This window comes from Vibrio sp. 10N.247.310.98 (assembly GCF_041467395.1).
In the GTDB taxonomy this organism is placed as follows: domain Bacteria; phylum Pseudomonadota; class Gammaproteobacteria; order Enterobacterales; family Vibrionaceae; genus Vibrio; species Vibrio crassostreae_C.
Genome location: NZ_JBFSUL010000044.1, coordinates 1 through 42,898 on the forward strand (window position 1 = coordinate 1; position 42,898 = coordinate 42,898).

Sequence of the window (42,898 nt, forward strand, 5' to 3'; positions counted from 1 at the left end):
CCACAACGGTATGCTAAGAACAAAAATGCCGTTCACTCTTAAGTGAACGGCATTAAACACAGAGGTTGGCCTTTAAATAGGAAGATTTTTTTAACGACTATCGAAACTGTTTAGCTTCTGGAAGATACTCAAAACCAGCAGACGCGAGCTTTGCGATCAATGCTGCTTTGTCGATCTCGTAGAAGTTGACCACTCGATCCAAATCACCACCGAAGTCGTCACGTAGCTTCATGTTGACGATACTCATCAACATTACAGGATCCATTTTTTCAAAATTAGCGAGGTTCATATTAGTCCTCGAAATCTGAGATCAGCAGGTTTGCAGCGGCAAAGGCTGCACGCTCACGCGCTTCTTTAGGAAGAGATTCATCTGCAGCAAGGTCATTCAATGTTTTTACCGCGCAGGTGATCGCTTTAGGGATATAGCCTTGGTCGCCACTGCCAATTTGAGAATACAGTTCACGCACCAAATCACAACAATCGTATACTTTCATTTTTATACCTAACCAAATGATAACTGATCTCAATATACACATAGAGATAAGCAAAAACAAAGTGGATCTGATTAAGTTCAGAGTTAGTTTGTCCTTGCTCAATATCTCACTTGGTTAGCTCGCTGCTTAGGCCGTTCTTTACGGCTTCGTTTGGTACTTGCCGATTAGCCAGAGACTTGTTGTTCAAGTTGATAGGTGACTTCATCAGCAAGATTGAGCTGTTTCGCGAGCTCTTTCAGGTACGCCTTTTCCATGAAATTCTGTTCGTCGGCCACAATCAAAGAGGCTAAGTAGATCTCACTCGCCTGTTGAGGTGACGTTGCCAGTTGAGCGATTTCGCTTGGGTCGAGTGGCTTATGCAGTTCTTCAGAGACCAATTTAGTCAGTTGATAATCAGCGCCCATATTCTCGACGGCTTGCTCTATCTTAGCCATCTCTTCTTCATCAACATGGCCATCAGCTTTAGACGCGGCAATCATCGATCGTAGAATCAGCACGCTGTGGTTTGCATCATTTTCATCAAACTGAGCCTGTTCGGCGTTAGGTGTCTGGCCTTGTTTGGACTGGTAGTCGTTGTAGACTTTATAAGCCAAAGCGCCCAGTGCTGCTGCGCCGCCAATCCCAGCCGCTTTCTTACCCATTTTCTTAGTCTTCTTAGAGCCCATTAACGCACCTAACAGTCCTCCGCCAACTGCGCCTGCACCGAAGGCTCCGAGTGTACTTTTACTGCTACTCTTGCTATTGCTGCCTTGAGAAAGGCCACTTAAACTTGAAGACCCTTGTGAAAGTTTCTGAGTACCTTGTTTTACGAGATCTGATTTAAGTGCTTGGTTCAGTAAGCTTTTGATATCCATCGATACCTCCAATGGTGAGCATGTCCAAAAAGTTGATGACACCAATATACGGATTTAAAGATGAACAGGGGATTAACTTACGTTATTTACTCTACTGATAAATAGAAGGGAGTTTGAAGCGAAATGACAGGCACAAAAAAGGCCACCTAACGGCAGCCTTTCAATGTTTATCTAGTCAGTAATCGGATTACTAAGCTAGTTGAGCCTTAAGGTGCTCGATAACCGTGTCCATTGCGATAGCTTCTTTATCACCAGTACGACGGTTTTTGTATTCGAAGTTACCTTCGTCCATGCTGCGATCGCCGATAACGATAGTGTGAGGGATACCCACAAGCTCGATATCTTTAAACATAACACCAGGGCGCTCTTTACGGTCATCGAATAAAACTTCGATACCCATAGCTGTTAATTCAGCGTATAGCTTCTCAGCTGCTTCTTTAACGCGCTCCGATTTGTGCATGTTCATTGGTACGATAGCAACTTGGAACGGCGCTAGTGCGTCTGGCCAAGTGATACCGAATTTATCGTGGTTTTGCTCGATAGCAGATGCAACAACACGTGAAACACCGATACCGTAACAACCCATTTCTAGGATTACGCTCTTACCATCAGGACCAAGCACGTTACAGTTCATTGCTTTAGAGTAAGTATTACCTAGTTGGAAGATGTGACCAACTTCGATACCACGCTTAAGTTGGATAGTACCTTGACCACATGGGCTAAGGTCGCCTTCAACAACGTTACGTAGGTCTTCAACTTGAGCAAGCTCAACGTCACGACCCCAGTTGATGCCGAAGTAGTGCTTACCATCTACGTTTGCGCCAGCGCCGAAGTCACTCATTACAGCAACAGAGCGGTCAACGATGAATGGTAGTTCTAGACCAACAGGGCCAAGTGAACCAGGACCTGCACCAACAAGTGCACGGATTTCTTCTTCAGAAGCCATCTCTAGTGGAGAAGCAACCTGTGGAAGGTTCTCTGCTTTCACTTCGTTCAGTTCGTGGTCACCACGGATGATTAGCGCGATGATATCAGCGTCTACTTCATCAGAAGCTTTAACGAATAGAGTCTTAACAGTCTTCTCGATTGCTAGACCGTGTTGCTCTACAAGTTCTGCGATTGTTTTTGCGTTTGGCGTATCAACCAGTTCCATCTCTTGAGTTGGCTCTGCCGCTTCAGTCGTTGGAGCTAGTGCTTCTGCTTTCTCGATGTTCGCTGCGTAATCAGATTCTGAAGAGAATGCGATTAGATCTTCGCCGCTTTCAGCAAGAACGTGGAATTCTTGAGAGCCGCTGCCACCGATTGCGCCAGAGTCTGCCAATACTGGACGGTACTCAAGGCCCATGCGGTCGAATGCTTTACAGTAAGCATCGTGCATCGCTTGGTAAGACTTTTCTAAGCCTTCTTTATCGATATCAAAGCTGTACGCATCCATCATAGAGAATTCACGTGCACGCATTACGCCAAAACGAGGGCGGCGCTCATCACGGAATTTAGTCTGGATTTGGTACAGGTTTAGAGGTAGCTGTTTGTAAGAGCTGATCTCGTTACGTACTAGGCTCGTCACTACTTCTTCAGCTGTTGGGCTAAGAACAAACGGACGAGAGTGACGGTCTGTGAAACGAAGTAGCTCAGGACCCATCTTTTCAGAACGGCCAGTCTCTTCCCAAAGCTCAAACGGTTGAACTACGGGCATCAAGATTTCAACGGCACCTGCATTATCGATCTCTTGGCGAACGATATTTTCGACTTTACGCAGTACACGTAGACCAGTAGGTAGCCAAGTATATAAACCTGAAGCTAGCTTACGGATCATACCTGCACGTAGCATCAGCTGGTGGCTGATAACTTCTGCGTCGTTTGGAGTCTCTTTCAGAGTAGAAAGAAGGTAGTTACTGGTACGCATTCTATGGTATCCGTTTCATCATTGATAAAAGAAAACTTGCTGTCGTTCGTGACCACAGCAAATCTGATATAGCCGCATATAATATCAGCCTATTTGGGATCTCAAAAGCGTTCAATGTCAGTTACATTGATGAAAAGCGTTTCAACTACGAATTTCACGTTAAGATCGAACAAATTTACCGCATATTCCTTACTGTCAGGTTTACCTTTCTTATAGGCAGGGCGAGGATCTTGGCCTAATACTTCTTTGATCACCTGAATGATATGGCGCGCCTGTGGATGGCTTGCGAGCTTACTTTGCGCTTGCTGCGAAAAGTTAACGTCGAGCACCTCTGGTTCGTCGGCGGCAAACCCTCCCAATGCATCCGGAATCGAATCTGAGTAGGGGATATAAGGCTTGATGTCGATGATCGGTGTACCGTCTACTAAGTCGACGCTGCCGAGATCCAACCAAGTCTGTCCTTTCTCTTGAGACACACCTTTTAGTTCAACCGCAGACATGCCAATTCCATTTGGTCTGAATGTGGCACGTGACGCGAATACACCAATACGTTCATTCCCGCCAAGGCGAGGTGGCCTCACAGTTGGTTTCCAGCCTGCTTCAAGGTTCTTGTCGAACAGAAATAGTAACCAAACATGGCTAAATTGCTCTATATCACGAACAGACTCAAGGCAGTTTGCTGCATCAACCAACCTGACTCTTGAGGTGGATGTGGGTACCAACCTGGGCTGCCTTGGCACAGCGAACTTCTCTTTATAAGGAGACTCAATAAAGCCAACAGGTTCAATGGTGTACATAGTTGGGTGTTCTCTGATTACGATTAAGACGGAAAAATATCATAAAATCGCTTGTTTTTCTTTTGATAATAATTATCATTTGCAATGTTATAACATATCAAATTAGTTATTTAGGGGAAATACAATGAAACCGAATATCCATCCAGATTACCGTCCCGTGGTTTTTCATGACACCAGTGTCGATGAGTACTTCTTAATCGGCTCAACGCTAAAAACAGACCGTACTATCGAATGGGAAGACGGCAATACTTATCCTTACTTCACGATTGAGGTGTCGTCAAAGTCGCATCCTTTCTATACGGGTAAACAACGAGTGCTACATAAAGAGGGACGTGTTGCGAACTTCACTCGACGTTTTGGTCAATTAGGTAAGGGAGCGAAATAGAATGAAAGTTGTGAAATCACTTAAAAGTGCGAAAAGTCGCCATCCTGATTGCCAGATAGTAAAGCGCAGAGGTCGTCATTATGTTATCTGCAAAACCAATCCGAGATTCAAAGCGGTTCAGAAATAGTCAGTCAAATTGATGTGACGCGAGTGTAAAAACGAGGGGAAAGTCAAACTTCATTCATTTGTCTGTTTTTCTTTTCCCTCGAGAAGAACCTGACAGAATATTGCGTATTAACTTAGAGTATGGCGTGTTTTATTTTCAAGTGAATCAATGGCTTATATTATCAGTTATATTTGTAGTGAATGTGTATTTGTGAATTATAAATCTAGATTTTGTATTTAATGTAGATTTATTTGCTAATTAATTGTTCAAATAGAGTTAAAAATCGTCGTTTGTTACACATTTTGTAACATTTTGAATTTCTAATTGATAATTTTGTCGCGTACCCTTCGCTGGCAATTTGAACATTTTTGTCACAATTGCATAGGAATCACTACAAGGAGGGAACTGATGAGTTCATCAGCTTCAATAAAAAACAACTCGCCAAAGAAACCTATTTTTACCCGTTTTCTCGATGGTGTTGAATATTTGGGGAACCTATTACCCCACCCGATCACTCTTTTCGCAATCTTCTGTGTCGCTATTCTAGTTACTTCAGGTATAGCTGGATATTTTGATGTGTCTGTTATGGACCCTCGTCCAGAAGGTGCTCCAGGTCGTGCTGCTGACGGCATGATCTACGTTGTAAGCTTACTTAATGCTGAAGGCTTACAGCTCATTGTTACTAATCTAGTGACAAACTTTGTTGGCTTTGCGCCACTTGGTACCGTGCTTGTTGCAATGCTAGGTGTAGCGATTGCTGAGCACTCAGGTTTATTATCTGCGGCGATGCGTGGCATGGTAATGGGCGCATCTAAGCGCATGGTTACGGTAACCGTAGTTTTCGCAGGTATTATCTCTAACACGGCTTCAGAGCTTGGCTATGTAGTACTTATCCCGCTTGCAGCAATGCTTTTCCACTCTTTGGGTCGTCACCCATTAGCAGGTCTAGCGGCAGCATTTGCTGGTGTATCTGGTGGTTACTCTGCAAACCTTCTAATCGGTACGGTTGACCCACTGCTTTCTGGTATCACAGAAACAGCAGCACAAATGATCGACCCGACTTACAGCGTTGGTCCTGAATCAAACTGGTACTTCATGTTTGTTTCTACTTTCTTCATCGCGATTACAGGTGCATTTGTAACTGAGAAGATTGTTGAACCAAAACTGGGTAAATACAATGACGAAGAAGCGTCTGAAGATTTATCAAATGATTCAATGGGCAAGCTAACAGATGTTGAGAAGAAAGGCCTTAAGCTTGCGGGTATCGCAGTGCTAGCGGTTTCAGCGCTTCTTGCTTGGACGATTGTTCCAGCTGATGGTGTTCTACGTTCAGCAGCAGGTACGGTTTCAGGTTCTCCATTCCTGAAAAGTATCGTAGCGTTCATCTTCGTATTCTTCGCAGTTCCTGGTTTTGTTTACGGTAAAGTTACCGGCACAATGAAAACAGACCGTGATGTAATCAATGCAATGTCTAAGTCTATGTCTTCAATGGGCATGTACATCGTACTTGTGTTCTTCGCTGCTCAGTTTGTTGCTTTCTTCAAGTGGACTAACTTCGGCCAAGTATTCGCAGTTGCTGGTGCGACTTTCCTACAAGATATCGGCCTAACGGGTCCAATGTTGTTCTTCGCATTCATCCTAATGTGTGGCTTCATTAACCTGATGATCGGTTCAGCTTCTGCTCAGTGGGCAGTAACAGCGCCAATCTTCGTTCCAATGCTAATGCTAGTAGGTTACGCGCCTGAAACGATTCAAGCGGCTTACCGTATCGGTGATTCAACAACCAACATCATTACGCCAATGATGAGCTACTTTGGTCTTATCCTTGCTGTAGCGACGCGTTACATGAAGAACCTAGGTATCGGTACTCTGATTGCAACTATGCTTCCATACTCTATCGTATTCTTGGTTGGTTGGAGCTTAATGTTCTACGTTTGGGTATTCGTATTTGGTCTACCAGTAGGCCCAGGTGCTGCAACGTACTACACGCCTTAGTTGTAGAGTAGGGGAAACCTTCTTCTAATTGATATTAAAAAAACCTGCATTGTTTGCAGGTTTTTTGATTTTTTATGGAGAGATAGAACTAGGTTAAGCTCGGATGAGCCAGCTAGCGTTTGGCTAGAATTCTATCTAAGTGGTTGGCAAACTCACGACGGTCGGTTTGAGAAAGGGTGCTTGGTCCGCCAGTTTGGATGCCGCTTGAGCGCATGGTATCCATAAAGTCACGAATGTTCAGACGCGCTTTGATGGTCTCTTTGGTGTAAAGCTCGCCACGAGAGCTGAGGGCTTGCCCACCTTTAGTGATCACTTCGTCAGCCAGAGGGATATCGGATGTAATCACAAGATCGCCGGGTTCAGTGCGCTTTACGATTTCATCATCAGCAATATCAAACCCGCTTGGCACTTGAATTGAGTGAATGTTATTGCGTTTAGGAACGGGAACCAGATGGTTTGCCACAAAGGTACATTCAACCCCTGTGCGCTCAGCTGCGCGTACGATTGTTTCTCGGATAACCTTTGGACAAGCGTCCGCATCAACCCATATCTTCATAGTGTTCTAATTTCTCTGTTAGCTTATTTATCGGTCAACTTATTGCTCAGTTGCCTTATTGATCAGTTAGTTTAGCTTCAAGCATGGCAACGCGAGCAGTGAGTTCAAGGATTTGCTTTTCCAGTTGGCTAACACGATCAAGTGCTGGCTCTTCTTGTGTCGCGACTTCAACTTTAGGAACACGATTTGCGCTTTTCCAGCTCTTGATGGTCGTGATTAAAGCGGGCATCGGAACTGATGTGCTCATACGAGCCTTAACTAAAGCAACTGTCGGCTCTTTCCCTTGCGCTTGCAGTCCTTCAAGCACTGATTTCAACTCTTCAGAAACATCTTTTGTCAGCATGTTGATCTCCATTTTTAGTCTTTAGTCATTTTACTCGCTCTGGTGAATGATAGCGAATCATAAAACCGCCCATGGCTTGTGAGAGATCTCTTACAAAGGTTGTGAGATAACACGAATACATCGCTAGAGAGATTGATGTACACATGGTTAAGTTGTTGAATTTTAATTGTTTTATATAATTAACAACTTTCTTGAATTCAAAATGTGATGCAAATCTATTGTCCGAAATCCTAAATCGCGTAAATTAAACCTTGTCGGAAGGATTCTGACACGGAACAGGAAAGCACCAAGGATTTGGTTATCTTCAGGATGAAGATTTGGTTACTTAGGATTGAGTGATCAAGCATGGAGCGTAAGGACATTGTAGGGATACAGTCAGTTAACAGGAAGTTAGCTGCAACGGAATGACAATGGACACCTTTAGGATTAAAGGGTTGGATTAGCATCAGGACGATGTAAAGGACACCGCTCACGGAACAAGTGATGTGCGCTAACTAGGATTGTTAGCTTTCAGGATGATTGGACACCGCTAGGACGGCGAAGTAAAGGAAAGAGCTGAAGGATTACAGCCACTATTATGGATGATGCATGGAGCATTAATTAGTAGCCGGACTGCTGCGAGTAAGACCCTAGCCCTGACACTTCGGTGTCGGGGCTTTTCTTTTCCTAAGGCTTTTTCTCTATCTAGGGGCTCTCTTTAATTCAGGAGCTTTTATCTAAGCACGCGACATCTGCTTTTCTGCTAATGGTCAACACAAGGAGTGTTTTATGACGATAGCAACCTCAAGAACGCTGTTGGTACCTTATACCGAGCAGTTAGAACATGACTTTATCAAGTTGAATTGCTGCCCCATCAATCGTGCTGAAATGAACGGGCCGCATTCTATTGCCTCTGCAAAACACCTATTTCAAGAAATACTGAACGACAACGTTGGTTTTTGCCGAGCCATTATCCACAACCAAACCCGCGAATACCTCGGGCATTTGTTTGTTTCGTCTGAAGAAGGGAAGCATGAACTGGGATTTATTCTGGACAAGGAGTTTTGGAATCAAGGCCTTGCTAGTGAAGTGCTAAAACCTTTCTTTAGTTTGGTTTGTTTTGAAGAACACCTAACGAATGTTGTCGCGACCGTTAATGTTGGTCATAACCCATCAATTAAGTTACTTGAAAAGTTAGGCTTTGCATTTAAAGAGACCAAACAAGATCAGTTTGGCCCTTATCATGAATATAGTTATACCGCGTATTGCGACGTTACATTCTATGAGGCTGTAGCTCAAACCGCATAGAACGGAAGCCCACCATGGTCAGTTTCCCTTGGTACAGGTCATCACCTAACGCTGAAAACTCAAATTGATACACGGTGTGCCAGCGCCAAATGGTGGTGAGCTCATGGCGCATCTTAAGTTTATGACCACTAAAGGCAACACTTAATAGCTGTAAGTCGAGCTCTTTACATTTTCTCGCAATGGCAGCTTTCGCAAGCTCGGATTGCCTGCGCTGTTGCCAAAACAGAAAGCAAAAGAAGCACAGCATCAAAATAGCCAATAAGTTATCTATCATTTAATCCATACTTCCTTTTATCTCTCTATTCCGTTCGTGATTTGAGCTTTTTGTTATGAGCTACTGAGCTGTTCTGTCTGGTATCTATTGCGACTTAGCCGCTTGTTGTAATTCTACAAGTGCATTGGCGAGTTCTGGTGATGGGTTCGAGTTCAACAATGGTAAAAATACCATTCTCAGTGTCGGAATCATCACTAAATCTGCAAATAACTGATTGAACAAGTTTTGGTTGCCCGTTTGTGCGAGACGCAGCAAGAACTGCTCAGCAATCGCAGGATCTTGCAGTGCGTGCCAGCTGCGACCAGCCAAACCAATCAATACTTCTTGGTGGCTTAAGCGCGGGCTAGCCAGAACTTGGTTAATTACGGCGTTGGTTGTGCTTTGCTCTGCGCCAGAAAGGGCACGTACCAGTGCTGACAGTAAGAACAGATCTGGCTCTTGACTGTTAATCTCATTCTCTGCCATTTCTTGTAAGCGTTGAGCGAGCTTGTCATTGATTTGCGTATGCTCAAGCGCCCCGAGAGTCGCGTATAGAGGTTCTGAAGGCAGCTTATTTAATGCTTTGCGAATCGCGACACCATTTTGTTGGCTGCCTAAACGAGCACACATATCAGTGATGCCTTGTAGGCCAACGGTTTTCCAGTTGTCCCAGCCTAGATCGCCTGTGAAGTAGTGTTGAGCGTGTTCGTAGTATTGGCTCGTTGCAAGGTCTAAACCTGCTCTTACTTGGCTATGGAACACGGCCATTTTGTCTTCTGAAGGCTTGAAGGTATATGGGTTGTTTGACAGCTTTTGTTGTTGCTCTTCGCTGATCTCACCGTTCAAACGTGTGCCCATCGCTTCGATAACAAACTTAAGGAAATTGCCGACATCACCTTGATGTAATAGGCCTCTTTCGTCCAGTTTGAATTTTAGGAACCAGATCCAAGGTTGCTTGTGTTCGTTCCAGTAACTAATCGCTAAGTGAGCTTGTTTCTGAAGTGGAAATGGGTACGGCTGTTTCCCTTGCTCAACATCAGAGAATAAGGTGTTGTCGATCTTCTGAATACGGCGACCTAGGTCGTAGATATCGTACTGGCAACCGCTATTCTTTAGTAACTGAGTGAGCGTGTGAATCGTTTCCATAGTAATAAAGCTCCTAACTTTCTTTCCTAAATAGATGGTACTCTATGCCCCAATTTCAAGGTCACTAGATAAATAACTTGGTGAAAAATGACAGCAGCCACAAAGTTACCTCTTTTACTTCAACAATTAGAAGAACAAATGCGCCAATGTTCGCTATGGAGCACGCTTCCGCCTTCGGATGAAGCTCTGGCGAGCGTTGAACCTTTCGGGATTGATTCGTTACAACCGGAAGAGTGGTTGCAGTGGATCTTTATCGTTAAGATCAACGCAATGATGGATGCCCAAATGAGCCTACCGAAAGGCTTTGCTATCCATCCTTATTTTGGTGAAGTGTGGAAAAATGAGGCAGACAAAGTCGAACTGCTAGTGACAATTCAGAGCATTGATGAGGTATGTGCGTAATGTTAGAGATCATTTATCAAGATGAGTACTTTGTCGCGGTGAATAAGCCCGCTGGCATGCTAGTGCATCGTTCATGGTTGGATAAACACGAAACGCAATTTGTTATGCAGACATTGCGCGATCAAATTGGTCAGCATGTATTTCCATTACACCGCTTAGACAGACCGACATCGGGTGTGTTGGTGTTTGCGTTGTCGAGTGAGGTTGCTTCACAGGTGATGCCAATGTTCGCTAATCATGAGATGCAAAAAACCTATCATGCGATTGTCCGTGGTTGGATAGAAGAGGGCGATACGCTCGATTATGCACTTAAGGTTGAGCTGGATAAGATCGCAGATAAGTTCGCGAAAGAAGACAAAGAAGCGCAAGAGGCAGTGACAGTCTATGAACCGCTAGCAAAAGTAGAAGTGCCATATTCAACAGGACGCTTTCCTACGAGCCGCTACTGCTTGGTTGAGATGATGCCAAAGACAGGTCGCAAACATCAGCTGCGTCGTCACATGGCTCATCTAAGACATCCGATTGTCGGTGATACTTCACATGGTGATGGTAAGCACAATCGACTGTTCCGTGATGATTTAGATTCGCATCGTTTGTTGTTGCACGCTTCTGAGCTTCGCTTTATCCATCCTTTCACAAAAGAAGAGTTGGTGATGAAGGCCAACCTTGATGAAACTTGGCTAAGGTTGTTTGAAACCTTTGAGTGGGATACTAACTTAATCGATGCTCAAACTTGCTTGTCTAAGTAAGTCTCGCGTGTTTAGGCAATCTCCAGTCTAAGTGAATAGAGAAAATAGAATAAAAAACAAAGGGCTGATAGTGATATCAGCCCTTTTTGTATCTGTATAACCTTAACGGCATAACTAATGTTGGTTAGTTAACAGTAATAGTTAGTCGCGGGATCATTTTAGCTTTTCTAGATCAGCTTCGATCTCAGCGATCTTGCTTGATACCACTTTCTCTAGATGGCGTAAGTCGGTAAGGATCTTCTGCTTCACATCCACCTCAGCCGTTGGCGTCGGTTTGGTGATTTTGTTGAGTTCATCAATCACAAGAGTGAGGTTGCGGTTAATCTCTGTCACTTCTTTGTATTGATTATTGCCACCGCTAACAAGCACACTTTTTACTTGTCGTGGGTACTTAAATTTAACGCTTTTCGCGAATAGTTCCCCTTTCTGCTTACGAAAGTAAATCTTCAGGATATCTTTGTGCGCTTCTTGGCGAAGGGAGTAACGTTCAATCTGTTTAGGTTCGTGGATACCTAAGCCAGTGAGGTTTGGATACATAAGCGACCTCTAGGTTATGAATGTAATACTTTTATGTAATTGACTTGATCAATGTAGCAGCCTAACGACGAGCTAGATAGTTGATATCTGTGAATTGATTGTAAGTTGTGGGCAAGATCGCTCTCTATCTTTGCCCACACTTATTTGGTTATTAAACCTGTTTTTAGACTGAATTCGCTTTCTAAGGTGCGAGTTCAGAAACGTGCTCGGTTAATCGTTCTCTTAGTGCCTGTTCTTGTTCTTCAGACAGCCTTCCTCCCGCTTCACTGGTCAGAATAAACAGATCCTCTGCTCGCTCACCTATGGTGGTGATTTTGGCACCGTGCAAGTTGATGTCTAGCTCCGCAAAGGTTGCACCGACTTGAGCCAATAACCCCGGCGTATCAAGAGCTCTTAACTCCATCAAGGTACGTTTCTTGCTCTTGGTTGGTAGGAACTCAACTAAGGTTTTGACCTTAAAGTGTTGCAAGTTACGTGGCGTGCGACGCGTCTTAATCTTAGTCGGGCGGCCATCAGTCAATACATGAGTCAGATGTTTAGCAACGGCTTTGTGTCTTGCTTCATCAATCGCTTCGCCGTGCTGGTCTAGTACGATAAAGGTATCCAAAACATGACCATCTTTGCTAACCATGACCTGCGCGTCATGAACGTTAAAGTTACGTCTGTCGAGTTCGGCAACCACGGTCGCAAACAGTGCTGCTTGGTCTTTACAATAAACGAACACTTCTGTGCCACCGCGCGTCGCTTTCTTACTGATCAGCACTAACGGTTGGCTTGGGTCTTCTAGGCGAAGTAAGTGCTCACAGTGCCAAGCGATTTGTTTATGTGTGTGACGCAAGAAATAATCGGCCTTAAAGCGTTGCCACAACACTTCAATCTCACGAGCGGTGAAGCCTTCTTTACGCAGCAGTGCTGATGCCATTTGTTGGTTGTGACGAATACGGTCTCTGACATCGACAGGGTTTTCCAAGCCGCGGCGCAGTGCTCGCTGCGTTGAGTGGAACAGCTCAGCTAACAGGGTTCGTTTCCAACTGTTCCATAGCTCAGGGTTAGTCGCACAGATATCGGCAACGGTTAAACAAACCAGTAGCTCGAGTGATTCTTCATCACGCACTTTTTTGGCGAATTCGGTGATCACATCTGGGTCGTAGATATCACGACGTTGAGCCGTTACTGACATCAATAGGTGATTTTGTACCAACCACGCGACTTGTTTGGCTTCAGGCTTCGATAGCCCGTGTTCAATACAGAAAGAGTAAGCCTCAACCGCACCTATCTCAGAGTGGTCTCCGCCGCGGCCTTTGCCGATGTCATGGAAGATAGCGGCAAGGATCAGCAACTCTTTCTTCTGTACTCGAGGATAGACTTCACAGCAGATAGGGTGCTTATCGTGGTTTTCGATTTGACCAAAGCGGTTGATGTGCTTGAGCAGGCGGATACTGTGCTCATCCACGGTGTAAACATGGAATAGGTCAAACTGCATCTGACCAACGATCTGGCTCCACTGCGGTAAGTACGCAGAGAGCACGCCCAATTTGTGCATTAAGCTAAAGGCTTTGTGCAGGGCATTAGGGTGGCGAACTAGATCCATGAACTTGTCACGAGCTTCAGGAATGGTATGCAGGAATCGGTTCAATCGACGGCGTGCCGTACGCAGTTGTCGCAATGTTGGTGGACTTACCCCTTCGATAGTCGAGTCATTGGCGATATGGATGAACATATCGAGAATGGTTTCTGGTCTTGCTTGGAATAGGGCAGGCTTGCGCGCTTCGATCAACGAACCTCGACGTTGGAAATCACTATCGAGAATTTCAGCGTCTTGGGTTTGACCGCCATTGATGATCGCTTGATCGAACAGCTTAAGCAGCATCTTATTCAGTTCAGCAACACGACGAAGGGTTCGGTAGAACTCTTTCATCATCATCTCAACACCACGGTTTCCTTCACCCGTATAACCCAGATGTTCAGCGACTTGAGCTTGATGCGCGAACGTTAAACGGTTGTCGTAACGGCGCAGTTCAATATGCAATGCAAAGCGAACACGCCATAAAAAATCTTGGCACTCAACGAGCTCACGATATTCAGCATCGGTCAGAAAGCCGTATTTGCTCATCTCTAACAAAGAGGTCGCGCCGAAGTGGCGACGCGCAACCCAGCTCAGGGTATGGATGTCTCTGAGCCCTCCCGGAGTCGATTTGATGTCCGGTTCTAAATTATAGGTGGTGTCGTGGTAGCGAGCATGACGCTCTCTCTGTTCTTGAATCTTGGCTTTGTAAAACGTCTCACTTGGCCAAAATGAATCGGAATGAATCTTCAGTTTTAGTTCTTGGAAAGTGTCTTCACTACCACATAACAATCGCGACTCTTGTAGGTTGGTCGCGACGGTTAAATCATCGGTGCCGATATCGAGACACTCAGTAATAGTTCGCACAGCATGGCCAACTTCGAGCTTTAAATCCCAAAGTAGAGTAATGAATTGACTGACCTTTTCACCAAGAGCTGGTGGTAGTGTTTTTTGCGAGACAATGAGAATATCAATGTCAGACAAAGGATGCAGTTCGCCACGACCATAACCACCCACTGCGACAAGTGAAATATGAGGCAGTTTGTTGAATCCGAAATTTTCCCACAAACGATTGAGAAGTAAATCCATGTATTCGGAGCGCAGTAGAACCAAATCGGTGACGGGATGGTGGTTCAGAAATTCATTTTTTTGATACTGCGTGAAGATCTCGAGCTGATTTTTTAATTCGCAGATTTCAATTTGTTCGTCATTGAACGTAAGAGGGCATTGATAAGGCATAGTCTGCTATCCGTGCAAGCAAATGAGAATAGTAAACAATTTAACAGAAGCTGATGGAAAATCGAAATTGAGTGGATAAAAAATATCCTCGACAATGCGAGGATATTTTTAAAAGGCTGATGCGCTCAGTTCGGTGAACTAAGCGTTCTTCATGATACGTGGGATTGTATCATCGCTGCGCAGTGTTAGTACTTCACAACCAGTATCAGTTACAACCAGAGTGTGCTCCCATTGAGCCGAGTTCTTGCTGTCTGCTGTGTATACTGTCCAGCTATCTTCGTCATCAAGACGACAGCCAAACTTACCCGCGTTGATCATTGGCTCGATAGTGAAGCACATGCCTGCTTTTAGCACGGTGCGATCGCTGTTCTTGTAGTGAACTACTTGTGGATCTTCGTGGAATTCAGAACCAATGCCGTGACCACAGTAATCTTTAACAATAGAGAACTTAGCGCGTGGGTTGTTCTTGTTGTTTGTTTTGATGTACTTCTCGATAGCAGTACCGATTTGACCAAGTTGAACACCTGGCTTAACTTGGCGCATGCCTTCGTAAAGTGCTTCTTGAGCAACCATACACAGACGCTTGTTTGCAGGTGAAACCTCACCCACTAGGAACATCTTAGAGGTGTCACCGTGGTAGCCTTGAGGGCGAGTACTAAGATCGGCATTTGCGTCATCAGGGATGATAACTGTGATATCAACGTTCAGAATGTCGCCATCTTTGAGTACCGCAGGTTTGAATTGACCTGTGCTACCCGTCTCGTCTTGTGACGCGGGAATGCCGTGACACACAATATGATTGATAGACGTACAGATAGACTTAGGGAAACCGTGGTAATCGAGTGGCGCAGAGTATGCACCTCTTTCTAGAGCGTACTCATGACAAAGCGTATTGAGCTCTTCCGTCGTGGTACCCACTTGGATGTGAGGTTCGATCATCTCAATAATGTCAGCGGCCAGCTTGCCGGCGACGCGCATTTTTTCAATTTCTTCAGCAGTTTTAATTTTTACAGCCATTGCATATCTCTTAATTTGGTAGCACCTAAGTGTGCATATTGGGGCTATTCTATCAGTGCAGCAATTTAGCGCAACATTACCATGTCCGTACAATACTGGAGGATACTGTTAACGTGATTAAATAATGTTCGGGTAACAGATGCAGAACCTGCTTGATATAGACACTATTTTATAGAGAAAATTTACCTTTAGAGATCAGTATAGCAGTCGCCATTTTTAGAATTTTTTCTAGCCATAGATAGACAAAATATGGTATAAAGCGCGCCGGACATCAGGACTGTTTTCTCCAATTGGCGAAACAAGCTTTATGTCCACTAACTTATTTCTTTAAATCACACACATTCCGACACATGTTCCGGGGTGCCTCAACAACACAGATAACGGCTGAAAAGTGGTTAGTTGTTAGGGGTCGGATTCATGGGGGATGTGGAGGCCTAACCCCATAGAGGATTTTAAAATGGCAACTGTATCAATGCGCGATATGCTTAAAGCTGGTGTTCACTTCGGTCACCAAACTCGTTACTGGAACCCAAAAATGAAGCCATTCATCTTTGGTGCTCGTAACAAAGTACATATCATCAACCTAGAAAAAACTGTACCAATGTTCAACGAAGCTCTAGCAGAAATCGCTAAAGTTGGTGAGAAGAAAGGTAAAGTTCTTTTCGTTGGTACTAAGCGCGCTGCATCTGAAGCTGTTAAAGAAGCTGCTGTAAACAGCAACCAGTTCTACGTTAACAACCGCTGGTTAGGCGGTATGCTAACGAACTACAAAACTGTTCGTCAGTCTATCAAGCGTCTGAAAGAACTTGAAGCGCAAGCTCAAGACGGTACTTTCGACAAGCTAACTAAGAAAGAAGCTCTAATGCGCACTCGTGAAATGGAGAAGCTAGAGAAGTCTCTTGGTGGTATCAAGAACATGGGCGGCCTACCAGACGCTCTATTCGTAATCGATGCTGATCACGAACACATCGCAGTTAAAGAAGCAAACAACCTAGGTATCCCAGTTTACGCTGTAGTTGATACTAACTCTAACCCAGACGGCGTTGACTTCGTTATCCCAGGTAACGACGATGCAATCCGTGCAGTACAGCTTTACCTAAACGCTGCTGCAGACGCGGTTAAAGAAGGTCGTAACAAAGACGTTGCTGCTGTAGCTGCTGAAAAAGATGGTTTTGTAGAAGCTGAATAATAGCGGCTCTGAATCACGCTTGGCTTAGCTAATATAGATTTTGAAATCTTTATTAAATGTAAGCTAAGTTATAGTTAGATCGGGGGCCTCATTTTGGCCCCTGATTTTTACCTTATTTTCGAATCAACCGAGGAATAGAGAATGGCAACTGTAACTGCTGCTCTAGTTAAAGAACTTCGCGAGCGCACTGGCGCTGGCATGATGGAATGTAAGAAAGCGCTTGTAGAAGCAAACGCTGACATCGAACTAGCAATTGAAAACATGCGTAAATCTGGCGCAGCGAAAGCAGCTAAGAAAGCTGGTAACGTTGCTGCTGAAGGCGCAATCATCATCAAAGAAGAGAACGGTGTAGCTGTTCTTCTTGAAGTTAACTGCCAAACTGACTTCGTAGCAAAAGATGCTAGCTTCACTGCGTTTGCAGAAGAAGTTGCAGCTGCAGCAGTAGCTTCTAAAGCTTCTGTAGAAGAGCTACAAGCACAGTTCGAAGAAACTCGCGTTGCTCTAGTTGCTAAAATCGGCGAAAACATCAACATCCGTCGCGTAGCTTACGTTGAAGGTGCTGCACTAGCTTCTTACCGTCACGGTGAGAAAATCGGTGTTGTTGTAGCTGGTGAAGGCGAAGCTGAAACTCTTAAGCACGTTGCTATGCACGTTGCTGCTTCTCGTCCTGAGTTTGTTAACCCAGAAGACGTACCAGCAGACGTAGTTGCTAAAGAGAAAGAAGTTCAAGTTGAAATCGCTATGAACGAAGGCAAGCCTCAAGAGATCGCTGAGAAAATGGTTATCGGCCGTATGAAGAAATTCACGGGCGAAATCTCTCTAACTGGTCAAGCTTTCATCATGGAACCTAAGAAAACTGTTGGCGAAATCCTTAAAGAAAAAGGCGCTGCAGTATCTAACTTCGTACGTCTAGAAGTTGGTGAAGGTATCGAGAAAGCTGCTGAAATGAGCTTCGCTGACGAAGTTGCAGCGGTACAAAAAGGTTAATCCTTAGCGTATTGTTTGAAAAAAGACCGTGGCAAATGCTGCGGTCTTTTTATGAATAGTGAACTATTTTTGAAGGCAACGTTAGTGGTTATGAATGCAAACTGACTTACTCAGTTTTTATCCATGACTGTTAATCATCAACTCTTTGGAAGGTAAACTCCATGACTACGAACCCTAAACCAGTGTATCAACGTATTCTGTTAAAACTTAGCGGTGAAGCGCTACAAGGCGAAGAAGGTTTTGGTATTGACCCAACGATCCTTGATCGTATGGCTCAAGAAGTAAAAGAATTGGTTGAACTAGGCGTTCAAGTTGGTGTTGTTATCGGTGGCGGTAACTTGTTCCGTGGTGCTGGTCTTGCTGAAGCTGGCATGAACCGCGTTGTTGGTGACCACATGGGTATGCTTGCAACGGTAATGAACGGCCTTGCAATGCGTGACGCTCTTCACCGTGCTTACGTAAACGCACGTGTAATGTCTGCAATCCCTCTTAAAGGTGTGTGTGACGACTACAACTGGGCAGATGCAATCAGCCAACTACGTCAAGGTCGCGTTGTGATCTTCTCTGCTGGTACGGGTAACCCATTCTTCACTACGGATTCTGCTGCATGTCTACGTGGTATCGAAATCGAAGCTGACGTAGTTCTAAAAGCGACAAAAGTAGATGGTGTATTTACTTCTGACCCTGTAGCAAACCCAGACGCAGAGTTGTATGATACGTTGTCTTACAACACGGTTCTTGATAAAGAACTTAAAGTAATGGACTTGGCTGCATTTACGCTAGCACGTGATCACAAAATGCCAATCCGTGTATTTAACATGAATAAACCAGGCGCACTACGTCGCGTGGTTATGGGTGAAACTGAAGGTACATTAATCAGCGACGCTGACTAATTTTTCGGGCTTACTGAGGTGTTGTACCTTGGCAAGCTTATCCTTATCACTCCAAATAAAAAGCTTTCTTGAAGAAAGAACATAATCAAGGTGAAATTGTGATTAACGAAATCAAAAAAGACGCTCAAGAGCGCATGGTAAAAAGTGTTGATGCACTAAAAAACAGCCTGCAAAAGATTCGTACAGGCCGTGCGCACCCGAGCCTACTTTCTGGTCTTACTGTTGAGTACTACGGTGCTCCAACGCCTTTGACTCAAGTAGCTAACGTTATCGCTGAAGATGCACGTACACTAGCTATTACAGTGTTTGATAAAACGCTGACTCCTCTAGTTGAAAAAGCAATCCTGACATCTGACCTAGGCCTAAACCCTATGTCTGCGGGTACAGTTATCCGTGTTCCACTTCCACCGCTAACGGAAGAGCGTCGTAAAGACCTAGTTAAAATCGTTCGTGGCGAAGCTGAAGGTGGCCGTGTTGCTATCCGTAACATCCGTCGTGACGCGAATGGCGATCTAAAAGCACTTCTTAAAGATAAAGAAATCTCTGAAGATGAAGATCGTAAAGCACAAGACGAAATTCAAAAGCTAACTGACGCTGCGGTTAAGAACGTAGACGAAGTTCTAGCTGTTAAAGAAAAAGAGTTGATGGAAGTTTAATTTTCCATATTCTTTTCTTTCCGGAAAAACGCTGTACTCACGGTGCAGCGTTTTTTTATGCTACTCTGTTCGACTATTAGAATTTGATTCACTCTTTTATGCATAATTCTCAAGCGTTCACAGACTCTCTTCCTAAACACATTGCTATCATTATGGATGGTAATGGTCGCTGGGCAAAAGCTCAGGGCAAGCCTCGCGTCTTTGGCCATAAAAACGGTGTTCAAGCCGTTCGTAAAACTATCTCTTCTGCAGCCAGACTTGGCATTAAAGCCGTTACTCTTTTTGCATTTAGTAGCGAAAACTGGCGTCGTCCTGAAGAAGAAGTCGGTATCTTGATGGAACTGTTTATTTCAGTGCTGTCGAGTGAAGTTAAAAAGCTTCATAAAAATAATCTACAACTTCGTGTTATTGGTGATAAAAGTCGTTTCAATGATCGACTACAAAAGAAGATAGAAGAAGCGGAAGCTTTGACTAGCACCAATACGGGTATGGTTATTAATATTGCAGCTAACTACGGCGGTAAGTGGGATATTCAGCAAGCAATGACCTCTATTGCTCAACAGGTAAAGTCTGGTGATATTAATGTAGATGACATTGATGAAGCTATGATTACACAGCACCTGACAATGGCAGATATTCCTGAAGTCGATCTACTTATCCGTACCAGTGGCGAATGCCGCATTAGTAATTTTATGCTTTGGCAGTTGGCTTACGCCGAAATGTATTTCACTGAACAATTCTGGCCAGACTTTAATGAAGACAGCTTAGTAGAAGCTGTGACTTGGTTTGTTAACCGTGAGCGTCGTTTTGGATGCACCGGTGAGCAAATTAAAGCTCTGATGGACAGTTAATAAGGATTTTTTGGTTTGAAACAACGAATTATTACGGCGTTGATTTTAGCTCCCCTAGTTATTCTAGGTATTTTCGAGTTATCACTTCCTACATTTATTCTTTCACTAGCGGTAATCTCGCTATTGGGTTTTTGGGAGTGGACTCAGTTTGTTGAAAGCAAATCACGTTATGTAGCGTTGATTCCAACGGTTGTGGTAAGTGCTGCAAGTTTTGCTTTTATCCCTTTTGATGCATTTAGCCTTAATAACTTGTCTACTGCTCACTACGCCATTCTAACGATTGGCTCGATTTGGTGGGTAATCGCGAGTGGCATGGCGGTGACTTATCCTAAGTCTATGCCTGCATGGAAAGCCTCTTCTCTTCTTCGTCACGCCTTTGGTGTGCTGACTCTGCTGCCATTCTTCTGGAGTGTGGTTATCCTGCGTGCTAACGGTATCGATGCTGATCCTTACCACGGTGCTAAACTGGTGATGTTTGTTTGCTTGCTTGTTTGGGCTGCAGATAGCGGCGCATACTTTTCAGGAAAGAGTTTTGGTAAGCGTAAAATGGCACCAGCGGTAAGCCCTAATAAGACGATTGAAGGTCTTATCGGTGGCATTATTACTGCGGTGATCGTGGCTTGGATCTTTGCTGACTTGTTTGACATCCAATTCACAAGCCCACTTCACATGATTGTTATTACCCTTGTGACCGTTGTTATTTCTGTTCTAGGTGACCTTGTTGAAAGCATGTTTAAGCGTGTTTCTGGGGTGAAAGACAGCAGTAATCTGATTCCTGGTCATGGTGGTATACTAGATAGAATAGATAGCTTAACGGCTGCATTCCCTGTCTTTGCTCTGCTTTATTTAGCATTCTAATAAAAAAGGGCAGTGATTCTGCCCTTTATTACATTTCTACGGTCATATGTGATGCGAAATCTAACTATCCTTGGCGCTACCGGCTCAATTGGTGCAAGTACACTAAAAGTCGTTGAGCAAAACCCAGATCTCTATTCAGTGGTTGCACTGGCTGCAGGCTCGAATGTTGAAAAGATGCTGGCGTTAGTTGAAAAGTGGCAACCAAGCTATGTTGCTATGGCTTGCTCTGATGCAGCGTCTCAACTGACTGAAGTGTTGTCCGTGAGTTACCCTAACGTAAAAGTACTTTCAGGCACTGAAGGCATGTGTCAGGTTGCTTCTCTAGAGGAAGTGGACACGGTAATGGCCGCGATTGTTGGTGCCGCTGGTTTACTTCCTACTATGTCTGCGGTTAAAGCGGGCAAGCGTATCTTGCTTGCAAACAAAGAAGCTTTGGTGATGTCTGGGCAGTTGTTTATCGACGCCGTGGAAAAATACGGTGCAGAGCTGCTTCCTGTCGATAGCGAGCATAATGCTATTTTCCAATGCCTTCCGCAGAACGTACAAACTAACCTAGGCCGCTGTAACCTTGAAGAAAACGGCATTAACCATATTCTTCTGACTGGTTCTGGTGGTCCTTTCCGTTATACCGATGTGGCTGAACTCGAATCAGTGACTCCTGAACGCGCAATTGCACACCCTAACTGGTCTATGGGGCCTAAGATCTCTGTCGATTCTGCGACTATGATGAATAAAGGGCTAGAGTACATTGAAGCGAAATGGCTATTTAATGCTTCTCAGGAGCAGTTAAAGGTCATCATTCACCCGCAGTCTGTGATTCACTCGATGGTTCAGTACAAGGATGGCTCTGTGCTTGCTCAAATGGGCGAACCAGATATGGCAACGCCAATCGCTTTGACGATGTCTTACCCTAATCGTACCGAGGCGGGTGTTAAGCCTTTAGACTTTACTAAAGTGGGTGAGCTTACCTTCTTAGAACCAGATTTCAGTCGTTACCCGTGTTTGAGGTTAGCGATTGAAGCGTGCTACTTAGGTCAGCATGCGACAACAGCCATTAATGCAGCAAACGAGATCGCGGTCGATGCTTTCTTGAACAATCAGGTGAAGTTTACCGATATTGCTGTCATTAACGAACACGTTATGAGCAAAGTATGTGAACAACATAACTCTGAGGGTTTAGATAGCTTGGAAAGCCTTCTCGAGCTCGATAATATGTCTCGTCAAATAGCCATTCAATTTATTAAAGAGCAGCTAGCATGAGTGGAATTCTGTGGAACTTCGCATCTTTTATCGTAGCGCTTGGCATTCTGGTTGCTGTTCATGAGTTTGGACACTTCTGGGTCGCTCGTCGTTGTGGTGTGAAAGTTGAAAAATTCTCGATTGGTTTTGGTAAATCAATCTGGAGTAAAGTGGGCCGTGATGGTACTGAATACAGCTTGTCAGTGATTCCACTGGGCGGCTACGTTAAGATGCTCGATGGTCGTGTTGACGATCTTTCTGAAGATCAACAGCAATACGCTTTCGACAAGAAGCCGCTTTGGAAACGAACGGCGATTGTGGGTGCAGGCCCTGCATTCAACTTTATCTTTGCGGTGTTCGCGTATTGGTTAGTATTTTTGATTGGCGTACCCGCGGTTAAGCCCGTGATTGGTGAAGTCACTCCACAATCTATTGCTGCACAAGCCGGAATTGAAACTGGAATGGAACTTAAATCTATTTCAGGAATCAAAACCGCAGATTGGGAATCAGTCAATATGGGGTTGATATCGCACATTGGTGATCAATCCATGACAGTGACGGTTGCTTCTCAAGACGACATCGGCTTTGAGCAACAAATGACATTGGATATTTCAGACTGGTCGTTCAACCCAGAAACTGAATCTGCAATGACAACGCTGGGCTTTAGACCGTATTCTCCAGAGATATCGACCGTACTGGCTCAAATCATTGATGATGGCGCTGCATACGATGCAGGTCTTGAAGCTGGCGATAAAATTGTTGAGATTAACGGGCAACCTATTGAACAGTGGCAGTCGGTTGTTGAGTTAATTCGTGCTAATCCAATGACATCATTGGACTTGGTCGTATTGCGAAATGGTGCCGAGCAGTCATTGGTTATGACACCAAAAAGTCGAGAGCTTTCTGATGGTTCGACAATCGGCTATGCAGGTATTGCTCCGGAAGTCGCAGAATGGCCAGAAGATTATCGCTTTGAGTTACAATTTGGTGTAATTGAGTCTGTAGGAAAAGCATTTGATAAAACAGGTCAAATCATTGGATTGACACTGACAATGCTTAAGAAGCTCATCGTTGGTGATGTTGGCTTAAACAACTTGAGTGGCCCTATTTCAATCGCTAAAGGTGCAGGTACAACCGCCGATTATGGTCTGGTTTACTTCTTGGGCTTTTTGGCTCTGATTAGTGTTAACTTAGGGATTATTAATTTGGTTCCGCTGCCTATGCTTGATGGCGGACATTTGCTGTTTTTCGCTATTGAGGCCGTTACTCGTAAACCGGTACCTGAGAAAGTTCAGGAAATGGGATACAGAGTGGGAGGGGCAATCCTCTTCTCATTGATGGCTCTGGCAATATTTAACGATTTTACTCGTCTGTGAATGGTTTCTCACAGGCATTGGTAGTAGCAAGGAATAATTAGAATAAGTATGGCGATTAAGCAAATTCTGTTCGCAAGTCTATTGGCCACTAGTGTGGCTGCGAACGGAGCACAAAACTTTGTAGTTCAAGATATCAAGATCGAAGGTTTACAGCGTGTTGCACTTGGTGCAGCTCTACTGAAAATGCCAGTACGTATTGGCGATGAAGTGGATGAAAGCGATGTGTCTGAGATCATTCGTGCATTGTATGCTTCGGGCAACTTTGAGGACGTTAAAGTACTTCGTGATGAAGGTGTATTGATTGTTCAAGTTCAAGAACGACCGACCATCGCAAGCATCTCATTCTCTGGTAATAAAGCGATTAAAGAAGAACAGCTTCAGCAGAACCTAGATGCGTCTGGTGTTCGTGAAGGTGAAGCCCTTGACCGTACTACGCTGAGTAACATTGAAAAAGGCCTTGAAGATTTTTACTACAGTGTTGGTAAGTACAACGCGACAGTAAAAGCGGTTGTGACACCTCTGCCACGTAACCGTTCTGACCTTAAGTTTGTGTTTACTGAGGGCGTATCCGCTAAGATTCAGCAAATCAACTTTATCGGTAATGAAGTCTTCTCTGACTCTGAACTGCTTAGTCGTTTCAATCTGAATGTTGATGTTGCATGGTGGAATTTCCTTGCGGATGAAAAATACCAAAAGCAAGTATTAGCCGGTGATATCGAAGCGCTGAAATCTTACTACCTTGACCGTGGTTACCTTAAGTTTAAGGTTGACTCTACGCAGGTGGCGATCTCTCCAGACAAAAAAGGTGTTTACATCACGCTTGGCCTCGATGAAGGCGAAGCCTACACCGTTAAAGATGTCTCTTTCCGTGGTGAATTAATCGGTCGTGAGGCTGACTTCGAAGCGTTAGTGCCATTCGAAGACGGCGATACGTACAACGGTTCTTCGGTAACGTCTTTGGAAGAGAACGTAAAACGAATTCTTGGTGAATCTGGCTACGCGTACCCACAAGTTCGCACGATTCCTGAATTTGACGATGAGACCAAAGAAGTGTCGTTGGTTATCAATGTAGAAGCGGGCAGCCGTATCTATGTTCGTGATATTCGATTCACGGGTAACAACTCAACGAAAGACGAAGTACTGCGTCGTGAAATGCGTCAAATGGAAGGCAGCTGGCTTAACTCTAAGTCCATTGATACCGGTAAGAGCCGTCTTAACCGTTTAGGTTTCTTTGAAACGGTTGATGTACAAACAGTGCGTGTTCCTGGCAGTGAAGACCAAGTTGATTTGGTTTACAACGTTAAGGAAGCGAACTCAGGCAGTATCAACTTTGGTGTCGGCTACGGTACTGAATCTGGTGTGAGTTTCCAAGTTGGCCTGCAACAAGACAACTTTGCGGGCTCTGGTAACCGTGTTGGCGTAAGTGCCATGATGAACGATTACCAAAAAAACGTGAGCTTAGACTACCGTGACCCATACTGGAACCTGGATGGTGTGAGCTTAGGCGGTAAGATCTTCTACAACGAATTTGAAGCCTCTGAAGCGGGCATCGTCGACTATACCAACCAAAGTTATGGTACGAGCTTAACCTGGGGTTTCCCTATGGATGAGCTGAACCGCATTGAGTTCGGTGTTGGCTATACGCACAACAAGATCGGTAACGTACCGACTTATATCCAGGTTGAACAGTTTGCGAGAAGTATCGACCAATACGGTGATGAGCACATCTTAACTGATGACTTCGATATCAATATTTCATGGACGCGTAACAATTTGAACCGTGGTTTCTTCCCAACTGAGGGTAACCACCAACGTGCTTTCGCTAAAATGACGGTACCAGGCTCTGATGCTCAGTACTTCAAAATGCAGTACGATGTAAAACATTACATCCCGCTGACCAAAAAGCATGAGTTCACACTATTGATGCGCGGCCGATTAGGCTATGGTAATGGTTATGGTCAAACAGATGGTAACGATAACTTGTTCCCATTCTACGAGAACTACTACGCAGGTGGTTTTACAACCCTACGTGGTTTTGGCTCTAACTCAGCTGGCCCGAAAGCCGTTTACGGCAGCAGCACAGGTAATAACCCAACCTATGATACCGCTACTGATGATTCAGTGGGTGGTAACGCGGTTGCCTTAGCAAGCTTAGAGTTAATTGTACCAACGCCGTTTGCTTCTGATGAAGCGCGCAGCCAAATTCGTACCAGTGTCTTCTTCGATATGGCAAGTGTATGGGATACCGAGTTCGTAGACCGTGGCGCACCTAACAGTGGCGGCCAGTACTACTACGATTACTCTGATCCAACAAATTACCGTTCATCTTATGGTGCAGCCCTTCAATGGATGTCACCGATGGGCCCACTGGTTTTCTCTCTAGCGAAACCAATTAAAGTTTACGAAGGTGATGATGAGGAATTCTTCACATTCACCATTGGTAGAACTTTCTAATATTTAAAGGACAATATTTTGAAAAATATGATTAAAGCAGCAGGTTTAGGCCTTGTAGTTCTTAGCTCTTCTTTCTTTGCAACAGCTGCTGAAGCTGCGCAAAAAGTGGGTTATGTAAACACTGCACAAGTATTCCAGGCTCTACCTCAGCGTGAAGTTGTTCTTCAAAAAATGCAGGAAGAGTTCAAAGACAAAGCAGCTGAGCTACAGAGCATTCAAGCTGAAGCTAAAACGAAGATTGAAAAGCTTAAGCGTGATGGCGAGCTACTAGGTCCTGACGAAGTTGAGAAGCTACGTATCGAAGTAGGCCAACTAGACAGCAAGTACAAAATCAAAGCTCAAGCACTAGAAAAAGCAAGCCAACGTCGTGAAGCACAAGAGAAGCAGAAGCTATTCAAAGTGATTCAAGATGCTGTAACGAAAGTTGCAGAGAAAGAAGGCTACGACATGATCGTTGATATTCAAGCTCTGCAATACGGCAAGCCAGAATACAACATCTCTGAGAAAGTAATTAAAGCACTGAAATAAGTTTTATGAAGAATCTGACTTTAGCCGAATTGGCAACGATTACCGGGGGAGAGCTACACGGAGATGGTACAATTACCGTTTCAGCAGTCGCTCCGATGGATAAAGCGCAAGAAGGTAACATTACGTTCCTTTCTAACGTGAAGTACAGCAAGCACCTAGGTGACTGTAAAGCGTCCGCTATTATGGTTAAAGAGAGTGAGCGTGAACTGTGCAAGACTAACGTGATTGTGGTTAATGACCCTTATGTTGCTTTTGCTAAAGTTGCTCAAGCGCTTGATACTACTCCTGCTCCCGCAGCGGCTATTGCTGATTCTGCTTCAATCTCTAGCGAAGCAACCATTGGACAAAATGTGTCTATTGGCGCGAACGCTGTGATTGAGTCTGGTGTAGTACTTAGTGATGATGTGATCATCGGTGCTGGTTGCTTTATTGGTAAAAATGCAAAAATTGGCGCAGGCACTAAGCTGTGGGCTAACGTAAGTGTTTACCATGAAGTTGTGATTGGTGAAGGATGTCTGATCCAATCAAGTACTGTTATTGGCTCTGATGGCTTTGGCTATGCGAACGAGAAAGGTGAGTGGGTTAAGATCCCGCAAGTGGGTTCTGTTCGCATTGGTAACCGCGTAGAAATCGGCGCGTGTACTACCATTGACCGTGGTGCATTAGATGACACAATCATTGAAGATAACGTTATCTTAGATAACCAACTTCAAATTGCTCACAATGTTCACATCGGATATGGTTCTGCTCTTGCGGGTGGTACTATCATCGCAGGCAGCACGACGATAGGTAAGTACTGTATTATTGGTGGCGGCAGTGTGATTAATGGTCACATTGAAATCGTTGATGGCGTTACAATCACCGGTATGGGGATGGTAATGCGCAGCATCACTGAGAAAGGCATGTACTCTTCAGGTATTCCTTTACAGCCAAATAAAGATTGGCGTAAAACAGCAACGCGTGTTCATCGAATTGATGAAATGAACAAGCGTTTGAAAACCGTTGAAAAACTTATCGAGAAGAGCGCGGAATCATAATTCCAGCATTTCTAATAAAAGGCTCGCGTACAGCGAGTCTTTTTCGTTTATAATCCTTCTAATTAAATAAAGAATATATATAGGAATACGACTTTGACTACTGAACAGACAACGATGAACATTACTGAAATTCAGGAACTATTACCTCATCGCTACCCATTCTTAATGGTTGATCGTGTGACTAGCTTTGAAAAAGAAAAAACACTGACTGCGATTAAGAATGTCTCTGTTAACGAACCTCAGTTCACAGGCCACTTCCCACAACTTCCTGTATTCCCAGGCGTGTTGATCTTAGAAGCAATGGCACAAGCAACAGGCCTTCTAGCATTTAAATCTTTTGGTGCGCCTTCTGGCAACGAGCTTTACTACTTTGCAAGTGTTGATAAAGCAAAATTCCGTAAGCCAGTAGTACCTGGTGACCAACTGGTTATCGAAGTTGAATTCTTAAAAGAACGTCGTGGCATCGCATCGTTTAATGGTGTTGCTAAGGTTGACGGCGACGTTGTATGTTCAGCTGAACTTAAATGTGCTCGTAGAGAGTTTTAATATGATTCATGAAACAGCGAAAATTCACCCGGCAGCAGTAATCGAAGGTGATGTAACTATCGGTGCTAACGTGACGGTTGGGCCTTTCACTTACATTGCTGGTAACGTGACCATTGGAGACGACACTGAAGTGATGTCGCACGTTGTGATCAAAGGTCACACAACCATTGGTAAAGAAAACCGTATCTTCCCACACGCTGTTATCGGTGAAGAAAACCAAGATAAGAAATACGGCGGCGAAGACACAACAGTTGTGATCGGTGATCGCAACGTAATTCGTGAAGCGGTTCAAATCCATCGTGGTACGGTTCAAGACAAAGCAACCACAGTGATTGGTGATGACAACTTACTTTGTGTTAATGCTCACGTAGCGCACGATGTTATTGTTGGTAACCACACTCACATTGGTAACAACGCTATTCTTGGCGGTCATGTAACGGTTGGCGACTACGCTGGTGTTATGGCACTTTCTGCGATTCACCCATTCTGCTCAATTGGTGCTTACGCATACATCGGTGGCTGTTCTGCAGTTGTTCAAGATGTACTGCCGTACGTGCTTGCACAGGGTAACCACGCGGCTCCATTCGGCCTTAACCTAGTAGGCTTGAAGCGTAACGGATTTGAGAAACCTGAAATTCGTGCACTACAGAAAGCGTACAAAGAGCTATACCGTTCAGGTAAAACACTTGAAGAAGCGAAAGCGGCTTTAGTGGAAATGGCAAAAGAGTTTACTTCGGTAGTTCCTATGCTTGAAATGCTAGAGAACTCTGAGCGCGGTATTATTCGTTAATACTCGATGTGGTTATGTACCAATCCGCGTAAGTATGACAATAATTACTTAATCAGATTGGTATAACAAAAAGATCGCTAATCATTAGGCGATCTTTTTTGTTTTAGGCAAGAAGGGAATTGGAAAACTATGGCACAGCAAGAAACAGCAACCAACAGCACGGACTTTGTTTCGAATGAACCACTGCGCGTAGGTATCGTTGTCGGAGAACTCTCTGGTGACACGCTTGGCGAAGGTTTTATCAAAGCAATCAAATCGCAGTACCCGAACGCTGAATTCGTGGGTATTGGCGGACCAAAAATGAAGGCGCTTGGTTGTGAGTCTCTTTTCGAGATGGAAGAGCTGGCTGTCATGGGCTTAGTTGAAGTACTTGGCCGTTTACCTCGCTTATTAAAAGTGAAAGCAGAGCTGGTAAAGTATTTCACTCAAAACCCGCCAGATGTGTTTGTGGGTATCGATGCGCCTGACTTCAACCTAAGACTTGAACTCGATCTTAAGAACGCCGGCATTAAAACGGTTCATTACGTGAGCCCTTCCGTGTGGGCTTGGCGTCCTAAACGTATCTTTAAAATCGACAAAGCAACCGACTTGGTTTTGGCCTTCCTGCCATTTGAGAAAGCGTTTTATGATAAATACAACGTTGCCTGTGAATTTGTTGGTCACACGTTAGCTGATGCTATTCCTTTAGAACCAAGCAAACAAGATGCACGTGAGCTGTTAGGCTTAGATCAAGACAAGCAATGGTTAGCTGTATTGCCGGGTAGTCGTGGTGGTGAGATAGGTTTGATTGCTCAACCATTTATCGAAACTTGCCAACGTATCAAGCAGAAGTATCCGGATATCAATTTTGTTGTTGCGCTCGTTAACGAACAGCGTAAAAAGCAGTTTACTGAAATCTGGCAATCGACCGCACCTGAGCTTGAATTCACGTTAGTCGAAGATACGGCAACCAACGTGATTACCGCCGCTGATTCTGTGCTCTTGGCTTCAGGTACCGTGGCTCTTGAATGTATGTTGCTTAAACGCCCTATGGTGGTTGGTTACAAAGTAAATAAGCTGACGGGTTACATTGTTAAGAAATTGGCGATCACTGAGTTTGTGTCACTGCCGAATATTTTGGCTGGTGAAGAGATCGTGAAAGAGCATATTCTTGAAGAGTGCCACCCAGACTTTTTGTTCCCGTCTGTCGATAAAATGCTATCAGCCGATAACAGTGCCTTGATCGAACGCTTTACCGAGATGCATCACTGGATCCGTAAAGACGCAGACAAACAAGCCGCTAACGCAGTATTGAAATTGATTGACCGACCTTTTGTTGAAGCATAAAGCGCTTACTTACAGAATATTAAGAGATTAGTTATGGCAGTAAAAGAGAAAAAAGAGCTTCCTCCATTTGAATACCCGCAAGGCTACCAGCTGTTTGCTGGCGTGGATGAAGTAGGACGTGGCCCTTTGGTTGGCGACGTGGTGACTGCTGCGGTTATCCTCGATCCAAACAACCCAATCGATGGCTTAAACGATTCAAAAAAACTGTCTGAGAAAAAGCGCCTTGCTCTGCTTCCTGAAATTAAAGAGAAAGCATTGGCGTGGTCGGTTGGTCGTTGTTCACCACAAGAAATTGATGAGTTGAACATCCTGCAGGCAACCATGGTCGCCATGCAGCGCGCTATCGCTGGGTTGAGCGTTCAGCCTGACATGGCACTGATCGATGGTAACCGTGTTCCTCAACTTCCAATGGACGGTCTGGCTATTGTAAAGGGCGATTTACGAGTAGCAGAGATCAGTGCGGCGTCTATTATCGCTAAAGTGGTTCGCGACCAAGAGATGGAAGAACTCGACAAACTGCATCCAGAGTTTGGTTTTGCTAAGCATAAAGGTTACCCGACCAAAGCGCATTTCGAAGCGATTGAAAAACATGGTGTAACCGAGCATTACCGAAAGAGCTTTAAGCCAGTAAAACGTATTCTTGGCATAGACTAGAGCTTTACGTTAACTAGAGCTTAGCATCGAATAAAGTTGCTAACTTGTATTAGAAAAAAATAGAATACACACAGTTGTAATCCTAGGCTCAAACCTAGAACTCAGGAAAAATAATGTCAGATCCAAAATTTGTTCACCTACGCGTACACAGTGACTTTTCGATGGTGGATGGCCTATCCAAGGTGCCACCATTAGTTAAAAAAGTCGCTGAAATGGGTATGCCTGCTCTAGCATTGACCGACTTTACCAACCTGTGTGGTTTGGTGAAGTTTTACGGTACTGCCCATGGGTGTGGGGTTAAACCTATTATTGGTGCTGACTTCTTGATGCAGTCTCCGGAATTCGGTGACGAGTTGACCAAGCTCACCGTTATCGCAACGGACAATAAAGGTTATAACAACCTAACGTTACTCATCTCAAAAGCCTACCTTCGTGGTCATGTTCAGCATCAGCCTGTTATTGATAAAGAGTGGCTAATTGAGAATGCAGAAGGCCTGATCATTCTATCGGGTGCGAAGGAAGGTGAGATCGGTAAAGCGTTACTGAAAGGTAACCGTGAACTGGTTGCAAGCAATGTCAAGTTTTACAAAACATACTTCCCTGATCGTTTTTACCTTGAGCTGATTCGTACCGGACGTCCGGATGAAGAGTCTTACCTGCACTTTGCGTTGGAACTGGCTGAGCAGGAAGACTTGCCTGTTGTTGCAACCAACGAAGTAGTATTCCTAACTGAAGACCTGTTTGATGCCCATGAAATCCGCGTGGCAATTCATGATGGTTTCACTATGGTCGATCCTCGTCGTCCTAAAAATTACAGCGCGCAACAGTATCTTCGTAGCGAAGAAGAGATGTGCGAGTTGTTCTCCGATATCCCTGAAGCACTTGAGAACAGTGTTGAGATTGCTAAGCGTTGTAATGTAACGGTTCGTCTGGGCGAGTACTTCCTGCCTAACTTCCCAACGGAAGGTTTGGCGATTGAAGACTTCTTGATCAAGAAATCTGAAGAAGGCCTTGAGCGACGTCTAGCGTTCCTATTCCCAGATGAAAAAGTGCGTGCTGAGCGCAGACCGGAATACGATGAGCGACTCAAGATTGAGCTCGAAGTTGTTAACAACATGGGTTTCCCAGGTTACTTCTTGATCGTAATGGAGTTCATCCAGTGGTCAAAAGACAACGATGTGCCAGTAGGTCCTGGCCGTGGTTCTGGTGCCGGCTCTCTAGTAGCTTACGCCTTGGATATCACCGATCTCGATCCACTTGAATACGATCTACTTTTCGAACGTTTCTTGAACCCAGAACGTGTATCCATGCCCGATTTCGATATCGACTTCTGTATGGATAAGCGTGACCAAGTTATTGATCACGTGGCTGAAATGTACGGTCGTGATGCCGTTTCTCAGATCATCACCTTTGGTACCATGGCGGCAAAAGCGGTAATCCGCGATGTAGGCCGTGTATTGGGCCACCCGTTTGGTTTCGTCGATCGAATTTCAAAGCTTGTACCGCCAGACCCGGGTATGACGCTAGAGAAAGCATTCCTTGCTGAACCTGCATTGCCAGAGCTTTACGATGGCGATGAAGAAGTTCGTGAGCTGATTGATAAGTGTCGCATCCTTGAAGGTTGTACGCGAAATGCCGGTAAGCACGCAGGTGGTGTTGTTATCTCACCCACCACGATCACCGATTTTGCGCCAATCTATGCCGACGCAGAAGGTAACTTCCCAGTAACGCAGTTCGATAAGAATGACGTTGAAACGGCTGGCTTGGTTAAGTTCGACTTCTTGGGGCTGCGTACCCTGACCATCATCGACTGGGCGTTAGGCCTAGTGAATCCACGTTTGAAGAAAGAGGGGAAAGAACCGGTTCGTATCGAGTCGATTCCTCTTGATGACCAAGCGTCATTTAACCTATTACAAAATTCTGAAACCACCGCGGTATTCCAGCTGGAATCGCGTGGTATGAAAGACCTTATCAAACGTCTACAGCCCGACTGTTTTGAAGATATTATCGCATTGGTAGCCCTGTTCCGTCCGGGTCCTCTGCAATCAGGCATGGTAGATAACTTTATCGACCGTAAACACGGCCGTGAAGCGGTTTCTTACCCTGATGAAACGTGGCAACACGAATCGCTGAAAGAGACGCTAGAACCTACGTACGGCATCATCCTGTATCAAGAGCAGGTAATGCAAATCGCACAGATCCTTGCTGGCTATACGCTTGGTGGAGCGGATATGTTGCGTCGTGCGATGGGTAAGAAAAAGCCAGAAGAGATGGCAAAGCAGCGTGGTACCTTTAAAGAGGGTGCTGAAGCCAATGGTGTTGATGGCGAGCTGGCCATGAAGATCTTTGACTTGGTAGAGAAATTTGCGGGCTACGGCTTTAACAAATCTCACTCCGCAGCATATGCACTGGTTTCTTATCAAACGCTATGGCTGAAAACGCACTACCCAGCGGAATTTATGGCTGCGGTAATGACGGCAGATATGGATAACACCGAGAAGGTTATTGGCCTTGTTGATGAATGTTTCCGTATGAAGCTCAAGCTTTTACCACCAGATATCAACTCGGGTCTATACCGCTTTAACGTGGATGAAGATGGCGCGATTGTTTATGGCATCGGTGCGATCAAAGGGGTCGGTGAAGGCCCTATTGAAGCGATTATTGAAGCGCGAAATAAAGGTGGTTACTTTAAAGACTTATTCGACTTCTGTGCACGTCTTGATCTGAAGAAGGTTAATAAACGTGTTATCGAAAAGTTGATTCTATCCGGAGCCTTAGATAGATTAGGTCCTCACCGAGCGGCGATGATGGCATCTTTGAAAGATGCGGTGAAGGCAGCGAGTCAACATCACCATGCCGAGTCTTTTGGTCAATCTGATATGTTTGGCGTGTTGACCGACGCTCCGGAAGAGGTTGAACACAAGTATACCCAAGTGCCTAAATGGCCTGAGAAGATTTGGCTTGAGGGTGAACGTGAAACGCTTGGTTTGTATTTAACTGGTCACCCGGTTAACGCTTACATCAAAGAGTTAGCGAAATACACTAGCTGTCGTTTGAAAGATGCCACGCCAACGCGTCGTGACCAATCACTAACAATTGCAGGCTTGGTGATTGCTGCGAGAGTGATGACGACGAAGCGCGGCACGCGAATTGGTTTGATGACACTTGATGACCGTTCGGGCCGAATGGAAGTGATGTTGTTCTCGGATGCGCTCGATCGCTACGCAGAATTGCTCGAAAAAGACAAAATTGTGGTCGTTTCCGGACAGGTCAGCTTTGATGATTTCAATGGCGGGCTTAAAATGTCCGCGCGCGAGGTCATGGACTTAGGAAGCGCCCGTGAGAAATATGCTCGTGGGGTGTCGATATCTATCGACCAATCCCAAATTAACGGTCAATTTTTTGAACGCTTTAGTCAAATCTTAGAACCTTATAGAGCCGGAACGGTCCCAGTCAATGTATACTACCAGCGTGCCGACGCTAGAGCGCGGTTAACATTGGGCACAGAATGGCGTGTGACGCCAAGTGATACATTACTAGACGAATTAAAACAGCTGCTTGGAAATAGCCAAGTAGAACTCGAATTTAACTAAAATTTAGCTTCGCGAATGCGGAGCTGAATCAACAAGGATTCATAGATGAGCCTGAACTTTCTAGAATTTGAAAAGCCTATCGCTGAACTTGAAGCAAAAATCGAAGCGCTACGTGACGTTTCGCGTCACGGTGGTGACACAGCGGTAGATCTAGACAAAGAAATCGAACAACTAGAGAAAAAAAGCTTAGAGCTTAAACAGAAAATCTTTAGTGACTTAGGTGCATGGCAGGTAGCTCAACTTGCTCGTCACCCTCAACGTCCTTACACCAAAGATTACCTGGAGCATGCATTCACAGAGTTTGAAGAGATGGCGGGCGATCGCGCTTACGCTGACGACAAAGCTATTGTGGGTGGTATGGCTCGTCTAAATGGCCGTCCTGTTATGGTTATTGGTCACCAGAAAGGTCGTGAGACTAAAGAGAAAGTGATCCGTAACTTTGGTATGCCAAAGCCAGAAGGTTACCGTAAGGCGCTACGTCTAATGGAAACTGCTGAGCGTTTCAACATGCCTATTATTACTTTCATCGACACAGCGGGCGCATACCCAGGTGTTGGTGCTGAAGAGCGTGGTCAATCTGAAGCTATCGCTAAAAACCTAAAAGTGATGGCTGGCCTTTCAGTTCCTGTTATCTGTAACGTTGTGGGTGAAGGCGGTTCTGGTGGCGCACTAGCGATTGGTGTTGGTGACTACGTGAACATGCTTCAGTACTCTACGTACTCAGTAATCTCTCCAGAAGGTTGTGCTTCAATCTTATGGCGCGATTCAGATAAAGCACCACAAGCAGCTGAAGCGATGGGCCTGATTGCTCCTCGTCTTAAAGAGCTTGAGCTTATCGACGAAATCATTCCTGAGCCTCTAGGTGGCGCGCACCGCGACCCTGCACAAACCGCTCAAAACATGAAAGACATGTTAGTTAAACAGCTAGAAGAGCTAGAGCAGTTTGATAACGAAACGCTGCTTGAGCGTCGTTACCAGCGTCTAATGAGCTACGGCTACTGCTGATAACTTGCCTTAGCGATAAGGCTAGCTATACGAACAAATGATGAAAGGGTTGGACTCAGTGCCAACCCTTTTTTATTATTAAAACATTATCCCTTAACACACGATCTCTTGGTTTATTAGCCTCATGACACACTTAATTGATACCTTCACATCTGTACTTGATCAAAGCGCGCTTAAGCCTTGTCGGTTGATCGTCGCTTTCAGTGGTGGTGTCGATTCACGAGTGTTGTTGGAGTTGGCTGCCCAATTCGCTAAGTCCCATCACATCGATTGCTGTGCGGTACATGTTCACCACGGCTTAAGCAACAATGCTGATTATTGGGCAGAGCAGTGCAAAACATGGTGTGATGCTGTGTCGGTATCCTTGTTCATTGAACGAGTCTCGCTAGATATTAGCCGTGGAGAAAGCGTTGAAAAGCTGGCTCGAGACGCGCGATACCAAGCCCTTAAAAAGCATATTAGACAAGGTGATGTGTTAGTGACAGGCCAGCACATCGATGACCAAGTCGAGACCTTCTTGTTAGCTCTTAAGCGTGGCAGTGGTCCGAAAGGGCTCTCTTCAATGGCGAAAGTGATGCCATTTTCAGGTGCTCATATCGTTCGCCCACTGCTGTCGGTGACGAGAACGGATATTGAAGGGGCGGCGCGCGATATGGCTTTAACTTGGATAGAAGATGAGAGTAATCAAGACGTTCGCTTTGACCGTAATTTTATTCGTCATCAAGTCACTCCGACACTGACCGAGCGTTGGCCTAGTTTTCGAGAATCGGTCAGTCGTAGTGCTCAGCTATGTGCAGAGCAAGAGTTACTGTTGGATGAGTTGTTAGAATCTCACTTACAACAAGCTTTGACTGAGAAGCACAGCTTAAGTATTGAGGTATTATCTCAGCACTCTGATTTACTGCGTGCACGCTTATTAAGAATGTGGCTGAGCCGCTGTAATCAACCGATGCCGAGCCAAAAGCAGCTCAAACTTATATGGGATGAGGTGGCATGTGCTCAGGCAGACGCCAACCCTAAGCTGGTGTTGAATGAGGTTGAGGTTAGACGTTTTAATCATCAGCTCTATGTCGTCAAAGAGACCAAAGACTTGTCGAACTGGCAAAGTGATATCTCGATGGAAGAGAGCTTAGTTTTGCCTGACGGTTTAGGGGAACTACACTTAACTTCAGCGGCGAGTGATGGTGTATCTAACCACTGTGATGCGCAACATTTTAGTCTCAACACAACGAGAGGAACACTGCGAGTGATATTTAACCCTGAGGGATTGTCAGCACACCCTGTTGGGCGCGGTCATAGCAGGAAGCTTAAGAAGTTGTTTCAAGAGTACCAAGTACCCAGTTGGTTAAGACGCAGAACGCCGATATTAATGGATGGCGATCGAGTGATCGCTGTTTTAGGCTTATTCGTAGATAAAAACTACGAAGGTCAAGATTGTGAAGCGCTTTGGAGCAAGTAGAAAAAGTTTATGTCACAATTCACCGTCACTTTAATAAAAATAATTAATGGAATATGCAATGAAGAAAATTACACTAGGATTAGTTCTTGGATTTGGACTATTGAGTGGTAACGCTCTGGCGGCTGATGTTGCTGCGGGTCAAGCTAAAGCAGCAATCTGTGCGGCATGTCATGGTGCAGACGGTATCGCAGTGATCCCTGGCTATCCAAACCTTAAAGGTCAAAACGAGCAATACATCGCTTCATCAATTAAGGCCTATAAGAATGGCCAGCGCACCGGCGGTTTGGCCGCTGTAATGCAGGCTCAAGCTTCAATGCTGAGTGATGAAGACATCGCGAATCTAGCCGCTTACTACGCAAGCCTTAAGTAAAACCTTCTCAAAGCGCTGATTAAACAAGATGATAAATTTCGAGCCAGAGCTTTAAAGCTCTGGCTTTTTTCATTGAATGTTTACTATAGCTAACCGATAATGAGCCATTCGCACAGTTTAAGGGATGAACATGAAAAAGATTGAAGCCATTATCAAGCCATTCAAACTTGATGATGTACGTGAAGCACTTGCAGAAGTGGGTATTACGGGGATGACAGTATCTGAAGTTAAAGGCTTTGGACGTCAAAAAGGTCATACTGAGCTATACCGCGGCGCAGAGTACATGGTCGACTTTTTACCTAAAGTGAAACTAGAAATCGTTGTGACCGACGAAGTGGCTGACCAATGTGTTGATACCATCATCGAGACGGCTCAAACAGGTAAAATTGGTGACGGTAAGATCTTCATTACTGAAGTTGAACGTGTGGTACGTATTCGTACTGGCGAAGAAGACGAAGACGCCGTATAAAAAAACTATTACCCTAAAAGGAGCGTTTATCGCTCCTTTTTCATTTCTGGTAGGGTGTTGTATGTTTAAGAAAACCATCATTGTTATCACGTTATTGATAACGCTTGCTGTCGTTAGTTTTCATTTTATCTTCGTGATCCCGAATAAACCCAATCTAATCACTTCCTCTCAAAGTACCAGTAACGACATCTACAGTTGCTACCAAAACTCTGCACCGAAAGCGATTGATGTGTCTGATGGCTTAGACATTACGGTGTGGAATATCTACAAGCAAAACCGAAATAATTGGCAGAGTGAGTTAAATAAGCTGTCGGCAGGTAGCGATTTAGTCTTGCTGCAAGAAGCGAGTATGACAGAAGGACTTCGCCAATGGGTAACGAGCGGCCAGTGGGGAAGCACACGTGTTAATGCGTTTGAGGCCTTTGAGCAAAGTGCTGGGGTACTCAACCTAGCAACTCATTTGCCGATTGAAGCGTGTGCTTATACTCATGAAGAACCTTGGCTTCAACTACCTAAATCTGCGCTTTGGTCGCGTTACCAACTAAGCAATGGCGAAGAGCTGGCTGTGATTAATATCCACGCTGTGAACTTTACCTTTGGTACGGAAGATTACGAGGCTCAGCTCAGGAGCTTAACTGACAATCTGCAAAAGTATCGTGGGCCGGTTATTTTTGCTGGGGACTTTAATAGCTGGAGTGAAGCTCGCTTTGCTGTATTGAAAGATGCGTTGGAGAAGGTTGGTTTGACGGAAGTTGCCTTTGAGCCAGATAACAGAACTCAGTTCATTACAGGACTGGTGCTCGACCACGTGTTTTATCGAGGGCTATTGGTAGAAAAAGCAAAAGCGCCCATTACGGACGCTTCTGATCATAACCCTATGCGAGTGACCTTTAAGGCTAAATAGTGATTAGCTATTAGTCATTGGAACTTAACCATTCGCACGGTGGTTACCTTGGGAAATCTAACGGAACATTAGGCTAGAGAGTTTTCGCTAGCCTTATCTCTTCAACTTAAAAGATTAAAATGTAGAGCGCCCAGATTAGGTAGTAGCCAACCCATGGTAAGCCTGAAATCACAAGCGCTTGCCCGCGTTCAAACTCAGTCCACGTTAATACCGCAGCATAACCTAGCACGATGTACCATGGCAGAAGCAGTGGTAATGAGCTAGCAAACTGCGACCAATCATTGGTTAACGGTAACTTGATCAAGCCATTTAAGCTGTTCAAGTCGGCAGCGTAGTTCATCACATGTCCATGCTTGAGTATCAGGCTTGCGTAGCTTGCTACATCACCTAAAACAGCTGGGAATATAACAACAGATGCCGCTGCAAACCATCGCCAAAAGCTGTGCTGATGTTGGCTTGGCTTGGTTGCTAGGTTAAACCAGAATGCCAATAGAACGATGGTTAATGTTCGGCCAAATACGTCGCTGATGATTTCACTTGCGAGTAAGGTATTGCTGTCAAGTAACGCCAATTGGTCAGGGTTCGTTTGAGCCAGTTGCTGCGATAGCTCTGCACTTAACCAGGCAAAATCTACATTCGAAAAATAAGCACCCCAAAACAAAAATGGGCTGAGCATTAATACGACGTAGGGTTGCCATCCCCAAGCACTTCGTTGATAAAGCGCTAAGAAACAAGCTGTTGGTGAACGGAATATATCCAACAGCATGACGAGTGGGTTACTTGACGGGTTCATACACTTACCTTAGTTACATCAACATACAGCTTCAGTTTTTGTCCTGGCTGTAGGTATTTTTTGTTCTGCAAAGTGTTCCATTTTACAACATCTGTACTTTTTACTTTGAACTTTGATGCAATACCGCTGACTGTGTCACCTGATCTTACGTTATAAAAGATCGTACGGATGATGGCGCCGTCTGAGCCATTTTTCCAAATGACCAGTTCTTGACCAACTCTAAGCGTGTCGCGTGGTCCCATGCCATTCCACTTAGCCAGTGATTGATGAGAGACCTTATTTGCGCGTGCAATCGTCCATAGGCTGTCCCCACTTCTTACAGTATGGCTAAGCTTATATTGACCACGACTCTTTGACTGTGTGCTTGCTAGGCGATTTGAAGCGCTTAGGGCGTATGTCTTGTCGTCTTTGGTGGATGTTGGGATAAGTAAGTGCTGGCCAATACGAATATTGTTGTTGCTCAAACCGTTCGCAGAGCGGATCACTTTGCTGGTGGTGTTATATTTGCCTGCCAGTACGCTAATGCTGTCACCAGATTGAACCTTGTAACGCACCAACTTCATGCCTTTGCCTTTATTGGCAGCGACTTCTTTGTTGAATTTCTCAACTGAATCTAAAGGAAGTAATAGTTGTTGGTGTTTCTCTGGTGCCGTTGCCCATTGGTTGTAAGCCGGGTTGTAACCTTGAAGTTCTTTGACAGGAATGCCTGCGTAGTTCGCAGCAATGGCTAAATCAAGCTGTTCTTCAGGGTTAACCAGAGTCAGCACTGGCTTATTCGGGATCGCCGGAATATCGATGCCATACTTTTCTTGGTTGGCAATGACATCTGCTAGAGCAAGCAGTTTAGGTACATAGCTGCTGGTCTCTTTTGGTAAGTCCAAAGAGAAAAAGTCGATTGGCTTGCCAAGCTTCTTGTTCTTGCGGATTGCGCTGTTTACTCGACCACCACCACTGTTATAGGCAGCAATCGCATGATTCCAGTCGCCATCGAAACGTCGGTTAAGATCTGAGAGGAAGTCCAATGCGGCGTCGGTAGAGGCGGCAACATCGCGGCGGCCGTCATACCAAAAGTTCTGTTCAAGCCCGTAGTCTTTGCCAGTGCCTGAAATGAATTGCCATAGACCAGCAGCACTGCCATGAGAGTAGGCAAACGCATCGAAAGAGCTTTCTACAACGGGTAGTAGTGCCAATTCTAGTGGTAAGCCTTTTTCTTCAATCTTAGTCGTGATCAGATACAAGAAAGGTTCAGCACGCTTTGATACTGTTTTTAGATGACTCGGGTGCTTGAGATACCAAGTTCGGTAGTAGTCGACCTTCTTTTGGTCTGGCACTTCCATTTCAAGTTGCATCGCAATGCGTTTCCAAACATCTTCTTGTGTTTGTGGAGTAACGACAGGTGCTTCAACTTTTTGATCTTCTTTGGCTGTTGCTTCTGATGAAACGTTCGCTTGAGAAACTTCTTTAGTAGGAGATGTGTTGGTTTGCTCGGAAGCTTGGTCTGGATTCTCTGACTGAGTTAATTGGCAACCAGAAAGTAGTAATACCAAAGCCCAGCTGTACTTAACTCGCATGTTACAGCCTTTTTAATTAACGGCCGATGATAATACTTGCCACCCCCTATGAGTGACAAGTCTGTATTTGTTAAAATTCGTTCTTCCACGCACGTAAAGCGGTGAATACCGATAAAGGATCGGTCTGCTCGGTGCGATTAGACACTGATTTCACTACACTTGGCTCGGTATAGCGCAGGAAGGGGTTCACAAACTTCTCTTGTCTCAAATTTGTGGGGATGGTCGACTTATTTTGAGCGCGAAGTCGGTTCACTTGGTCGCGATATTGCTGCAAATGTTGGTTATCAGGCTCTACGGCTAATGCGAAAGCGATATTGGCTGCAGTGTACTCATGTGCACAATAAACTTCGGTTTCTTGAGGCAGAGCCGTGATCTTATTCAGTGCATCGAACATCTGTTGTGGTGTGCCTTCCATGATTCGGCCACAGCCCGCAGAGAACAACACATCACCACAAAACAGTTTGGCATCGCCCACATAACCAATATGACCCGCAGTATGGCCACTGAGCCCTAGGACGAGGAATACTTCGCCAAACAGTTCTAATTGATCACCATCATCGACCGGATGAGTTAAGGTAGGGATAGGTTCATTCCTTGGACCGACAACATCCACGCCGGGAAATTGTCTAACGAGTTCTGGAACACCACCAATGTGATCGTGGTGGTGGTGTGTAATCAAGATTGCATCTAAAGTTAGCTCATGGTGTGCCAAGTACTCTAATACTGGAGCCGCATCACCAGGGTCGACGACAGCACAACGGCGATCGCTATTTTGAATCAGCCAGATGTAATTGTCGTTAAATGCAGGTATGCTTTTGATATGTAACATTATTGGTTCTCCAGTCACTATTAGTGCGACAGAATAAGTGAGACAGATTATTGATGAAGCCAGCACGTAGCAGAAAGAAGTTTGAACGTCCTTACACTTGGGCGCAATTGCACAATGGGGACTGGTTGAGAGAATCTATTCAAACTCGACTCGATGAGTGGTGCCCAAAGCTATTTGGTTACCATATGCTCAAGCTCGGTGGCCTCAGTAGTGAGATTTCTAGCTGCACATGCAACATTCAACATCAAGTAAACCTAGATATCCAGAACCCATTACATAATGTGATAGCGGATGGCTATAATTTACCCTTTTTGGAGAAAAGCTTTGATGTTGTAGTACTGAGTCATCAGCTAGATTATAGCAATGACCCGCATCGCTTATTGAGAGAAGTCGATCGAGTGATGATGGACGATGGCTATATCATTATCACGGGCTTCAACCCAATCAGTGTCACTGGGCTTGCCAGTTTGATGCCTTGGCGAAAGAACAGCTTGCCTTGGAGTGGGCGTATGTACACGCCAAGTCGAATTAAAGACTGGTTAGGTGTACTTAACTATGAAGTAATTCATTGTGACACCTACGCGCTGTTTCCGATGAGTAAGTATCAAGCGATGTGGACGTGGTTGGAGAACAGCTTAGGTGGTTGTGCATCCTTCGCCGGAAGCCAATACTTTATTGTTGCTCGTAAGCGTACTTACCCGCTAAAACCCATCAAACCACATTGGCACCTTAAGCGACGTTTCTCGCCTGTTGGGGCAAGTTTTAGAACCAATACGCGCCGTACAATGGATTCAGCCAAAGCGTCATATCCGCTAAAAACACAAAAAGCCGATTAGTGAACTGACCCCCAATAGTTGGACACCAATTATTGGGGGTCTTTTTATGTCCAAA

Annotated in this window: 43 protein-coding genes; 28 read left to right on the forward strand and 15 right to left on the reverse strand. The window is 44.9% G+C overall.

What is annotated here, in order from left to right:
- Positions 1 to 97: 97 nt before the first annotated feature.
- The 5 genes from AB6E78_RS16145 to tsaA form a co-directional block, all read right to left on the reverse strand.
- Positions 98 to 289: a DUF4250 domain-containing protein gene (locus AB6E78_RS16145; protein ID WP_004738555.1), complete on the reverse strand. Its 192-nt coding sequence runs from the start codon at positions 287 to 289 to the stop codon at positions 98 to 100.
- Between the two features lies 1 nt (position 290).
- The gene (locus AB6E78_RS16150; protein WP_008222923.1) at positions 291 to 494 is read right to left on the reverse strand and encodes a YaeP family protein; all 204 of its coding nucleotides are present in this window, start codon (positions 492 to 494) and stop codon (positions 291 to 293) included.
- 164 nt (positions 495 to 658) lie between these two features.
- Complete coding sequence (locus AB6E78_RS16155) at positions 659 to 1,348, reverse strand: tellurite resistance TerB family protein (protein ID WP_017060754.1); 690 nt, start codon at positions 1,346 to 1,348, stop codon at positions 659 to 661.
- Between the two features lie 190 nt (positions 1,349 to 1,538).
- Positions 1,539 to 3,254: a proline--tRNA ligase gene (locus tag AB6E78_RS16160; protein WP_372133949.1), complete on the reverse strand. Its 1,716-nt coding sequence runs from the start codon at positions 3,252 to 3,254 to the stop codon at positions 1,539 to 1,541.
- Between the two features lie 101 nt (positions 3,255 to 3,355).
- Positions 3,356 to 4,051: a tRNA (N6-threonylcarbamoyladenosine(37)-N6)-methyltransferase TrmO gene (gene tsaA / locus AB6E78_RS16165; protein ID WP_050711737.1), complete on the reverse strand. Its 696-nt coding sequence runs from the start codon at positions 4,049 to 4,051 to the stop codon at positions 3,356 to 3,358.
- A 124-nt stretch (positions 4,052 to 4,175) separates the two neighbouring features.
- Between tsaA and AB6E78_RS16170 the strand changes: the two genes are divergently transcribed.
- The 3 genes from AB6E78_RS16170 to AB6E78_RS16180 all read left to right on the forward strand — a co-directional run bounded on the left by AB6E78_RS16170 (position 4,176) and on the right by AB6E78_RS16180 (position 6,537).
- Positions 4,176 to 4,436, forward strand: coding sequence for a type B 50S ribosomal protein L31 (locus AB6E78_RS16170; protein WP_009847432.1), 261 nt, complete (start codon positions 4,176 to 4,178; stop codon positions 4,434 to 4,436).
- Position 4,437: 1 nt separating this feature from the next.
- Complete coding sequence (ykgO, locus tag AB6E78_RS16175; RefSeq protein WP_004734365.1) at positions 4,438 to 4,563, forward strand: type B 50S ribosomal protein L36; 126 nt, start codon at positions 4,438 to 4,440, stop codon at positions 4,561 to 4,563.
- A gap of 387 nt (positions 4,564 to 4,950) precedes the next feature.
- Positions 4,951 to 6,537: an AbgT family transporter gene (locus tag AB6E78_RS16180; protein WP_048606691.1), complete on the forward strand. Its 1,587-nt coding sequence runs from the start codon at positions 4,951 to 4,953 to the stop codon at positions 6,535 to 6,537.
- 112 nt (positions 6,538 to 6,649) lie between these two features.
- On the opposite strand, the gene AB6E78_RS16185 is transcribed toward AB6E78_RS16180, so the two are convergent.
- Both AB6E78_RS16185 and AB6E78_RS16190 read right to left on the reverse strand, forming a co-directional pair.
- A complete protein-coding gene (locus AB6E78_RS16185) occupies positions 6,650 to 7,093 on the reverse strand; it encodes a YaiI/YqxD family protein (RefSeq protein WP_017056293.1) in 444 nt (147 codons plus the stop codon).
- Between the two features lie 55 nt (positions 7,094 to 7,148).
- On the reverse strand, positions 7,149 to 7,436 hold the full coding sequence (locus AB6E78_RS16190; RefSeq protein ID WP_017069390.1) for a hypothetical protein: 288 nt from the start codon (positions 7,434 to 7,436) through the stop codon (positions 7,149 to 7,151).
- Positions 7,437 to 8,204: 768 nt separating this feature from the next.
- Here AB6E78_RS16190 and AB6E78_RS16195 point away from each other — a divergent pair.
- The gene (locus tag AB6E78_RS16195) at positions 8,205 to 8,723 is read left to right on the forward strand and encodes a GNAT family N-acetyltransferase (RefSeq protein WP_017060749.1); all 519 of its coding nucleotides are present in this window, start codon (positions 8,205 to 8,207) and stop codon (positions 8,721 to 8,723) included.
- On the opposite strand, the gene AB6E78_RS16200 is transcribed toward AB6E78_RS16195, so the two are convergent.
- Positions 8,689 to 8,997, reverse strand: coding sequence for a DUF3301 domain-containing protein (locus AB6E78_RS16200; protein WP_017060748.1), 309 nt, complete (start codon positions 8,995 to 8,997; stop codon positions 8,689 to 8,691). The two genes, AB6E78_RS16195 and AB6E78_RS16200, sit on opposite strands and share 35 nt — an antisense overlap.
- Before the next feature lie 84 nt (positions 8,998 to 9,081).
- Positions 9,082 to 10,122 carry a DUF3549 family protein gene (locus AB6E78_RS16205; protein ID WP_017060747.1) on the reverse strand — a complete coding sequence of 347 codons (1,041 nt, stop codon included), beginning with the start codon at positions 10,120 to 10,122 and terminating at the stop codon, positions 9,082 to 9,084.
- An 87-nt stretch (positions 10,123 to 10,209) separates the two neighbouring features.
- Between AB6E78_RS16205 and AB6E78_RS16210 the strand changes: the two genes are divergently transcribed.
- Complete coding sequence (locus tag AB6E78_RS16210; RefSeq protein WP_017063358.1) at positions 10,210 to 10,524, forward strand: YqcC family protein; 315 nt, start codon at positions 10,210 to 10,212, stop codon at positions 10,522 to 10,524.
- Positions 10,524 to 11,273: a tRNA pseudouridine(65) synthase TruC gene (truC, locus tag AB6E78_RS16215; protein ID WP_017060745.1), complete on the forward strand. Its 750-nt coding sequence runs from the start codon at positions 10,524 to 10,526 to the stop codon at positions 11,271 to 11,273. The genes AB6E78_RS16210 and truC overlap by 1 nt, the downstream gene beginning before the upstream one ends.
- A gap of 153 nt (positions 11,274 to 11,426) precedes the next feature.
- Here the strand turns inward: truC and AB6E78_RS16220 are convergent, their stop codons facing one another.
- The 3 genes from AB6E78_RS16220 to map form a co-directional block, all read right to left on the reverse strand.
- Positions 11,427 to 11,810 carry a DUF3461 family protein gene (locus AB6E78_RS16220; RefSeq protein ID WP_004734354.1) on the reverse strand — a complete coding sequence of 128 codons (384 nt, stop codon included), beginning with the start codon at positions 11,808 to 11,810 and terminating at the stop codon, positions 11,427 to 11,429.
- 181 nt (positions 11,811 to 11,991) lie between these two features.
- Positions 11,992 to 14,613: a bifunctional uridylyltransferase/uridylyl-removing protein GlnD gene (gene glnD, locus AB6E78_RS16225; RefSeq protein WP_017060744.1), complete on the reverse strand. Its 2,622-nt coding sequence runs from the start codon at positions 14,611 to 14,613 to the stop codon at positions 11,992 to 11,994.
- A gap of 138 nt (positions 14,614 to 14,751) precedes the next feature.
- On the reverse strand, positions 14,752 to 15,630 hold the full coding sequence (map, locus tag AB6E78_RS16230; RefSeq protein WP_017060743.1) for a type I methionyl aminopeptidase: 879 nt from the start codon (positions 15,628 to 15,630) through the stop codon (positions 14,752 to 14,754).
- Between the two features lie 457 nt (positions 15,631 to 16,087).
- Here map and rpsB point away from each other — a divergent pair, with 457 nt between their 5' ends.
- The 21 genes from rpsB to AB6E78_RS16335 all read left to right on the forward strand — a co-directional run bounded on the left by rpsB (position 16,088) and on the right by AB6E78_RS16335 (position 38,814).
- Positions 16,088 to 16,819 carry a 30S ribosomal protein S2 gene (gene rpsB, locus AB6E78_RS16235; protein WP_032546326.1) on the forward strand — a complete coding sequence of 244 codons (732 nt, stop codon included), beginning with the start codon at positions 16,088 to 16,090 and terminating at the stop codon, positions 16,817 to 16,819.
- Between the two features lie 141 nt (positions 16,820 to 16,960).
- On the forward strand, positions 16,961 to 17,806 hold the full coding sequence (tsf, locus tag AB6E78_RS16240; RefSeq protein ID WP_017063361.1) for a translation elongation factor Ts: 846 nt from the start codon (positions 16,961 to 16,963) through the stop codon (positions 17,804 to 17,806).
- 161 nt (positions 17,807 to 17,967) lie between these two features.
- Positions 17,968 to 18,699, forward strand: coding sequence for a UMP kinase (gene pyrH / locus AB6E78_RS16245; RefSeq protein ID WP_017060742.1), 732 nt, complete (start codon positions 17,968 to 17,970; stop codon positions 18,697 to 18,699).
- Positions 18,700 to 18,797: 98 nt separating this feature from the next.
- Positions 18,798 to 19,355, forward strand: coding sequence for a ribosome recycling factor (gene frr, locus AB6E78_RS16250; RefSeq protein WP_017060741.1), 558 nt, complete (start codon positions 18,798 to 18,800; stop codon positions 19,353 to 19,355).
- 98 nt (positions 19,356 to 19,453) lie between these two features.
- The gene (locus AB6E78_RS16255) at positions 19,454 to 20,206 is read left to right on the forward strand and encodes an isoprenyl transferase (protein WP_017063364.1); all 753 of its coding nucleotides are present in this window, start codon (positions 19,454 to 19,456) and stop codon (positions 20,204 to 20,206) included.
- A gap of 15 nt (positions 20,207 to 20,221) precedes the next feature.
- The gene (locus AB6E78_RS16260; RefSeq protein WP_371720846.1) at positions 20,222 to 21,064 is read left to right on the forward strand and encodes a phosphatidate cytidylyltransferase; all 843 of its coding nucleotides are present in this window, start codon (positions 20,222 to 20,224) and stop codon (positions 21,062 to 21,064) included.
- A gap of 51 nt (positions 21,065 to 21,115) precedes the next feature.
- A complete protein-coding gene (gene ispC, locus AB6E78_RS16265) occupies positions 21,116 to 22,324 on the forward strand; it encodes a 1-deoxy-D-xylulose-5-phosphate reductoisomerase (RefSeq protein WP_017060737.1) in 1,209 nt (402 codons plus the stop codon).
- A complete protein-coding gene (gene rseP, locus AB6E78_RS16270) occupies positions 22,321 to 23,679 on the forward strand; it encodes a sigma E protease regulator RseP (protein ID WP_017060736.1) in 1,359 nt (452 codons plus the stop codon). The genes ispC and rseP overlap by 4 nt, the downstream gene beginning before the upstream one ends.
- Before the next feature lie 48 nt (positions 23,680 to 23,727).
- Positions 23,728 to 26,133 carry an outer membrane protein assembly factor BamA gene (gene bamA, locus AB6E78_RS16275; protein ID WP_017069384.1) on the forward strand — a complete coding sequence of 802 codons (2,406 nt, stop codon included), beginning with the start codon at positions 23,728 to 23,730 and terminating at the stop codon, positions 26,131 to 26,133.
- A 27-nt stretch (positions 26,134 to 26,160) separates the two neighbouring features.
- Positions 26,161 to 26,661 (forward strand): OmpH family outer membrane protein, encoded by a 501-nt coding sequence (locus AB6E78_RS16280; RefSeq protein ID WP_017056311.1) that lies wholly within the window; start codon positions 26,161 to 26,163, stop codon positions 26,659 to 26,661.
- Between the two features lie 5 nt (positions 26,662 to 26,666).
- Positions 26,667 to 27,698, forward strand: coding sequence for a UDP-3-O-(3-hydroxymyristoyl)glucosamine N-acyltransferase (lpxD, locus tag AB6E78_RS16285; RefSeq protein WP_171732507.1), 1,032 nt, complete (start codon positions 26,667 to 26,669; stop codon positions 27,696 to 27,698).
- Positions 27,699 to 27,791: 93 nt separating this feature from the next.
- Positions 27,792 to 28,244, forward strand: coding sequence for a 3-hydroxyacyl-ACP dehydratase FabZ (fabZ, locus tag AB6E78_RS16290; protein ID WP_048661224.1), 453 nt, complete (start codon positions 27,792 to 27,794; stop codon positions 28,242 to 28,244).
- Between the two features lies 1 nt (position 28,245).
- Positions 28,246 to 29,034: an acyl-ACP--UDP-N-acetylglucosamine O-acyltransferase gene (gene lpxA / locus AB6E78_RS16295; protein ID WP_017069381.1), complete on the forward strand. Its 789-nt coding sequence runs from the start codon at positions 28,246 to 28,248 to the stop codon at positions 29,032 to 29,034.
- Positions 29,035 to 29,163: 129 nt separating this feature from the next.
- Positions 29,164 to 30,360 (forward strand): lipid-A-disaccharide synthase, encoded by a 1,197-nt coding sequence (gene lpxB, locus AB6E78_RS16300; RefSeq protein ID WP_372133950.1) that lies wholly within the window; start codon positions 29,164 to 29,166, stop codon positions 30,358 to 30,360.
- A gap of 33 nt (positions 30,361 to 30,393) precedes the next feature.
- Positions 30,394 to 31,014, forward strand: a complete 621-nt coding sequence (rnhB, locus tag AB6E78_RS16305) for a ribonuclease HII (RefSeq protein WP_372133951.1) — start codon at positions 30,394 to 30,396, stop codon at positions 31,012 to 31,014.
- Between the two features lie 113 nt (positions 31,015 to 31,127).
- On the forward strand, positions 31,128 to 34,607 hold the full coding sequence (dnaE, locus tag AB6E78_RS16310; protein WP_137001220.1) for a DNA polymerase III subunit alpha: 3,480 nt from the start codon (positions 31,128 to 31,130) through the stop codon (positions 34,605 to 34,607).
- Positions 34,608 to 34,652: 45 nt separating this feature from the next.
- Positions 34,653 to 35,612, forward strand: a complete 960-nt coding sequence (accA, locus tag AB6E78_RS16315; RefSeq protein WP_017060731.1) for an acetyl-CoA carboxylase carboxyl transferase subunit alpha — start codon at positions 34,653 to 34,655, stop codon at positions 35,610 to 35,612.
- Between the two features lie 124 nt (positions 35,613 to 35,736).
- Positions 35,737 to 37,071 (forward strand): tRNA lysidine(34) synthetase TilS, encoded by a 1,335-nt coding sequence (gene tilS / locus AB6E78_RS16320; protein ID WP_372098325.1) that lies wholly within the window; start codon positions 35,737 to 35,739, stop codon positions 37,069 to 37,071.
- A gap of 46 nt (positions 37,072 to 37,117) precedes the next feature.
- Positions 37,118 to 37,441 (forward strand): cytochrome c, encoded by a 324-nt coding sequence (locus AB6E78_RS16325; protein ID WP_170791809.1) that lies wholly within the window; start codon positions 37,118 to 37,120, stop codon positions 37,439 to 37,441.
- 130 nt (positions 37,442 to 37,571) lie between these two features.
- On the forward strand, positions 37,572 to 37,910 hold the full coding sequence (gene glnB / locus AB6E78_RS16330) for a nitrogen regulatory protein P-II (RefSeq protein ID WP_017063373.1): 339 nt from the start codon (positions 37,572 to 37,574) through the stop codon (positions 37,908 to 37,910).
- Between the two features lie 61 nt (positions 37,911 to 37,971).
- A complete protein-coding gene (locus AB6E78_RS16335) occupies positions 37,972 to 38,814 on the forward strand; it encodes an endonuclease/exonuclease/phosphatase family protein (protein WP_372083578.1) in 843 nt (280 codons plus the stop codon).
- Positions 38,815 to 38,920: 106 nt separating this feature from the next.
- Here AB6E78_RS16335 and AB6E78_RS16340 read toward each other — a convergent pair whose 3' ends face one another.
- The 3 genes from AB6E78_RS16340 to gloB form a co-directional block, all read right to left on the reverse strand.
- A complete protein-coding gene (locus tag AB6E78_RS16340; protein ID WP_017060727.1) occupies positions 38,921 to 39,607 on the reverse strand; it encodes a YIP1 family protein in 687 nt (228 codons plus the stop codon).
- Positions 39,604 to 41,178 (reverse strand): LysM peptidoglycan-binding domain-containing protein, encoded by a 1,575-nt coding sequence (locus AB6E78_RS16345; RefSeq protein WP_372112400.1) that lies wholly within the window; start codon positions 41,176 to 41,178, stop codon positions 39,604 to 39,606. Before AB6E78_RS16345 ends, AB6E78_RS16340 begins: the two co-directional genes overlap by 4 nt.
- Before the next feature lie 70 nt (positions 41,179 to 41,248).
- The gene (gene gloB / locus AB6E78_RS16350; RefSeq protein ID WP_017060725.1) at positions 41,249 to 42,007 is read right to left on the reverse strand and encodes a hydroxyacylglutathione hydrolase; all 759 of its coding nucleotides are present in this window, start codon (positions 42,005 to 42,007) and stop codon (positions 41,249 to 41,251) included.
- A gap of 53 nt (positions 42,008 to 42,060) precedes the next feature.
- Between gloB and AB6E78_RS16355 the strand changes: the two genes are divergently transcribed.
- Entirely contained in the window at positions 42,061 to 42,843 is a 783-nt protein-coding gene (locus tag AB6E78_RS16355; protein WP_372133952.1) for a class I SAM-dependent methyltransferase, read from the forward strand.
- The last annotated feature ends 55 nt before the right edge of the window (positions 42,844 to 42,898 follow it).

What these genes read in the sequence shown, in the direction of transcription:
- AB6E78_RS16145 (WP_004738555.1), bottom strand. Translation starts at nt 289, where the DNA reads ATGAACCTCGCTAATTTTGAAAAAATGGATCCTGTAATGTTGATGAGT.
- AB6E78_RS16150 (WP_008222923.1), bottom strand. Translation starts at nt 494, where the DNA reads ATGAAAGTATACGATTGTTGTGATTTGGTGCGTGAACTGTATTCTCAA.
- AB6E78_RS16155 (WP_017060754.1), bottom strand. Translation starts at nt 1,348, where the DNA reads ATGGATATCAAAAGCTTACTGAACCAAGCACTTAAATCAGATCTCGTA.
- AB6E78_RS16160 (WP_372133949.1), bottom strand. Translation starts at nt 3,254, where the DNA reads ATGCGTACCAGTAACTACCTTCTTTCTACTCTGAAAGAGACTCCAAAC.
- tsaA (WP_050711737.1), bottom strand. Translation starts at nt 4,051, where the DNA reads ATGTACACCATTGAACCTGTTGGCTTTATTGAGTCTCCTTATAAAGAG.
- AB6E78_RS16170 (WP_009847432.1), top strand. Translation starts at nt 4,176, where the DNA reads ATGAAACCGAATATCCATCCAGATTACCGTCCCGTGGTTTTTCATGAC.
- ykgO (WP_004734365.1), top strand. Translation starts at nt 4,438, where the DNA reads ATGAAAGTTGTGAAATCACTTAAAAGTGCGAAAAGTCGCCATCCTGAT.
- AB6E78_RS16180 (WP_048606691.1), top strand. Translation starts at nt 4,951, where the DNA reads ATGAGTTCATCAGCTTCAATAAAAAACAACTCGCCAAAGAAACCTATT.
- AB6E78_RS16185 (WP_017056293.1), bottom strand. Translation starts at nt 7,093, where the DNA reads ATGAAGATATGGGTTGATGCGGACGCTTGTCCAAAGGTTATCCGAGAA.
- AB6E78_RS16190 (WP_017069390.1), bottom strand. Translation starts at nt 7,436, where the DNA reads ATGCTGACAAAAGATGTTTCTGAAGAGTTGAAATCAGTGCTTGAAGGA.
- AB6E78_RS16195 (WP_017060749.1), top strand. Translation starts at nt 8,205, where the DNA reads ATGACGATAGCAACCTCAAGAACGCTGTTGGTACCTTATACCGAGCAG.
- AB6E78_RS16200 (WP_017060748.1), bottom strand. Translation starts at nt 8,997, where the DNA reads ATGATAGATAACTTATTGGCTATTTTGATGCTGTGCTTCTTTTGCTTT.
- AB6E78_RS16205 (WP_017060747.1), bottom strand. Translation starts at nt 10,122, where the DNA reads ATGGAAACGATTCACACGCTCACTCAGTTACTAAAGAATAGCGGTTGC.
- AB6E78_RS16210 (WP_017063358.1), top strand. Translation starts at nt 10,210, where the DNA reads ATGACAGCAGCCACAAAGTTACCTCTTTTACTTCAACAATTAGAAGAA.
- truC (WP_017060745.1), top strand. Translation starts at nt 10,524, where the DNA reads ATGTTAGAGATCATTTATCAAGATGAGTACTTTGTCGCGGTGAATAAG.
- AB6E78_RS16220 (WP_004734354.1), bottom strand. Translation starts at nt 11,810, where the DNA reads ATGTATCCAAACCTCACTGGCTTAGGTATCCACGAACCTAAACAGATT.
- glnD (WP_017060744.1), bottom strand. Translation starts at nt 14,613, where the DNA reads ATGCCTTATCAATGCCCTCTTACGTTCAATGACGAACAAATTGAAATC.
- map (WP_017060743.1), bottom strand. Translation starts at nt 15,630, where the DNA reads ATGGCTGTAAAAATTAAAACTGCTGAAGAAATTGAAAAAATGCGCGTC.
- rpsB (WP_032546326.1), top strand. Translation starts at nt 16,088, where the DNA reads ATGGCAACTGTATCAATGCGCGATATGCTTAAAGCTGGTGTTCACTTC.
- tsf (WP_017063361.1), top strand. Translation starts at nt 16,961, where the DNA reads ATGGCAACTGTAACTGCTGCTCTAGTTAAAGAACTTCGCGAGCGCACT.
- pyrH (WP_017060742.1), top strand. Translation starts at nt 17,968, where the DNA reads ATGACTACGAACCCTAAACCAGTGTATCAACGTATTCTGTTAAAACTT.
- AB6E78_RS16255 (WP_017063364.1), top strand. Translation starts at nt 19,454, where the DNA reads ATGCATAATTCTCAAGCGTTCACAGACTCTCTTCCTAAACACATTGCT.
- ispC (WP_017060737.1), top strand. Translation starts at nt 21,116, where the DNA reads ATGCGAAATCTAACTATCCTTGGCGCTACCGGCTCAATTGGTGCAAGT.
- rseP (WP_017060736.1), top strand. Translation starts at nt 22,321, where the DNA reads ATGAGTGGAATTCTGTGGAACTTCGCATCTTTTATCGTAGCGCTTGGC.
- bamA (WP_017069384.1), top strand. Translation starts at nt 23,728, where the DNA reads ATGGCGATTAAGCAAATTCTGTTCGCAAGTCTATTGGCCACTAGTGTG.
- AB6E78_RS16280 (WP_017056311.1), top strand. Translation starts at nt 26,161, where the DNA reads ATGATTAAAGCAGCAGGTTTAGGCCTTGTAGTTCTTAGCTCTTCTTTC.
- lpxD (WP_171732507.1), top strand. Translation starts at nt 26,667, where the DNA reads ATGAAGAATCTGACTTTAGCCGAATTGGCAACGATTACCGGGGGAGAG.
- lpxA (WP_017069381.1), top strand. Translation starts at nt 28,246, where the DNA reads ATGATTCATGAAACAGCGAAAATTCACCCGGCAGCAGTAATCGAAGGT.
- lpxB (WP_372133950.1), top strand. Translation starts at nt 29,164, where the DNA reads ATGGCACAGCAAGAAACAGCAACCAACAGCACGGACTTTGTTTCGAAT.
- rnhB (WP_372133951.1), top strand. Translation starts at nt 30,394, where the DNA reads ATGGCAGTAAAAGAGAAAAAAGAGCTTCCTCCATTTGAATACCCGCAA.
- dnaE (WP_137001220.1), top strand. Translation starts at nt 31,128, where the DNA reads ATGTCAGATCCAAAATTTGTTCACCTACGCGTACACAGTGACTTTTCG.
- accA (WP_017060731.1), top strand. Translation starts at nt 34,653, where the DNA reads ATGAGCCTGAACTTTCTAGAATTTGAAAAGCCTATCGCTGAACTTGAA.
- tilS (WP_372098325.1), top strand. Translation starts at nt 35,737, where the DNA reads ATGACACACTTAATTGATACCTTCACATCTGTACTTGATCAAAGCGCG.
- AB6E78_RS16325 (WP_170791809.1), top strand. Translation starts at nt 37,118, where the DNA reads ATGGAATATGCAATGAAGAAAATTACACTAGGATTAGTTCTTGGATTT.
- glnB (WP_017063373.1), top strand. Translation starts at nt 37,572, where the DNA reads ATGAAAAAGATTGAAGCCATTATCAAGCCATTCAAACTTGATGATGTA.
- AB6E78_RS16335 (WP_372083578.1), top strand. Translation starts at nt 37,972, where the DNA reads ATGTTTAAGAAAACCATCATTGTTATCACGTTATTGATAACGCTTGCT.
- AB6E78_RS16340 (WP_017060727.1), bottom strand. Translation starts at nt 39,607, where the DNA reads ATGAACCCGTCAAGTAACCCACTCGTCATGCTGTTGGATATATTCCGT.
- AB6E78_RS16345 (WP_372112400.1), bottom strand. Translation starts at nt 41,178, where the DNA reads ATGCGAGTTAAGTACAGCTGGGCTTTGGTATTACTACTTTCTGGTTGC.
- gloB (WP_017060725.1), bottom strand. Translation starts at nt 42,007, where the DNA reads ATGTTACATATCAAAAGCATACCTGCATTTAACGACAATTACATCTGG.
- AB6E78_RS16355 (WP_372133952.1), top strand. Translation starts at nt 42,061, where the DNA reads ATGAAGCCAGCACGTAGCAGAAAGAAGTTTGAACGTCCTTACACTTGG.